Below are 56,951 nucleotides of genomic sequence, written 5' to 3' on the forward strand. Positions count from 1 at the left end.
CGGAAATTCTCCCCGCCGGGGGGAGGAGAAAAAACGGGTCAGCTCTTCCGCATATCCCGCCGCATCCGCTTGCGCAGCGCACCCGGCATCCACCGCGCGGCGAACGCCATGCGGTGCGCGGTCTTCCCCACAAAAGTGTGGACCTTGTCGCCATGCACGGCGGCCCAGGCAGCCTCCGCCACCTTGTCGACCCCGGTGAGTTCGAGCCCCGCGCCCGTTACCGTTTCGCGTATCGAGCGGTTACTGCCCCCCGCGGCGGAATCGAGCAGCGGCGTGTCGATGAAGCTCGGCACGATCGAGCGCACCTTGATGCCGTCCGCCGCCCATTCGCCATCGAGCGCCTCGGTGATCGCGCGCACCCCGAACTTGGTCGCCGAATACGGCGCAAGCCCCGCCGTGCCATAGATCGCCGACGCCGAGGCGGTGTTGAGCAGGCACGATCCCGGCGTCCGCTTCAGATACGCATGCCCGATCCGCGCCCCGTTCAGCGCGCCAACGAGATTGATCGCAATCACCCGGTCGATCTCGGCGAAATCGGTCTCCGCGAGCGGTCCACCCGACCCGATCCCGGCATTGTTGAACAGCACGTCGAGCCGCCCGCCGGTCGTCCCAACGAACGCATCGAGCGAGGCCACCCAAGCATCGCGGTCGCGCACGTCCATCTGATAGGTGCTGACCATGCCGGCGGGCAGCAGCGCGGCGGTCTCGGCAAGTCCCGCGACGTTGACGTCGGCGAGCCCGACCCGCCAGCCTTTCCGCGCGAACAATATCGCGGTGGCGCGGCCGATCCCCGATCCGCCGCCGGTGATGAAAATGCCCTGCTGGCTCATACCCTCTCCATTTGATTTTCCGGTATGTTTCCCGCATCCTGCGCACAGATGCCAGACAATTCCCCAGCGCTCGTTTTCGAACGCGTCACCAAGCGGTACCCCAGTGCTGGGGGCGCGACGATCGCCGTCGACGCGGTCTCGCTGGAGATCGCGCGCGGCAGTTTCGTCGCGCTCGTCGGCACGTCCGGTTCGGGCAAGTCGACGCTGCTGAAGACGCTCAACCGACTGGTCGAGCCGAGCGAAGGCCGCGTGACGATCGACGGTGCCGACGTCGCTGCCGAGCCCGCCCCCGAACTGCGCCGCCGGATCGGCTACGTCTTCCAGAACATCGGCCTGTTCCCGCACATGACGATCGCCGAGAACATCGCGATTGGCCTGCGCATCGCCGGGCGCCGGGAGGAGGCAAAGGTCGGCGAACTGCTCGACCTCGTCGACTTACCCCGCGACATCGCCGGCCGGATGCCCGATGCGCTATCCGGCGGTCAACGCCAGCGCGTCGGCATCGCGCGCGCGCTCGCACCCGGCGCGAAACTGCTGCTGCTGGACGAGGCGTTCGGCGCGCTCGACCCCGTCACGCGCGACGCGCTCGGCACGCGGATTCGCGAACTGCACGACCGGCTTGGGCTGACCACCATCCTTGTGACGCACGACATGGCCGAGGCATTGTTGCTCGCCGACCGTGTCCTGGTGATGAAGGCTGGGCGCATAGTCGCCGACGCCACGCCCGCCGAACTCATCGCGGGCAAGGGCGGCGAAGACGCGCAGGCGCTGGTGCAGGTACCGCGCGCGCAGGCCGAACGTTTGCAGGCGCTGGTCGCGTGAGCACGTTCCTCGACGCGCTCGGCCGCGTGCCGCCGCTGCTCGCCAACCACGTCCTGCTCTCCGCGGCGGCGTTGCTGCTCGGCATCGCGATCAGCCTGCCGCTCGGCATCTGGTCGGCCCGCAACGCGACCGTGGCGCGCGTGTCGCTAGGCTTTGCGAGCCTCGTCCAGACGATCCCCAGCCTCGCCCTGCTCGCGTTGTTCTATCCGTTGTTGCTCAGCCTCTCCGCGCTGGTCGGCGGCGGCATCCCCGCGCTCGGCTTCCTCCCGTCGCTGATCGCGCTGACGCTGTACGCCCTGCTGCCGATCCTGCGGAATGCGGTGGCGGGGCTGCACGGCATCGACCCCGCGGTGATCCAGGCGGCAGACGCGGTCGGCATGACGCCCGCGCAGAAACTGCGTCTGGTCGAGGCTCCGCTGGTCGCGCCCGTGCTGATCGCCGGCATCCGTACCGCAGCCGTCTGGACGATCGGTGCCGCGACACTATCGACGACGGTCGGCCAGCCGAGCCTTGGCGACATGATCTTCGCCGGGTTGCAGACGCAGAACTGGGCGCTGGTGCTTGCCGGTTGCGTCTCGGCGGCGGCCCTCGCGCTGGCGGTCGACGCGCTGATCGGCGGAATCGAATACGGCATCCGCTCGCGCCGCCGCTGGTTGTGGATCGCGAGCGCAGTGGTGCTGGTCTTGGGAACTGCGGCGGCGACCCTACCGCTGTGGCCCAAGGGTGGCGTGGACCGCACCGTGGTGGTGGGCGCGAAGAACTTTTCCGAGCAATATATCCTCGCGCGGCTGATCGGCGATCGGCTTGAACATGCCGGCTATACCATCGAATACCGTGATGGGCTGGGCTCCGCGGTAGTCTTCGGTGCGCTCTCCGGCGGGGATATCGACGTCTATGTCGATTACGCCGGGACGATCTGGGCGAACGAGATGAAGCGCAACGACGTCCCCGAACGCCCGGCGATGGTCGCCGCGATCGGCGATTGGGCCAGGCGCGAGCATCGCGTCGGCCTGATCGGTTCGCTCGGGTTCGAAAACGCCTATGCCTTCGCGATGAAGGGCGACGCAGCCAAGGCCAAGGGCATCGCCAGCTTGGACGACTTGGTGAAGGCCGCGCCCGGCATGACGCTCGGCAGCGACCTCGAATTCCTCGAACGTCCCGAATGGGCCGCGGTAAAGCGCGCCTATCCGCTCCGCTTCGCCAAGACGACGCCGTACAGCCCGACCTTCATGTACCGCGCGCTGGAGAGCGGCAATGTCGACGTCATTTCCGCCTTCTCGTCCGATGGCCGGATCGCCGCCGACGGCCTGACCGTGCTCACCGACCCCCGTCGTGCGATACCCGGCTACGACGCGATCCTGATGGTCGCGCCGAAGCGGGCAGAGGACGCGAAGTTCCTCGCCGCGCTGAAGCCGATGGTCGGGCGCATCCCGGTCGAGGCGATGCGCGCCGCGAACTACCGGGTCGATCGCGATACCGACAAGGAGACGCCCGAGTCCGCGGCGAAATGGCTCGCCGCGAAGACCGGGCTTTAGGAATAGGCGCGGTAGAAGAACACGATCGTCGTCGCGATCGTCACCAGCAGCGTCCACACCCGGATCACGCGCGGCGACAGCAGCAGGCCCAGTTTCGCGCCGAAATGCCCGCCGACGATGCCGCCCACCAACATCGGCACGCACAGCGCCCACACCACCATCCCGGTCGCGATGAAGATGATCGTCGCGGCAAGGTTCGCAACCGCAAGCATCAGCGTCCGCGGCGGTGCGAGCGTCGCGGGCGTCGCACCCGACAGCAGTCCCCACGCGGCGGTCAGCATCAGCCCGACGCCGCCCCCGAAATAGCCGCCATAGATCCCGAGCAAAGCCTGCACCGCGACCAGCGACTTCGGCCCGATCTCGACACGCGACCTGAGCCACAGCGACGCGCGCGTCCCGAACGCGATCGCCAGCGTCGCGAACAACAACAGCCACGGCACGATCAGGTCGAACGCGCGCGCGGACGTGGCGACCAGCAACAGGCTGCCCACCAGCCCACCGACGAAGGTGATCCCCGCCATCGTCTTCATGCTGACGCCGGAGATCGGCTGGAGCCCATGCCGATACGCCCACGCGCTCGCCATCGCGCCCGGCTGTAGCGAGACGTTGCTGGTCGCGTTGGCGAAGGTCGAGGGCACGCCGAGCCCGATCAGCGCCGGCATCGTCGCGAAGCTGCCCCCGCCCGCCAACGCATTCATCGCACCGCCGAGAACGCCTGCCCCTGCCGCCAGTGCGACCGCACTCCACTCAAGCAAAAGCGTCGGACTCGACAGCAGCCTCACGATCGAGTTGCGCCCGGCTCTTCTTCTCTGACGCGGTCTTCAACTGCCCACACGCCGCATCGATGTCACGCCCGCGCGGGGTGCGCACCGGCGCCGAGATCCCTGCGCCGAACACGATGCTGGAGAACGACTTGATCCGCTCGGGCGTCGAACACTCGTATGCTGCGCCCGGCCATGGGTTGAACGGAATGAGGTTCACCTTCGCCGGCAGCTCGTATTTCCGCAGCAACCGCACGAGTTCGCGCGCGTCGTCGTCGGAATCGTTCTTGTCCTTCAGCATCACGTACTCGAACGTGATCCGCCGCGCGTTGTTGGTGCCGGGATAATCCGCGCAGGCCTGCAACAATTCTTCGATGCCGTACTTCCGGTTGAGCGGCACGATCTCGTCGCGCACTTCCTTCGTCACCGCGTGCAGCGACACGGCGAGGTTCACACCGATCTCGGCCCCCGCGCGCGCCATCATCGGCACCACGCCCGAGGTCGACAGCGTGATCCGCCGACGGCTCAGCGCAAGCCCCGCGCCGTCCATCACCAGCTTCAACGCGTCGCGGACATTCTCGAAATTATACAGCGGCTCGCCCATGCCCATCATCACGATGTTGGTGAGCATGCGGCCCTCGGGCTGGCTGGGCCATTCGCCCAGCGAATCGCGCGCGAGCATCACCTGGCCGACGATCTCGGCGGGCGTCAGGTTGCGCACCAACCGCATCGTGCCGGTGTGGCAGAAGGTGCAGTTCAGCGTGCAGCCGACCTGGCTCGATACGCACAGCGTGCCGCGGTCCGCGTCGGGGATGAACACCATCTCGTAATCCTGCGCATCGTCCGACCGCAGCAGCCATTTCCGCGTCCCGTCGGTGGAAACCTGTGCCTCGACCACGTTGGGCCGGCTGATCACGAAGCGCTGCTCCAGCCACGGGTGCATCGTCTTCGAGATATCGGTCATCGCCGAAAACTCGGTCGCGCCACGATTGTAGATCCAGTGCCACAATTGCTTGGCGCGCAGCTTGGCCTGCCGCTCCTCGAGCTGCGACGTCTCCAACGCCATCCGCAGATCGGCGAGCGACAGCCCGAGCAGGTCAATCCGCCCATCGCTGCGCGGCACGAAGCTGCGGGGAACGGGCACGGGATCGATGTGCCCGGGAATAGGCATGAGGTTCGCGGCGGTCTGCATAGGCGGCCCTTAGCGGAATTTTCGTGATTTTTCTACTGGCTGGCGGAAGTGGTTGGGACACCCTTACGATCCTCCCCCGCTAGGGGGAGGTGGCAGGCACAGCCTGACGGAGGGGGCGGAAAGCGGTAACCCCTGTTTCGTATCCTCCCCCTCCGTCACCTGCGGCGACACCTCCCCCTGGCGGGGGAGGATCGGAAGGGCTCGTCCGGGAGAGTCGTTGGACGCGGAAGACGGTAAGTGCTGGTCTACCCCCCGCTACACGCCAACACAGCCGCATCGATCGCCGTCGCCGCGCCCGACAACGCATACACATCAACAAACGGCCGCCCCCCGACACCGACCGCTTCCACACTCATGCTCCGCCCCGATCGCAACGCCGCGACGATCGCCCGGTCGCTAGGCGCATCGCTCGCCCAGGCATCCAGACCATTCGCCACCAATCCGAATCGCCGCTCGCCGACCGTCAGCGTCACCCCCGCCGACCGATCGCGCTCGCGACTCAGCCGCACATACAGCGAGGCACGCAAGCCGCGCTTGGGCCAGGTCGCGACGCTGGCAAAACCCGTCGACCGCCCCCCCGCCATCACCGGTCGTGCGATCGCGAAACACCGGTCGGGGCTCGCGTCGCGAAACGCGCCCCAACGCTTGTAGATGCCGATCGTGTCGCGCGCCGCCGCCGGGGCGGTGATGGCCAGCAATAGCGGGAGGGCAAACCTCACGTCGGCGCGAAACCGGTGCCGAGATGCGGCACGGTCGCGCGGCCGTTCTCCACCAGCGTGACCGACCCCTGAGGCAACCCCTGCGCGATCGGTGCGCCGAGCACGGGATCGGCCGGCGCGCCCGTCATCACCCCCAGCATCACGCGGCTCGAGATCCCGTGCATGATCACGAGTCGGTCCCCCGCATCCTCCGCGGTATCCGCTAGCCACCCGCCGACGCGGGCTGCAATCTCCGGATACGTCTCGCCGTCTGCAGGCCGTTTCAGGATCCCGCCGGGCAGGACGATCGACCCGACCTCCGCCGCCAGATCGGCATAATAGCGTCCGCCCCATGATCCCATGTCGATCTCGACCAACCGGGCATCGGTCCGCGCGTCGTGCCAGTCCAGCGCCAGATGCTCGCAGATCACCGCTAGCGTCTGCAATGCGCGGCCCGTCGGCGACGCCCACAAGGTCAACGCCGGCTTCACCCCCAGCAACGCGCGCAACGCGCGCCCAAGCTCGTCCGCCTGCGCGAAGCCGGCGCGCGTCAGCGGCGTATGCGGCGCATCGCCCTGCAACCGGTGCGCCGCATTGAACACGGTTTCGCCGTGCCGTGCGACGAAATCGCGGCCCTTCCGCGGGGACGGGATGTCAGTGGGAGGGGCGTCCGCTTCATCTTGTCGATGGCTTGGAATCATAGCCGGCGTTTCAACCCCCTGTGGCGCAAAAGCAACGGATTTCCGTGTTTATCTGAGGTTCATGCAACGCTGCAGCGACTGGTCCATTGGAGCCATCCATCCCGCGTTTGCCCGTCGTGGCAGGGGTGTGACGAAGACATTATGGAGTATCCCAATGCGTAAGCTTATCGCCGTCTCGCTGCTCGCCACCACCGCGGTTGCAGCACCCGCCTTCGCGCAGACCGACCCGACCTTCACCGGCCCCCGCATCGAGGGTACGCTCGGCTATGATCACACCGGCGCCGGCAGCAGCGTGTCCAACAACAACGGACGCGACGACCAGAAGATCGACGGCCTGCTCTTCGGTGGCGGCATCGGCTACGACATCGCGACCGGCGGCGGCCTGGTGCTCGGCGCCGAAGCCGAACTAACCGGATCGACCGCGAAGAGCGATCGCTACGACTATACCAGCGATTTCGGTTTCGGTCGCGTCAAGCAGGGCCGTGACATCTATGTCGGCGGTCGCGTCGGTTACGTCGTCGCGCCGACGACGATGCTGTACGTCAAGGGTGGCTACACCAATTCGAAGCTGAAGGTTCTCGCCGGCGACACCAGCCAGACGACCGACACCAAGTTCAACCTCGACGGCTGGCGCGTCGGTGCGGGTGCCGAGCACGCGATGAGCCCGAACACCTATGCCAAGCTCGAATATCGCTATTCGAACTACGAGCGTAGCAACATCGACTATGCGACCGGCGGCACCAGCGGCCGATTCGACGTCGACACGGATCGCCATCAGGTGGTCGCCAGCTACGGCTTCCGCTTCTGATCGAAACGGCGCGCGGGTTTAACCCGACGTTTACCGTGATCAAAGAAGGGTCGGGGCGCTTGCTCCGACCCTTTGTTGTTGGGTAAGCCATCTGCGGATTGCCCCCAGCCCCGATTCTGGCTGCGGTGGCGGGGGGAATTACGATGAAGGCGACGATCGAACGCGCAACGCTCCTCAAGGGGCTGAGCCATGTCCAGTCCGTGGTGGAGCGGCGCAACACCATCCCCATCCTGTCGAACGTGCTGATCGAGGCGACCGCCGAGGGCACGCTCAAGCTGATGGCCACCGACCTTGATCTCCAGATCAACGAATCGATCGCAGCCGCGGTCGACCAGCCCGGGGCGACCACGGTGTCCGCGCACACGCTGTTCGACATCGCGCGGAAACTGCCGGAAGGCTCGCAGGTCCAGCTCGCCGCGTCGGAGGGCCGGATGAGCATCGTCGCAGGCCGCGCCCGCTTCTCGCTGGGCACGCTGCCGCGCGACGATTTTCCGGTGATCGCGGAAGGCGAGCTGCCGACCCAGTTCGAACTGCCCGCCGAAACGCTCAAGCAGATCATCGACAAGACGCGATTCGCGATCTCGACCGAAGAGACGCGTTATTATCTCAACGGCATTTTCCTGCACGTGGCGGATGGCGACAGCTCGACGCCGGTGTTGAAGGCTGCGGCTACCGACGGCCACCGTCTCGCCCGCGTCACGCTGCCGCGTCCCGAGGGTGCCGAATCGATGCCCGACGTGATCGTGCCGCGCAAATGCATCGGCGAGTTGCGCAAACTGCTCGACGAGGTTGATGGTTCGGTCGGCGTGTCGCTGTCGCCGACCAAGATCCGCTTCGACCTCGGCCAGGCGATCCTGACCTCGAAGCTGATCGACGGCACCTTCCCGGACTACAGCCGCGTGATCCCGACCGGCAACGACAAGATCCTCAAGATCGACCCGAAGAGCTTCATGGAAGGCGTCGATCGCGTCTCCACGATCGCGACGGAGAAGACGCGCGCGGTGAAGATGGCGCTCGACCGCGACAAGATCACGCTGTCGGTCACCTCGCCCGAGAACGGCACCGCGGCGGAGGAAGTCCCCGGCGAGTACGTCGCGCTCCCGTTCGAGATTGGCTTCAACAGCCGCTATCTGATGGACATCCTCGCGCAGATCGACGGCGATATGGTCGAGGTGCATCTGGCCGACGCGGCCGCCCCGACGCTGATCCGCGAGAACGACAAGTCGCCGGCGCTGTACGTACTGATGCCGATGCGGGTGTGATTCGCGGGCGCGCTAGTCCAGCGTTCGGATAAGCGCGCGCGTCACATCGCCCATCAACCGCATCCGCGCAGGGATCGGCAGTCGCGTACTGCCGATCATCACCGCGACGGAATAAGTATGCCCGTCCGGCGATCGGAGCAGCCCGACGTCGTTATAACCGGTCGACAGCGTGCCGAGATCCTGACCGGTCCCGGTTTTGTGCGCGAAGGTCCAGCCGGGACGCAGCCCCGATTTCAGCCGGAGCGGTCCCGTCTTGCTGGCGCGCATCAGCGTCAGCAGGTGCACGGTGGAGGCGTTGCTCAGCAACGTCCCCCGCTGCAGCAGGGCGAGACCCAGCGTGATGCCGTTCGCCGATGCACCGTCGTACGGCGCGGCGAGATAGCGGTTCAACGCCCGGTCGCGCGCCTCGAACGTCATCTTCGCCCGCGCCTGAAGGAACCCCCAGCCGCCGACCCAGGCCGACTGCCACTCGAGTCCCGCGGTCTTCGCCTGCAGCACGCGCTCGCCGGGACCGAAGCCGACCCCGGCAATGCCCTTTCGCGCCAGCATCCGGCGGATCGCAGCGGGCCCGCCGACCTTCCACAGCAGCACGTCGTTGGCGGTATTGTCGCTGCGCGTCATCGCGCCCCTGAGGAGCGCCCCGACCGTCGTCCGGTACCCGTCCTTGCCGACGAGCGGCCGGATCGGCTGATGGAACAGCGTCAGGTCCGAACGGCGAACGGTCACCGGCGCGCCGAGCGACAGCGTGCCGCGGTCGACCGCGTCCATCACCGCGATCGCCACCCACAGCTTGCTGACGCTTTGCTGCGGCAGGAGCGTGTCGGCATTATAGCCGACCACCCAGCCGTCATCGACATCGCGGATCGCGATCCCGACCCGCCCCGCAAACCGCGAGCCGAGCGCCTGCAGCGCGTTGAGCAGGTCGGCGGGTGGCTGGTCGCTACGCCGTCCGGGCCGGGGGCCAGGTCGGGCGATCGACGACGATACCGACAAGCGCGGTGCCTGCGGTTGCCCCACGACTGGCGCGCGTTGCACGGCGATCTGCCGACGGGGCGGAGCGCCTGCGGGAACACACCCGGCCATGCAGGCACTTACGCCGAGCGCCACGATCGCAGCCCGGTTCCTCGATAACATTCGCAATATTTCATTCTCGCACGGTTCCCTTCTCATACGGCGCCCGCGGCTTTGGGCGCCACCTCCTCGCGGTCGCCTCGTCCCGTCCGACGCCGGGATCATCGTATGCAGCAGCCCTGTTCCGGAATGCTCCATCCGCGCGCCACGCTTGACGCCATCGCTGCCGAGTCGTATTGACAGCGATGTCAGTAAGGAGCCGACTCGATGGCGAAGCTTCCTCCGTTTCCCGGTACGACCGGTCGTCGCGATTGGCGTACGGCGTTCGATGCGATCAAGAAGTTGCTCGCGAACGGCGACGACACGACTCAGGTGTTCCGGATCATGCGCGCACTGAACGTCGGCAACGCGCCGATGAACTACGCGCGGTTGATCGCCACCGAGCAGGGCGGGCGGATCGCCTATGACCGAGTCGAACTGGCGCAGCGTTTTTCCGACCCCGCGTTCGTCGCGAGCTTCGCGCCCGGCACGGTCGGGGCGGCGTATCGCAATTTCCTGGAGACGACGGGCTATTCCGCGGACGGGCTGGTCGAGGTCTCGCGCCTCGTGCCGAGCGAGGACGACCTGGCGCATCCTTACGCGTGGTTCGGCCGGCGGGTGCGCGACACGCACGATATCTGGCACGTGCTGACCGGCTATAAGGCGGACGAGAGCATGGGCGAGGCGGCACTCGTCGCGTTCAGCTATGCGCAGGTCGGCGGGCTCGGCTGGGCGCTGATCGGCTCGGCCGCGGCGCTGAAGAGTTTCCGCGTCACCGGCAGCACGCTGTTCGCGAAGGCAGTATGGGAGGGCTATCGCAACGGGCGCAGGGCGAAGTGGGTGTCGGGCGAGGATTATCTGACGCTGCTGCACGAACCGCTCGACGGCGCACGCGCGCGGCTCGGGATCGCGACGCCGGTCGTCTACCGGCACGCGCAGCGCGCGCTCGGCCCCGCCCTCGCCTCGTATCTCAGCACGCAGAAGGCCGAGGCTTCGCCCGAGATCGCTCCCGAGCGCATTGCCGCCTGAGCGAAGGCTGACACGAGGCGAAGATTGCCGCTAAGGGCAGTGCGATGCTGTCGCGCCTCGTCCTCACCGAATTCCGCAATCACGCTGACCTGACGCTGATGCCCGGGCCAGGGTTCGTCGTGCTGACGGGCGAGAACGGTGCGGGGAAGACCAATATCCTCGAAGCGGTGTCGCTACTCGCGCCCGGCCGCGGGCTGCGAAGGGCAGCGCTCGGCGAGATGGCGCGGCAGGGCGGGCCGGGTGGCTTCGGTGTCGCGGCAACACTTTCCCCCTCCCGCTCGCGGGAGGGGTTAGGGGAGGGCGCGACGTACGTACCGGCGTCCGCTCCCGAGGAAAACGCACCCCTCCCCCGACCCCTCCCGCAAGCGGAAGGGGAGTTAGAAGCACAACTACAGATACACGCTAAAGCCGAAGTCGAGGTCGCAACCGGCACGCTAGCCTCGGCCCCGGAACGCCGCATCGTCCGCATCCAAGGCGCCACCACCACCGCCAACGCGCTGGCCGAGTGGCTGACGATCCTCTGGCTCACCCCGGCGATGGACCGCCTGTTCGTCGCCCCCGCCGGCGAGCGGCGCGGCTTCCTCGACCGCCTCACGCTCGCCCTCGCCCCGGCCCACGCGCACCACGCCGCCCGCTACGATGCGGCAATGCGCGCGCGTAATCGCCTGCTCGCCGACGAGGGGCGCCCCGACGGCGACTGGCTTTCCGCGCTCGAAGCACAGATGGCCGAGCACGGCGCCGCCGTCGATGCCGCCCGGCGCGAGACCGTGGCCCTGCTCGGCACGCGGCTCGCGCACCAGGACGACAGCCCGTTCCCCCGCGCCGGCCTGACGCTCGAAGGCTGGAGCGGCGACACAACTCGTTTGCAAACCGACCTCGCCCAGGGCCGCGGCCGCGATGCCGCCGCCGGACGCACGCTCGTCGGCCCGCACCGGGTCGACCTGATCGTGACGCATCTCGACAAGGAGCGTGCGGCGTCGCTCGCCTCGACCGGCGAGCAGAAGGCGCTCCTGCTCGGCATCGTCCTCGCCCATGCCGACCTCGTCGCCGAACGGACCGGCCAGCCCCCCGTGCTCCTTCTCGACGAGGTCGCGGCCCATCTCGACCCCACCCGTCGCGCGGCGCTGTTCGCACGGCTGGCGGGCCGCGGGCAGGTGTGGATGACCGGCACCGAGGATGCACTGTTCGACGCGATCGATACGCGGGCGACGCGCATCGCGGTTGAGCGTTCGGCTGGCTGAACGAACGCTGTCGGCCAGGGTCACCGGGCGTTCAACCGGGCGCCGGCAAAACCCGGTTCATCGCGGGGGCGACGGAGACAGACGATGAAGAATTTTGCACGCGCGGCCTTTGGCATGCTGATGATCGCAACCACGCCCGCACCGGCGCTGGCGCAAGGCCGCGAGGGCGCGCGCTACGACATGAGCAACCCGCCCTCTGCGCGGCCCGGTTACCGGCTGGAAGGCGCGGGCGTCCCGATCCTGTTCCCCGAACTCCGCGATACGCCACGTGGTCGCGCGTTCGTGATGCCGAACTTCGACGCGAACGGCGATGGCCGGATCAACCGCCAGGAGGCCGACGACGCCAACCTGGAATTCGCGCGCATCGCGGGGCCCCGCCGCGACCGGTTCGACTGGGACGCCTATGGCCGCGATCCGCGTGGCTATCGCGGCGACCGCGGCGGCACGACGGTGGTCGAGACCACCACGACCTGGGACCGCGGCGCGATGCGCGACTATCACTTCCGCCAGACCCCGCGTGGCGCGACGCTGACGCTGCAGGAGGATGTGCTGTTCCGCACCGACAGCGACGTGCTGCGCCCCGGCGCGATCGAGAAACTGCGCCCGCTCGCGCGCTATCTGCGGGGCAACCCGGGCGTCCGCGTGTCGATCGACGGCTACACGGATTCGCGCGGCACCGACGCCCACAACCAGGACCTGTCCGAGCGTCGCGCGGCCAGCGTCCGGCAGGCGTTCGACGACATGGACGTGGTGCGCGCGCGGTTCAGCGTGGTCGGCCACGGCGAGCGCCAGCCGGTCGCGACCAACGCGACGCCGGCGGGGATGCGCCTCAATCGCCGTGTCGAGGTTACGTTGCTCGGCCAGCGCGCCGACCGCTTCTGAGGCGAGACTCCCTCTCCCCTCGGGGAGAGGGAAGGGGCCCGCCGCACTTGCGGTGGGAAGGGTGAGGGGGAGTGAGGCTAGGGAGCGCATCCCAACTCCCCCTCACCCTCCCGTCGCCTACGCTCCTCCTTCCCTCTCCCCACGGGGAGAGGGACCTTGACCAGCACGCCGATAGTCGGCCACCTCCCCGGCGAAGGCCGGGGCCCAGTCGGGAGACGTTGCCAACGAAGCGCCGCCGCGTCACCTGAACCTTTCCACCTGGGCCCCGGCCTCCACCGGGGAGGTGTACCTATCGTAAGGGATCACGGAGCCGCTGTCCTACACGGCCCGACCCTGCCACCTCCCCCACATGGCGACCAAAAATCCCCTCCAAAACCGATGCGCCAGAAAACCGAAGTGCACACCCGCGCCAAAACGCTTCCAGACTGTGAACTTCGTGCACTTCGCTCCCCACGCCCACCACGCGCCCGGCCATTTCGCTTCCGTTTCGGCCCTCCAATGCCTATATACTTGTCATGGCATCCAACCCTGAATCCAATAATCCCAATCTTCCGAACATGGGCGACTACGGCGCCGACTCGATCAAGGTCCTCAAGGGCCTCGACGCAGTGCGCAAACGCCCCGGCATGTACATCGGCGATACCGACGACGGTTCGGGCCTCCACCACATGGTGTTCGAGGTCAGCGACAACGCGATCGACGAGGCGCTCGCCGGGCATTGCGACCGGATCGACATCGTCCTGAACGCCAACGGTTCGGTCTCCGTCACCGACAACGGCCGCGGCATCCCCACCGGAATCCACACCGAGGAAGGCGTGTCCGCAGCCGAGGTCATCATGACCCAGCTCCACGCCGGCGGTAAGTTCGAGAACACCAACGACGAGAACGCGTACAAGGTCTCGGGCGGCCTGCACGGCGTCGGCGTCTCGGTCGTCAACGCGCTCAGCGAATGGCTGGACCTGACGATCTGGCGCAACGGCGAGGAGCATTACATGCGCTTCGCATACGGTGACGCGGTCGCCCCGCTGAAAATCGTCGGCACCGCGACGGAGGGGCAAAAGGGCACGCGCGTGACCTTCCTGCCGTCGCCCGCGACGTTCAAGATCATCGATTTCGACTTCGACAAGCTCGAACATCGCTATCGTGAGCTCGCGTTCCTGAACTCCGGCGTCCGCCTGTTCCTGACCGACGCCCGCAGCGAAGAGCAGAAGACCGTCGAGCTCTATTACGAAGGTGGGATCGCCGCATTCGTGAAGTATCTCGATCGCGCCAAGGTGCCGTTGATGCCCGAGCCGGTCGCGATCACGGGTACGCGCGACGACGTCACGATGGACGTCGCGCTCCAGTGGAACGACTCGTATTACGAGAACGTCCTCGCCTTCACGAACAACATCCCGCAGCGCGACGGCGGCACGCACATGGCCGCGTTCCGCGCCGCACTGACGCGTACCCTCAACAATTACGCCGAGAAATCCGGCATGTTGAAGAAGGAAAAGGTCCAGCTCACCGGCGAGGACATGCGCGAAGGCCTGACCGCGATCGTCTCGGTCAAGCTGCCCGATCCCAAGTTCAGCAGCCAGACCAAGGACAAGCTCGTCTCGTCCGAAGTCCGCCAGCCGCTCGAGTCGCTCATGGCCGACAAGATGGCCGAGTGGCTCGAGGAAAACCCGGCACACGGCAAGGCGATCGTCGCCAAGATCATCGACGCCGCCGCCGCGCGCGAAGCCGCCAAGCGCGCCCGCGAACTGACGCGTCGCAAGGGCGTGATGGACATCGCCTCGCTGCCCGGCAAGCTCGCCGACTGCCAGGAGCGCGATCCCGCCAAATCCGAGCTGTTCCTGGTCGAGGGTGACTCGGCGGGCGGCTCGGCAAAGCAGGGCCGCGACCGCCATTTCCAGGCGATCCTCCCCCTGCGCGGCAAGATCCTGAACACCGAGCGCGCCCGCGAAGACCGGATGCTGTCGAGCCGCGAGATCGGCACGCTCATCACCGCGATGGGCACCGGCATCCGCGACGACTTCAACGCGGACAAGCTGCGCTACCACAAGATCGTCATCATGACCGACGCAGACGTCGATGGCGCGCACATCCGCACGCTGTTGCTGACGCTGTTCTATCGGCACATGCCCAAGATCATCGAGGGCGGTTACCTCTACATCGCCCAGCCGCCGCTCTACAAAGCGACCAAGGGCCGGTCCGAAGTGTATCTCAAGGACGACGCGGCGCTCGACGAGTATCTGGTCGATGCCGGCGTCAATACGATGGTGCTCGACGGCCCCGGCGGCGGTCGTTCGGGTCGTGACCTGAAGGATCTGGTCGATCACGCGCGCCGGATGCGGACGCTGATGCGCTACGTTCCCAAGCGTTACGACGCCGGCATGATCGAGGCGCTCGCGCTCGGCGGCGTCTTCGATCCGGAAGCGTCGGTCGAGGATCGTACGTCGCGTTTGCAGACCGTCACGCACCGTCTCGAACTCGACGACGGCGATGCCCGCTGGACCGCGGTGTTGACCGAAGAGGGCGGCATCCACTTCCAGCGCGCATGGCGCGGCGTCACCGACCACCACATCATCGAGGCCAGCTTCCTGGTGTCGGCCGAAGCGCGCAAGCTGCACGCATTGTCGGGCGAGCAGGCCGACAGCTACGCGCAAACCTCCAACCTCGTGCCTGCAAGCAGGGCATCGCAGGCCGAAGAGCCAGAGGCCGAAGACGGTGCCGAAGCAGCCGGCAGCGGCGTGATCGGCTCGGTCATGGTCGTCGCCGCACGCGGCTCGACGCAGGTCTCGCGCCCGAGCCACCTGCTCGACGCGATCCTGACGGCAGGGCGCAAGGGTCTAGCGATCCAGCGCTACAAGGGTCTCGGCGAGATGAACGCGGAACAGCTCTGGGAAACCACGCTCGATCCGTCGGTCCGCTCGATGCTCCGCGTAACCGCGCTCAACGCCGAAAGCGCGAACGAGATCTTCACCCAGCTGATGGGCGAAGTCGTCGAACCCCGCCGTGAGTTCATCCAGGACAACGCGCTCAACGTCGCCAACCTCGACGTCTGAGTGCGGCTCCAGCGCGGACCGTCGGAAGGCGGTCCGCGCGCGGGGTGGCGGAAGCTCGAGCAGGTTGCGATGGGCAAGGCGTGGTCAGCTAGTCGAGCGCTAGCCGATCAGCGGCAGTGCATCGTTAAGCTCGATACTGCCTGCAAGCTTGGTGGAAAGCGCGTAACTTTCCAGCCCCGTAATCCTGACGAAAGTCAGGATCTAGAGGCAGGAACGTCGACGCCCGTCACACTGGATCCTGACTTTCGTCAGGATGACGCGGATTAGATGGGAGCGTTGTGTGATCCGTCCGGAGGAGTCGAACAACGTGCCGCTCAATCGTCCGTCAAGTGGTTCGAAGCCAGGCCGTCGAGTCGAGGCACATCGCGCACGTTGGGACGAAGACCGTGAGGTCGCCACCTTCGACAACCAATGACCCCGATACGCGGCCGATCAGTCACCGTAGCTACTGCCCCGTCTCGCGCCAAGCGACCGCCGAAATCGAACGACGATCTCTCAGCTAAACGCCCTAGTTGAGCGTCGTCATCTCCACGGGCTTGCCCTTGGTGGTGGGGTTCGACGCATTTGCCTTGGGGGCTTTTTCGGCCTTGGGTTTGCGAACTTCCTTGCTCGATTTCTTCTGGCTCTTGGCCATGACCACACCTCATGGGGCGGAAGGCCCCAGGGCGATGCTACACCTTTCGCCGGCGATACACCCGTCTTATCGCGGGCCCGACGCAAGCAGGTCCAGCGTTGCCCGGTCGTCTTGGCCACCGAAGAACCGGTCCAGCGCGCTGCGAAACGGCGTGGGGTCGTCGGCGACCGCGGCAAACAGCGTCATCGAGGACCGCAATTTGACCGCGTCGATCCCGCCGAGGATCGCCTCGGCGGATCCGGCCGCAGCCGTCACCGCCCGCGTAACCTCGATCAGTCGTGGCCCGAGCACGGGATGCGCGAGATACGCCCGCGCCTCATCCGCGCCGGCGATCGCATAGGTTCGCGCCATCGTACTCTGCCCCAGTCCGGTGATCTGCGGGAAGATGAACCACATCCAGTGGCTGCGCTTGGCCCCCCGCTGTAATTCGGCAAGCGCCTGCGGATACACGCCGTCCTGCGCGGCGACGAAGCGGTCGAGATCATGCGTCATCGCCGCCACATGGTCAGCTCATTCGGTTCCCGCAACCCTAACGCCTGCCGGTACGTTTGCACCCGTAACGATCGAGGAAATGCCATGAAGACGATGATCACGGTTGCGCTTCTTGCCGCGCCCTTGTTGCTCGGTGCGTGCGGGAAAAAGGACGATCCTACGAACACCGCCGCGCCAAGCGGGTTCACGCCGCCCGAAACGCGCGCGCCGACGCCGATCGCCGGACAGGCGCAGACGACGCCGATCACCGCCTATGTCGGCAAATATCCGCATGATGCCGTCGGCGGGGTCGATTTCTACGACCGTACCGATGTCGCCACGGGCCTGGTCCATGCGGTCGGCAATGCGAAGCTGCGCGAGAGAATCCGCGGGCGTTCGGGGCCGGAGACGCCGATCTTCACATTGGGCAACCGCGTCGCCGCCTGGGGCTGCGAACAGCATAATTGCGGCGATCACAACTGGGCCGTGCTTGTCGATCCGAAGGGCGGCAAGACCGAAGTCTGCTACCATGATTCGGCGACGATGGGCACGCGCAGCGACTGGTACAACGGGGCAGCGCCCGCTCGCCGCGATGCGTCCTGCCCCTCGCAAGGATAAGCCATGCTCGAACACATTCCCGCCTGGCTAGGCGCCGCGATGAGCGGTCTGCGTGCCGGTGCCGACAAGCTTGCTATCGTTCAACTGGGCAGCGATTTCGAAACGCTCGACCTGACCAGTCCCGCCTTCGCGCATGAAGGCCGCCTGCCACCCCGATTTACCGCGGATGCGGATGCCGGCGAGGGCGTATCGCCGCCGCTCGTCTGGAGCACGCCGCCGGCTGGAACCGAGCGCATGGTACTCGTCGTGGAGGATCCCGATGCCCCGGCACCGCAACCTCTTGTCCATGCGATAGTCTGGGGTCTCGAAGCCGATGCTGGGCGGCTGGCGGAGGGTGCGATCGTCGCGGACGGCGCTGGCGATGATAGCGACGATACCGGCGGCCGTGATGTCGGACGCAACTCCTATCTACGCGAAGGCTGGCTGCCACCCGATCCACCACGCGGGCACGGCGAGCACCGTTATGCATTTCAGCTTTTCGCGATCGGTGCCGGGGCAGGGGATCCCGGAACCACGCCCGGTCGCTCGGCGGTCATCGAAGCTATTGCCGGTCACGTACTGGCGGCGGGGCTGTTGATCGGTACGTATTCTCGCGAAGAAGATGCACCGGTCGGACCGGTGGGAATCGGCGCGCCTGCCTAATCTGGCGTTAAGGCCGCGACCCGGATCTTCAGGCCAGCGCGCTGCCGGCATGTGTCAGGATCAACAGGATCGTGGTCGAGAAGGCGGCGAGGCCGATGATGATGCTGCGGTTCATGATGATGCTCCTTGGCGCCGCGGTCAGGCGATCGGAATGATTGGCGTGGCGGCGCTGACGGCGATGGCGGCGAAGAAGAGCGCACCGACGAACGAGAGAGCGATACGCTGGGCGGTTTCGAAACGGAGTGACATGGGAAATTCCTTCGACTGGTGGGCGCCGGACCATCCAGCCTCCCATGTCGAATGATTTGCATGCGCCGTGCCAGTTTCTTAACGCATTGATCTAGCTAGGATTCCTGGATCGCTCGTGAAAGAGTTGGGAAAACACGCCACGCCAGCGCGGTAAATCGCACCAACTTCCAGGATCAGGCCGCGCATATCTGATCGCGACCGCGTTCCTTGGCGGTGTACAGCAGTCGATCGGCACGCTCGAACGCGGTTTCGGCGGGTTCGTCGGCGTGGATCGCGGTAATGCCCGCCGAAAACGTGATCGTCCCCAGCGGTGTATCCGTCTCGCGATTGCGATACCGTTTTTGTGCAACGGTCTGTCGAACCGTGTCGAGCAACTCGGCAGCACGGGACAGGCTCACGCCGCTTAGCAGCACCGCGAACTCCTCGCCGCCATGACGGACGACGAGATGTGGCGCGCATTCGGTCGCCATCGCCTGGCCGATCGCGATCAACACACGGTCGCCGACGCCGTGGCCATGCAGGTCGTTGACGTGCTTGAAGCGATCGATGTCGCATACCGCCAGGCAATAAGGCCCCGCGCTCGGATCGCGCCCCGCAAACGCCTCCTCGAACGCGCGGCGGTTGGGCAGGCCGGTCAGGACGTCGCGCCGTGCCGTATCGCGCGCTTCGGCGAGTTTGGCCCGTAACGCATCGGTCTCCGCGGTTGCCTCGGCCAATCGGACCTCGCTGTCGTGAATGCGCGCGATCATCGAGCTGGTGATCCGGGTGATCTCGTCGATCTCCGCCATCTGCGTGATCGAGGCTGCGCTCCTGGCCAGATCGCGCCCGAAGCCCGATGTTTCGGCCTGCATCGTCCGCATCATCTGCGCGAAGTCGTCGACCTGTTGCTGTGTCTCGATAACCAGCGCATCGGCCGTGTCGGTATTGGCGTCGGACGCCGGCGCGCGGCGTTTTTGGACGGCTGGCGAGTCGTCCGCGACACGCCCGGCGAGTCGTTCGATATCGTGCGCCCTCAGCCGAACACCGTGTGCCGTCAGCCGCGACACCGTCTTGGCCAACGGTCCGGCAGGGGCGGACACCACCGCAAACGCAAACGCGTAATGCGCGGGATCGGGGCTAAGCGCATGTTCGGCCAGGAAACTACCAATGCGCTCGAACAGTGTGCTGTCCCGCGATGGTTCGATTACTGGCTTAGCCGCCCGCACACTCCGCATGTCACTCTCCGCCTCTCGATCTAAATCAATAGACCCAAAAGCGTTAGGATAGCGTCACTGACCGGCCATTATCTGCCGGTCGTTGTAATTATCTACTGAATTACCGCCGCGTGAGCTTCTGAACGGCGGCAAGGGTCGTCGCGACGTGCTCGGCGGGGTTCATGTCGTCGTGGACGAAGGCGACGCGGCCGTCCTTGGCGATGACGTAGCTGGTGCGCTTGGTCACGTCGCGGCCCGAGATCTGCTTGCCGAGCGCGACGTCGTAACCCTTGACTACGTTAGGGCCCGCGCTGGCGACGGCAAACTTGCCCGCGCACTTCTCGGCCGAGAACTTGCTGAGCGTCTCGACGTTGTCGGCCGACATGCCGATTACGGTGCCGCCTGCCTTGGTGAACGCCGGGATCGCCTCGGCGAACGCGTGCGCCTCGGCATTGCAGCCGCCGGTGTACGCCGCGGGGAAGAAGTAGAGCACGACCGGGCCCTTCTTCAGCTGCTCGGCGAGGTGGACGGTGAACACCTTGCCCGCGATCGCGCCGCGCGTGGTGAAATCCGGAGCCTTTGCGCCAGGCGCGAGTGCCGCCAGCGCAGGCGCCGCGACGACGAGGGCAGCGGCGGTAGCAAGTGTCGAGACGAGGCGCATGGATGATACTCCGTTTAGATCGCAATGGCCTACGCCGGCGCGAACGATCCGTCCATTGCCCGTGACGCTTGCGCTCGATAGGCTGGAAATATGCCAGTAACCCAAGCCGATATCGATCTCGCGCACCGCCTCGCGGATGCTGCGGGCCACGTCATCCGACCCTATTTCCGCCACGAGCACGGCGTCGAGATCAAGGACGACCAGTCCCCCGTCACCCGCGCCGACCGCGAGGCCGAAGCCGCGATGCGCCGGCTGCTCGATGCGGAACGCTCGGGCGACGGGATCGTCGGCGAGGAGTTCGGCGAGAAGACGGGCGTCACCAACCGCAAATGGGTGCTCGACCCGATCGACGGCACGCGCAGCTTCACTGTCGGCCGCGCGATCTTCGGGACGCTGATCGCGCTCGTCGAGGATGGCTGGCCGGTGCTCGGGATCATCGACCAGCCGGTCCAGCGCGAACGCTGGGTCGGGGTCGCGGGGCGTCCGACGACGCTCAACGGCTTACCGGTCCGCACCCGCACCTGCCGCGAACTGGCCGGCGCGACGATCGCCACCACCAGCCCGCACCTTTTCGATGAGGTCGACGTCCCGCACTATTTGGCGCTGGTCGCGGCAATCTCGGGCGGCAACCCGCGGCAGGGGCCCGTCTACGGCGGCGACTGCTACAATTACGGTCTGCTCGCGAGTGGGCATCTCGACGTGGTCTGCGAGTCGGGGCTCAAACTCTATGACTTCGCCGCCTTGGTGCCGGTGGTCGAAGGCGCGGGCGGCCGCATGTGCGACTGGAACGGCGACCCGCTGACGGCGGACAGCGAGGGACATGTCCTGGCGATCGGCGACCCCGCGCGTATGGACGACGTGCTGGAGGCGATGCATCGGCTACAGACCGCGCACGATGAACATGGGCACGAAGGCCACGACCACTGACAGGAATCCCCCTCCCGCTCGCGGGAGGGCTAGGGGAGGGCGCGACGTACGTACTGGCGTCCGGCTTATGGGGCACGCCCCTCCCCTGACCCCTCCCGCAAGCGGAAGGGGAGCAGAAGCGGCGCTCCCCACCCGCAACCTCCGCCCCGACCTTCGAACCCGACCTCCAACTCCACCCCGTCATCCTGACGAAAGTCAGGATGACGGGGTTACTGGATGGCGGCGCTTTAGGCTCTGGATTCTGCCTTTCGTCAGGAAGACGAAAGACACCAGCCCCGAATAAAGCAGCACTCTGAAAGTCACGCGCCAAAGCCGAACTCCGGTCCAGCTTGGCTGATCGTCGCATCAGTTTCAACGCCCGCACTGGAGCAAGACGCTGCCCTAGCAAGAGACACCCCCGTCCCCTCAGAAGATCCCCAGGAACTTCTTCTTCTGTCCCTTCCGCTCCGCCGCCGACGTCTTCCCGTCTTCAGCCTTGGCGGTCGTCCCATGCCCTACGTCGTCACGCGGCTGGCCCTTAGCCGTCCGCTGCGCCGCCGCCGTCGCGCCAGCGAGAACCGGTCCACAGGCCGTCGACTTCGCGTCGCCTACGTCGACGAACGCCAGGATACCCGCCACCGGCGTCGCCACCAGCGCCAGCCCAAGCCCACTTCCGACACGCGCGAGGAGATCCTTCGAGATCACCTGCATCTGCGGTGCCGCGAACATGCCGCCCAAACCGACCGGCGACTGTCCGGCGAACAGGCTGAACTTCTTCGAGTCCGCGCGGAATGCCAGATCCACAGCCTCGTTGCGAAAGCTGAACCCACCCCGCCCGACGATCACGTTCTTGCGCGTGTCGATCAGGATCGGGTCCGCCGCCGCGACGCCGCCACGCACGGTAAAGCCGATCAGCCCGCAATTGACCTGCACCCGCTCATCGAGCTTCCCCTGGAACATCCGCTGCGCGAACGTGCCGATATCGAGTTCCGCCAGCTGCACGTTGCGCACCGACAGCGCGCCCGACGGCATCACGAACGCGATCCGCCCGCGTGACGAGGCCAGCGACTGATAGATCGAATCGCCCCGTCCCTCCAGCTTGATACGGCCCTTGATCGTCCCCGTCGTGCCCGCTTCGGCGAGGCCATAGCCCTTCAGCAACCGCCCCATCGCCGTCGGCGCAAGACGGATGTCATAGGACACCGCGCTCGGCCGTGCCCGCGTGTCGAAGATCACGTCAGACGCGACGTTGCCGCGCGCCATCGCGAAAGTCAGCGGCGACAGCGCCAGCCGCCCGCGCTCCAGGTCCAGCGTCAGGTCGACGTTCGAGATCGGGATGTTGCGCGATTTGACGACGCCAATCGTCCATTTCAGGTCGGCGTCGAAGATCTGCATCGTCGCGACCGGCCATGCAGCGTCGGGCAGCAGGCGTTGCGGTGCTGCCCCGGTCGCCGCTGCCGCAGCCACCGCGCCCTTCGATTCGACGATATCGGGATTGTAGCCGATGAAGGGCGCGGCATCGACGATGTCGAGGCTCTTGGTCGCCAGCACCGAATCAAGGTGGATGCGCTCGCCGTTGACGATCGTCAGCTTGCCCGCGAGATCGGTCCGGCCTGCGACGCCACGCAGATGCGTGAAGGCGTATTCGTCGCCCTGCTTGATGAGTTGCGCGCGCAGTTTGTAGGTCCGCGTGTTCGGGATCGCGACGTCGATGATCCCAAGCAGCGTCGACAGGTTGGCACCGCGTGCGGTCACGGCGAGCGGCACGTTCTCGACATCCGCGATGCTCGGCAGCGTGCCCGCCACGTCGATCACGTTCCCCGCCGCGCGCATCCGGGCAACCAGCTTGTTCTGCCCGCGATTGGCGGTCGCGTCCGGCGACAGGAGTTGCGCGGTCACGGTGAACGGCGTCTCGCGCAGCCGGCCCGTTCCCTTCAGTCCCACCGCACGGCCGATCGTCGCATCCACCGACCGGATATCATCAACCTTCAGGTCTGCCAGCACGCGCATCCGCGGATCGAGATAGCGCATGCTTGTTCCCGTGACTGTGGCCACGTCGATCCGTGGAAACTCCAGCGGCTCGCCCCCCTTCTTCTCGCTGAACGTCCAGGTATTGGCCGTATGCGCCGCGTTCCACTCCAGATCGACTGCGCCATTGACGAGGTCGAGCCAGTATAGTCGCCGCTTGCCGAAGAGCAGCGACAGCGGCGCGATCCGCGTGTCGAGCCTGTCCGCCTGGAACAGGTTCGGCTTGCTCGCCCAGTCGGGGTTCGAGAGCGTGAAATTCTCCGCGTACAGCTTGATGCGGAACGGCGCGAAATAGAGTTGGAAATCGCCGCGCACGGTCAGCGTCCGGTGCGTCAGCGATCCGACGACGCGCTCAAACGGGTGCTTCAGAAAGCGCCCCTTGGTGATGTACAACACCAGCCAGATCGCGGCGATGACCGCGAAGATCCCGAGCAGGATGTTACGCAGTATCCGCCGCTTGCGACGTTTTTGCGCGTCGACGGGCGCAGCGGCCGGGGGGGAGGCCGGGGAGGGGGCGTCGATCGGCGGCGTCGGGCTGTCGTCCATGCAAGCTGTATCGCACAGCACGCCTCGCGGTTCCAAGAGGTAGACATTCGGAACCTGCCCGTCTATGCGGCCCGCTTCCTCGAAGGGAACGCGTTCGACGAATCGCCCGGCCAGTGTGGGCTGCCGCGGCGATTTCAGCGTCCTCCTTCGTTAACCGAAAGGATAAAAATGCCCAAGCTGAAGACCAAGAGCGGCGTCAAGAAACGCTTCAAGCTCACCGCCACCGGCCTGCTCAAGCACGGCGTCGCCGGCAAGCGTCACCGTCTGGCGCATCACAACGGCAAGTACATCCGTCAGAACCGCGGCACCAAGCTGCTGTCGAAGGCCGATACCGCAGCGGTTAAGGCCTGGGCGCCTTACGGCCTGCGTTGAGCTGAGAAGGAATTAGACAATGGCACGCGTAAAACGGGGTGTTACCACCCGCGCCAAGCACAAGCGTATTTTGGTTCAGGCGAAGGGCTATTATGGCCGTCGCAAGAACACCATCCGCATCGCCCGTCAGGCCGTCGAGAAGGCCGGACAGTACGCATATCGCGATCGCAAGGTTAAGAAGCGCACGTTCCGTGGCCTCTGGATCCAGCGCATCAACGCCGGCGTCCGCGCCGAGGGTCTGACGTACTCGCAGTTCATGCACGGCGTGAAGCTTGCAGGTATCGAACTCGACCGGAAGGTCCTGGCCGACATCGCCATGCACGAGGGCGCTGCATTCAGCGCGATCGTCGCACAGGTGAAGGCGGCGCTCCCCCAGGCCGCGTAATTCGCGACTGAGGTGAGTTTCGGGAGGGCGTCGGTGGGAGACCACCGGCGCCCTTCCTGCGTTTGGGGTTCGCCTAGATAGCGATACAGCCCCAAGCCCTCCAAACTCCGTGGTTCCCAAACCCCTATCCGTCATCCCGGCGAACGCCGGGACCCATGGTTACGGTGGATCCAGCGATAACGTGCTACCACAACCCGGCCGGCTACCGTGGGTCCCGGCGTCCGCCGGGATGACGGGGTGTTAACGATGGATCAGCAAGATCCGGGACGCGGTGATCAGGGGAGCATGAAATGCGCGAAACCTTCCAGCCCTGCGTCTACATCCTCCACTCCCGCCGCCACGGCACGCTCTACATCGGCGTAACCTCAAATCTCCTCGCAAGGCTGGTTCAGCACCGAGAGGGGTTGATCCCCGGCTTCACTCGCCGGTACGGCATCAAGCGTCTCGCCTATTACGAGATGTTCGACAGTATGGAGGCCGCGATCGTACGCGAGAAGCGGCTGAAGGAATGGCGAAGAGCGTGGAAGATCGACCTGATCGAAGCGCGGAACGAAAATTGGGACGATCTGGGTATCGGCCTCGGGCTGCCCCGCCTAGCCGAGCCCATGGGAGTATGACGTGACCGAAGACCTGAACCAGATGCGCGAACACATGCTGACGGCGATTGCCGCCGCATCCGGCCTAGACGCGCTCGACGCGTGCCGGGTCGAGGCGCTCGGCAAGCAGGGCACGATCACCGCGCTGCTGAAGACGCTCGGCAAGATGACGCCGGACGAGCGGCTCGTGCAGGGCCCGATCATCCAGGGCCTCCGCGAAGCCGTCGCCAACGGCATCGCCGAGCGGAAAGCCACGCTCGAACGCGCCGCACTTGACGCGCGCCTCGCCAGTGAAACGCTCGACATGACGCTCCCCGCCGACGCGCCGACGCCCGGGACGATCCACCCGGTGAGCCAGGTCATGGACGAACTCGCCGAAATCTTTGCCGACCTCGGCTTCGCCGTCGCGACCGGTCCAGAGATCGAAGACGACTGGCACAACTTCACGGCGCTCAATATTCCCGAGACGCATCCTGCGCGCGCGATGCACGACACCTTTTATATGGTGGACGATGATCCGATTGCTGCGCTCTTCACTGAAGGTGAACCGGCGAAGCGGATGCTCCTCCGCACGCATACGTCGCCGGTCCAGATCCGCACGATGCTGAGCCAGAAACCCCCGATCCGCATCATCGCCCCCGGCCGCACCTACCGCTCGGACTCCGACGCGACGCACACGCCGATGTTCCACCAGGTCGAGGGCCTCGTCATCGACAAGGGCATTACGCTCGGCCATCTCAAATGGACGCTCGAAACCTTCGTGAAGGCATTTTTCGAGCGCGACGATATCGTGCTCAGGATGCGCCCCAGCTACTTCCCCTTCACCGAGCCCTCGGTGGAGATCGACGTCGGCTACACGCTGGTGAAGGGCAAGCGCGTCGTCGGCGGCGCCGAGCCCGATGGCTGGCTCGAGATCCTCGGCTCGGGCATGGTCCATCGGAAAGTCATCGAAGCGTGCGGGCTCGACCCGGACGAATGGCAGGGCTTCGCGTTCGGCTGCGGGATCGACCGGCTCGCCATGCTCAAATACGGCATGGACGACCTCCGCCCGTTCTTCGACGGCGATATCCGCTGGCTCAAGCATTACGGCTTTTCGAGCCTCGACGTGCCGACCCTCAGCGGAGGCGTCGGCGCATGAGCACCCTCACCAACAACCGTCACCCCAGCGAAAGCTGGGGTCTCCCCGTTGCCACCCGCAACGCCCACCACGCAAAGACCCCAGCTTCCGCTGGGGTGACGGGCTGATATCATGAAGTTCACCCTCAGCTGGCTCAAGCAGCACCTCGAAACCACCGCCACGCTCGACCAGATCGTCGAGGCGCTGACCCGCATCGGCCTCGAAGTCGAAGGCGTCGAGAACCCCGGCGAGAAGCTGGCTGCGTTCAAGATCGCCAAGGTTCTCACCGCCGAACGCCACCCGCAGGCCGACAAGCTGCAGATCCTGTCGGTCGATGCCGGTAACGGACCCCTGCAGGTCGTCTGCGGCGCGCCCAACGCGCGCGCCGGCCTGGTCGGCGTATTCGGCGCACCCGGCGCGTACGTCCCAGGCCTCGACGTGACGCTCAAGCTCGCCAGCATCCGCGGCGTCGAATCCAACGGCATGATGTGCTCGACGCGCGAGCTCGAACTCGGCGAGGATCACGACGGCATCATCGAACTACCCGAAGACGCCCCGATCGGCACCGCGTACCCCGATTATGCCGGTCTCACTGACCCAGTCATCGACGTCGCGATCACCCCCAACCGCCAGGACTGCATGGGCGTCCGCGGCATTGCGCGAGACCTCGCAGCCGCCGGTCTCGGCACGCTCACGCCGCTGATCGTCGACCAGATCGCCGCGAACGGCGCAGGTCCAGAGGTCCGCACCGAAGACACCGCCGGCTGCCCCGCCTTCTTCGCCCAGACCGTCACCGGCGTGATCAACGGCGAATCCCCCGAATGGATGCGCCGCAGCCTGCTCGCGATCGGCCAGAAGCCGATCTCCGCACTCGTCGACATCACCAACTATCTGATGATCGACCTAGGCCGCCCCCTACACGTCTACGACCGCGCCAAACTCCCCGGCGGCCTCGTCGCGAGGAAAGCCAAGGCAGGCGAACAAGTCGTCGCACTCAACGGCAAGACCTACATGCTCGACGCGACCATGACCGTCATCGCCGACGACGCGGGCGTGCACGACATCGGCGGCATCATGGGCGGCGAGCATTCGGGCGTCTCCGCGGACACCACCGACGTCCTCATCGAATGCGCCTATTTCGATCCCGACCACATCGCCCGCACCGGCCAGAAGCTCACGCTCACCTCCGACGCGCGCAGCCGCTTCGAACGCGGCGTCGACCCGGCGTTCCTCGACGACGGCCTCGCCATCGCCACCGCGCTCGTCCTTCACATCTGCGGCGGCACGGCCAGCGATGTCACCCGCTCGGGCGAACCCCCGCTCGAACCGCGCGTGATCCACTACGACCCCCGCCTCAGCGCAGACCTCGGCGGCCTCCACGTCGCCCCCGAACGCCAGGCACGCACGCTGTTGTCGCTCGGCTTCACGATCGGCGCGATCAAGTCCGCGGATGCGTTCAGCGACGCGCTGTTCTCGACGATCGAAGGCAAATGGCCGGTCACGATCCCGACCTGGCGCCGCGACGTCGACGGCCCCGCCGACCTCGTCGAGGAAGTCGTCCGCATCGAGGGCATCGACAACATCCCCTCGACGCCGCTCCCCCGCATGCCCGGCGTCGCAAAGCCGACCGCCACGCCCGAACAGAAGCTCGAACGTAGGGCGCGCCGCGCGGCGGCGGCCCGAGGTCTCGACGAAGCGGTAACCTGGAGCTTCCTCTCCGAAGCCGAAGCCGCGCCCTTCGGCGGCGGCGCATGGACGCTCGCCAACCCGATCAGCGAGGACCTCAAGGTCATGCGCCCCTCGCTGCTCCCCGGCCTGCTCGCAGCCACGGGACGCAACCTCAAGCGCGGGGCACAGAGTGTCCGCCTGTTCGAGATCGGCCGCCGCTATCTGGCGGACGCGGAACGCCCGACGCTCGGCGTGGTCCTCGCCGGCGACCGCCGCCCCCGCGGTTGGCGCGACGGCAAGGCCGCGAGCTTCGACGCGTATGACGCGAAGGCCGAAGCCTTGGCCCTTCTCGCCGCATCGGGCGCTCCGGTCGATAATTTGCAAGTCATGGGCGAGGCCGGCAACGCTTGGCACCCCGGTCAGTCCGGCACGCTCCGCCTCGGACCCAAGACGGTGCTGGCGAGCTTCGGCATGCTCCACCCGTCCGTGCTGAAGGCATTCGACCTCGACGGCGCTGTTGCCGCGGTAGAACTCTACCTCGACGCCATTCCACCCAAGCGGGCCACGGGCTTCACCCGCCCCGCCTACACGCCCCCGGCACTCCAAGCCGTCCGCCGAGACTTTGCCTTCCTCGTACCGGCGGCACTCGCCACCGACGCGCTGGTCCGCGCGGTCAAAGGTGTCGATAAGGTGTCGATTGTGGCGGCTCGCGTATTCGACGTGTTCACCGGGGCGGGCGTCGAAGACGGCCACAAGTCGGTCGCGGTCGAGATCGTCCTGCAACCGACGGCCAAGAGCTTCACCGACGAAGAGATCAAGGCCATCGCCGACAAGGTGGTCGCGGCTGCAGCAAAACAAGGCGCGAGCCTGCGCGCATAAGCGTGCCCTCACCCTTCCCACGACCAAGTGGCCGCGGGCCCCTTCCCTCTCCCCCGAGGGGAGAGGGAGAGACGCCGAAGGCGGCGAGGGTGAGGGCACGATCATCGAAGGAAGGACCCCCATGACCGACCTGATCACGATCGCCAACGACCACCTCACCGCCCGGATCAACCCCCACGGCGCCGAACTCACCCACCTTCAGGACGCGGACGGCCGCGAGCTGATGACCAACGCCGACCCAGCCTTCTGGACCGGCCACGCCCCGATCCTCTTCCCCGTCGTCGGCGTCGTCAACGAAGGCGTCATCCGCCTCGACGGCCAGGCCTACCCCATGCAGAAGCACGGCTTTGCCCGCCACTCGACGTTCGAGGTCATCGCGCAGTCGGACACGTCCGCCACCTTCCGCCTGATCGATTCGGAAGAAACGCGCGCCGCCTACCCCTTCGCCTTCGCGCTCGACATCGTCTTCACGCTCGACGGCGCGACGCTCGCGATCGAAGCCGTCATCCACAACCGTACCGACGCTGCGATGCCGGCGAGCTTCGGCTTCCACCCCGCCTTCGCCTGGCCGCTCCCGTACGGCGAAGCCCGCGCAGACCACCACATCACCTTTGCGGCCGACGAGCCCGGCAAGCTGAAAGCAATCAGCCCCGACGGCCAGATTGCCGTCAACGAACGCGCATCCCCGGTAGAGAACCGCGTTATCGCCCTCCGCGACGAACTGTTCGCCAAGGATGCGTTGGTCTGGGCCCCGATCCACTCCGACGCCGTCACCTACGGCGCCAAGACTGGCCCGCAGTTGCGGATCGCCTTCCCCGACACCCCCAAGCTCGGCATCTGGACCAAGCCCGGCGCCGCCTATGTCTGCGTTGAACCCTGGCACGGCATCGCCGACCCGGAAGGCTATACCGGCGATTACCGCGACAAGCCCGGCGTGTTCGAGATCGCTCCGGGCGGCACGAAGAGCATCACCATGAGCGTGACGCTGGTTCCCTAAAAGCCCCCCCCCCTGGAGGGGAAGGGAGCGTAATGATGCCGGTCGCCCCCTGTCCTACACGCCCCACATCTGCCAAGAGCGGCGCCAAGCCCGCCGCGTTCTCCAACTGCATCCCGCCGCATTTCGCGCGGACTGCATCTTGGCCTAACCCGGCCTAACCTTCTTTTCCCAGCCAAGTCCGACGACTCGGCTCACCGGACCCACGCCATGACCCAATTTCCCCGCCGCACCTTCGCGATCATCTCGCATCCCGATGCCGGCAAGACCACGCTGACCGAGAAGCTCCTCTATTTCGGCGGCGCGATCCATCTCGCCGGCGAGGTGAAGGCGCGGGGCCAGACGCGTCGCGCCCGCTCCGACTGGATGAAGATCGAGCAGCAGCGCGGAATCTCGGTCACGTCCTCGGTGATGACGTTCGAGCGGCAGGGGATCACGTTCAACCTGCTCGACACCCCGGGCCACGAAGACTTTTCCGAAGACACCTACCGCACGCTGACCGCCGTCGACTCGGCGGTCATGGTGATTGATGCCGCCAAGGGCATCGAGCCGCAGACGCGGAAGCTGTTCGAGGTCTGTCGCCTGCGCAACGTGCCGATCATCACCTTCGTCAACAAGGTCGACCGCGAAGGCCGCGATCCGTTCTCGCTGCTCGATGAGGTCGCCGAGATGCTCCAGCTCGACGTATGCCCGATGAGCTGGCCGGTCGGCATGGGCGGCGAGTTCGAGGGGGTGTACGATCTCTACGCCAACACGCTGAGCCGCCCCGAAGGCGACAGTCGCGAATTCATGGGCAAGGCGATTCCGTTCACCGGCATCGACGATCCCGAACTCGGCAAGATCCTGAGCCCCGAAGCCATGATCCGCCTGAACGACGAAGCCGAACTCGCACAGGGCGGCTATTCGAGCTTCGACGCCGAAGCCTATCGCGCGGGCAATCTGACGCCGGTGTATTTCGGCTCCGCACTGAAGGATTTCGGCGTCGCCGAACTGATCGCCGCGCTCGCCGACTATGCGCCGCCACCGCGCGCGCAGCCCGCCGAGCCCGCCCCCATTTCGCCCGACGAGCCCGAAGTCACCGGCTTCGTGTTCAAGGTACAGGCGAACATGGACCCCAACCACCGCGACCGGATCGCGTTCATGCGGCTCTGCTCGGGCGTGTTCAAGCGCGGCATGAAGCTCACGCCGACCGGTCACGGCAAGCCGATCGCGGTTCATTCCCCGATCCTGTTCTTCGCGCAGAACCGGGAACTCGCGGACGAGGCGTTCCCCGGTGACATCATCGGCATCCCCAACCACGGCACGCTCCGGGTCGGCGACACGCTAAGCGAAAAGGCGGCGATCCGCTTCACCGGCCTGCCGAACTTCGCACCCGAAATCCTCCGCCGCGTCGTGTTGAAGGACTTCACCAAGACCAAGCAGTTGCGCAAGGCACTCGACGACATGGCCGAGGAGGGGGTGACGCAGGTGTTCTACCCCGACATCGGTTCGAACTGGATCATCGGCGTGGTCGGCCAGCTCCAGCTCGAAGTGCTGCTGTCGCGTCTCGACGCGGAGTACAAGGTCGCGGCGGGGCTAGAGCCAGCGCCGTACGAGACCGCGCGCTGGATCTCGGCGGAAGACCCGCTGGAACTGAAGACCTTCGCCGAGATCAACCGCGGCGCGATGGCCAAGGACCGCGACGGCAACCCCGTCTTCCTCGCCAAGAGCGCGTGGGAAGTGAACTACATCGCCGAACGCTATTCGAAGATCCGCTTCGCCGCGACGCGCGAGCGGTAAACCCGAAGAACTCATGCGTCACGCCTGGGAACGTGCGCTGCTCGACCTTGTTGCCGGCCGCACGCATTGCCCGGCAAGCGTCTCGCCGTCGGAACGCAACGGATCGATCTGCGCATTGATGATCGTCGTCGGCGGCAGGCGGCGCAGGTTAGCCATGACGCGGTTCAGGCGCGGGTCCTGCGCATCGGCGGGCGTGGTCTGGTAATAGCGGTCGAACCACTTCAGCATCGCGCCGTTGAGCGGCTTTGCATCGGCCGAGTCCATCCGCGACGGCAGCGTCATGCTGCTGTTGGCGATCGGATAGGCCGACAGGATATGCAGCTGCGTGATCAGGCGATTGTCGCGGGCGTAGATCGCCGTTGCGACGGCCAGGTTGCCGTCTGCGCTCTCACCGGCGACCGCGATCTTGCGCGGATCGCCGCCCAGGAGGCGGCGTTCTGCAGCGTCCGGCGATAGGCGGCGGCGGCAGCGTCATGTTGCACCGGGAACTCGAATTCCGGGGCGTGACTGTATTCGACCGACACCACGATCGCGCCAAACTGCTTGGCGAGCAGGCGCGGGCGGGCATCATAGGTGTCGACCGTCGCGATCACCCAGCCACCGCCGTGATAATACACGATCACCGGCAGGTTCTTTGCGTTCGCCAGCGACGCAGGCTTGTAGATTCGCGCGAACTGGTTGGCATCGCTGCCATAGGCGACGTCCTGCGTCGTCACCGTCGCGTCGGGCGTTGCCGACAGGCCGTGCTTGACCATGACTGCCTTGGTGGCGTCGGCAGCCGAAGGCTGGGTACGCGCCACGGCCGGGGTGAGCGCCTCGATTGGCTTGCCGCCGAGCGCTGCCAGTTGATCGAGCACCGCCTGCATGTCGGGCGTGGCCTTGGCCGGCTTCGTAGCGGTCGCGGGCGGCGGGGGCGGGGGCGGGGGAGCGGCATCGACCGATCGTGCCGACTGCGCAACGGCGTGGCTCGTCAGCGCGAGGCCGGAGGTCGTGATCGGCGCCGCGGCGGCAAGCGCCATCATGGCGCGCGACGACCGATTGGGCACATGCTGGAACATCCTGTTCGAGTGCCCCCACTCGCGGCTTAAGCCTTGATGTACCGAGTTCGTTCCGGTGCCAGTGCCAACCGTAAGTCACGCATATGAAACGTATTTTAGAAGGCCGCCGACTGTCCTGCTACCCAGGTCTCGACGACCTTGTCGGCATCGCCGATTGATTGCGCCGGATTGCCGTCGAGAACGAGCAGGTCCGCGCGCAGTCCCGGCGCGATGATACCGCGGTCGGGCAGTGCCAGCAGGGCCGCGGCGTTGGCGGTTGCCACCTGCAACGCCTGTACCGGTGTCAGTCCGGCCTGTACCATCAGCGCGAGTTCGCGGTGTTCGGCAATGCCGGGAACGCGAACCGGACTCGCGCCGCTGTCGGTGCCGAAACCGATCTTCACGCCGGCATCGTAGAGCGTCTTCAGGTTACGCAGGTTCATCGCCAGCGACGCACGTGCATCGGCGGTCTTGGGGTCTGCCGCGATCTTGGCGCGCCAAGCCGGATCGTCGACCTGCCGAGCGAGCGCAGGCGACAGCGCCGCCCGTGCGAACGGGGTCAGGGTCCACGGCGCGCGATCGGCCCAGGCGAACGTCGCCTCATCGAGCTGGAGCGTCGCGATATACCAGACCCCTTTCGCCTTCAGCGTCGCAACGAAGCGTGGCGGCACCGGCTTGTCGCGAACGCCGTGCGCGATGATATCCGCGCCTGCAGCGACGATCGCCTCGGCATCCGCGAGATCGTGGATATGCGCCGCGACGCGAAGTTCACGCGCATGTGCCTCGGCAATCACGGCCGTGTAGATTGCGGGGCTCATCTTCACCGGTACGCTGCCGCCGAAATCGTCGAGCCACAGCTTCACCAGATCGGTCTTCTCGGCGGCCATCATCGCCACTGCCTTGCGCGCTTCGTCCGGTGTCGACGGGCGGAAGAGCTGGTCGGGGCCGACCTTGAGCATCGCCTGGGGTGGTGCGCCGTTCGGGACTCCGATTCCCTGCATCACGCCGAACAGGTCGGCGCCGTCGATCCGTCCGGCATGTGCGTCGGCATGGATGGCGGCGAACGACGGCGCATTGTTGCCGAGCGCGGTCACCGTAGTGACGCCGTAGCGACGGAACTGCGCGAGCTGCTCGGCGATATTGGTCCGCGTGTAGTTCTTCGCGCCGGTCTCGGTGCCGCTGACCTGTCCGACATGGCTATGGTCTGAGACCAGCCCCGGCATCACGCTGCGGCCGCGGTAATCGCGTCGCTCCGCCCCCGCCGGGACTGCGACCCTGCCCGCCGCGACGATCCGCCCCTCGACAATGACGATCGTCGCATCCTCGACCGGTGCGCCGCCGCGCCCGTCGATCAGCCGGACGCCGGTGATCGCCACGGTCTGCGCGAGCCCCGATGTCGCCAGTGCACTCGCGGCCAGCAAGCCCCAAACCAGATATCGCATCATCGTTCATCCTCGATCGGTGCGGTCATGACGACGCACAGCCCGGGCATGTTGTCGTCCTGCTCGATCGTCCCCGATAGTCCGGCAACCACCGCGGTCATCATCCGGCTACCGAATCCTACCCGTCCGTCCGTCGTTGTCGCACTCTTGCCGACGCCCTTGTCCGCGACGATCAGCCGCAACCGGCTACGATGCTGTTCGAGCGCGATCAGGATCGGGCCCGGCTTGCCCCCATAGGCATATTTGCTGGCGTTGATGATCAGTTCGGTCAGCACCAGCCCGATGTTCACCGCGCGATCGGTGGGTACCAGCACGGGCGCCAGATCCAGTCTGATGTGCGCCGCCCAATCCTCGCCGAGCGACGTCTTCATGTCGTCTGCGAGTTCCTCCAGATACCGTGAAAGGTCGACCGACTCGACCTGGTCGTCGCGGTACAGTCGGCGGTGGACCAGCGCCACCGCCGCAAGCCGCGCCTGCGCCTCGGCCAGATGTGCCTTCACCTTCGCATCGTCGGACGATTTAGCCTGCAGCGACAGGAACGCCGCGACCAGCTGGAGGCTGTTCTGCACGCGGTGATTGACCTCCTTCATCAGGACGTCCTTCTGCGCGATCAGCGCATCCTTGTCCGCAAGCGTCCGCTGGAGATCGGCGTTCAGCAACCGCAGTCGCTGGTTGACGTACGCGTCGTGGAACGCGCGGCGCAGGCGATGCGCGGCCTCGATCTCCTCGCGCGTCCAGCGCCGCGAGCGGCCACTGACGGCCTGGGTCCAGGATTCGAACGAGGTGCGCGGCGTCAGCACTGCGTTCGGATCGAGCGAGACCGCCTTGTGCGGATTGCCCGCCCACTCGACCTCTTCGATCTGCTCGGCACGAAACCACAACAGCATCGCGCCCTCGTCGACCAGCGATAGCGCGAGCACACCACTCGCCTGTGCACGATAGGCTTCGGCGCGGGGAAACAGCGACGGCAGTTCGTGCGTCGTGAACGGCTCGATCCCGCCGCGCGTCCTTGCCCATGCCGCGAGATCGAGAATGTCGTCCTTGCCGGGGCACGGTCCGTCGGTGTCGACCATCGTCCCCTCGACATAGGCGAAGCCGTCGCCATCGAGCATCCGCCGGAGATCGTCGCGCAAAGTCGTGACGATGCTGCGCGGGGCCGGTTCGGTTGCGAGCTTGGGGATGACCGCGTCCTCCGCAGCGCGCAGCCGCAGCCGCTCGCGGTAGGTCTCCGCCTCCTCCTTCGCGCGAATTTGGCGCGCAAGGCCACTGGCCAAAGTCGCCGATGCCGCGCGGATGTCGGGGGTGAGGCCTCTTGGCGAACCGTGATGGCACGCGATCAGGCCCCAGAGCAGCCCGTCCTTGACGATCGAGATCGAAGCCGACGCGGCCACGCCCATGTTGGCGAGATACCGCAGGTGGATCGGCGACACGCTGCGCAGCGCCACGTCGCTCAGGTCGAGCGTCTCGAACTCGACCGGGCGCAACACCGCGGGCGCGTAGGCGATCGTGGGAATGGTCCGCGTCCGGTTGCGAACGTACAGCGCACGCGCCTGTTTCGGGATGTCCGACGCGGGGAAATGGTGGTTGAGAAACGTGCCGAGCCCCGTCGCCTTGTCCTCGGCCATCACGCGGCCCGCCTCGTCGTCGAGGAAGCGATAGACCATGACGCGGTCGAAGCCCGTCAACTGGCGGAACGCGGTCGCGGCGCGCTCGCACAACGTCTGGAGGTTGCTCGCGCGCTCGAACGTCATTGCCATCGCGTTGAGCCGGCCGAGCATGCCGGCCGCGGTGACCGGCTCCGCTTCGACGGGTTCGAGTTCGACGAGGATGTGCTCGGCGCTGCGGTGGAGGGTGACATCGAACCGTTCGGTCAGGCCCGCTACTGGCAGCCCAGCGAGAGCGACGCTTGAGACCGTGTCGTTGGCTGTGAGTGTCGCACCAATGTCCTGCGCCAACAGCGCGGAAAGGTCACTGCCGAGCCAGTCGGGGGTCAGGCGGGTCTCGAGATCGCCCGCGCCCGCGACGACCGTCAGGCTCGTCGCATCGGCGACGAGTAGCAGGCCATGCGGCTGGATCGCACCGGGGATGTGGATCGGCTCGCGGTCGCACGCATTCAGATCCAGCCCCACGTCCTTGGTGGAACCGGCAATATCGCTCGACGCGCTCATGTACCCGAAACTCTCCTATCGAGCCTCGATCATGCCGCCCCCAGCGGAACAAAGCAAATACCTGCAGCGGGTTACGGTATTAATCTGAAGCAGTATCGCTTGGCGCGGACTGGGCATAGCGGCGCGCAATCACCGCGCAGGCAATCAACTGCAACTGGTGGAACAGCATGACGGGCAGCAGGATCACGCCGACCTGCGCGGGCGGGAACAACACGCCTGCCATCGGCACGCCCGACGCCAGGCTTTTCTTCGAACCACAGAATTGCAACACGATCGCATCCTCGCGGGGAAGCTTCATCAGGCGCGCGACAGCGAAGGTGAGCGCAAGGACGAAGGCGAGCAGCGCCGCACACAGCAGCCCGATCAGGATCAAGTCGCCGATCGACAATTTGGTCCAGAGGCCTTCGACGACAGCGGCACCGAATGCGCTGTAGACGACCAGCAGAATCGAACCCCGATCGACGATCGTCAGCAGGCTCTTTTTGCGAGTTACCCACGCGCCAATCCACGGCCGCAACAGATGCCCAGCGACGAACGGCACCAGCAACTGCAACACGATCGCCTCGATGCTCTCGATCGAAATCCCGCCGCTGCCGGACGTGTTCATCAGCAGGGCAACCAGCGCGGGCGTAACGAGGATACCGAGCAGGTTCGAGAACGATGCGCTGCACACCGCTGCTGCGACATTGCCACGGGCAATCGCGGTGAACGCGATCGACGACTGTACGGTCGAGGGGAGCAGCGTCAGGAACAGCAGTCCGGCGGCGAGCGGTCCGGTGACGAACGGCAAGGCGGTCAGGCCGAGCCCGAACAGCGGGAACGCGACGAACGTCACCGCTAGTACCGCGAGATGCAGCTTCCAGTTGCGCAGACCCGCCCAGATCGCATCCCGCGACAGCTTCGCGCCGTGCAGGAAGAACAGCAGGACGATGCCGATATCCGCCGCATAGCCAACGATCGTCGCCATCTCGCCGCGCGCCGGCAGCAAGCTCGCCAGCACCACGGTACCGAGCAGCATCAGGATGAACGGTTCGAAGACCGACAGAAAGCGTCCGATCACGAATAGGCTTTCACATAGGCGTCGAGCGTCGCGAGGTGGCCGCTGAGCGCGTCGTCGTCGAGGAAACTGCCGAGGAAGCTGTTGCGCGCGAGCGTCACCACCTGTTCGCGCGACAAATTCTTTGCCCGCGCAGTCTGGCGGAAATTCTCGCCGATATACCCACCGAAATAGGCTGGATCGTCCGAATGGATCGTCGCGCGCAGGCCGAGATCGAGCATCCGGTCGATCGGGTGGTTCTCGAGCCGGTCGACGTTGCGCAAGGCCACGTTCGACAAGGGACACACGGTCAGCGTCATCGCATCACGCGCCAGCCGAGCGACCAGCGCCGGATCCTCCAGCGCGCGGTTGCCGTGGTCGATCCGGTCGACCTGGAGGATATCGAGCGCCTCGTGGATATAGGTGGGTGGGCCTTCCTCGCCGGCATGCGCGCACAGCATCAGCCCGGCATCCGCCGACGCCGCGAAGACGCGTGCGAACTTCGACGGCGGATGGCCGACCTCGGACGAATCGAGCCCGACGCCGATGAACTGGTCGAGCCACGGCTCCGCCTGCGCCAGCGTCTTGAACGCGTCCTCCTCGTCGAGATGGCGGAGGAAGCTCATTATCAGCCCGACGCTCATGCCGTGCTTGGCCTGCGCCTCGTCGATGCCTGCAAACAGCCCGCGCGCGACGACGTCGAAGGGGATGCCGCGATGCGTGTGTGTCTGCGGATCGAAGAAGATCTCGGCATGGACGACGCCGTCTGCCGCGACCCGGTCGAAATAGGCGACCGCCAGATCGCGGAAATCTTCCTCGGTCTGGAGCACCGCGGCACCGGCATAATAGATGTCGAGGAAGGTCTGGAGATTGGTGAAGCTGTACGCCGCGCGGACGTCCTCGACACTCTTGAACGGGATCGCGACCTTGTTGCGCTCGGCCAGCGCGAACATCAGCTCCGGTTCCAGGCTGCCCTCGATGTGCAGGTGCAGTTCCGCCTTGGGCAAGTTCGTGATGAAGTCGTCTGTCATGGCTCGTCCTGTTGGTTCGGGCGTATCGGCTGCAACCATTCCGCGCGCCATGCACTACCGCAAGTGCGAAAGCCGTTGCATGACAATCCTGTCACGTTACCGAGCGCCGATACCCACGCAAAGGATACCATCGATGCCGACAGGATTGGTCGCACTGCTCGACGACATTGCCGGAATCACCAAGCTCGCCGCCGCCAGCCTCGACGATATCGGCGCGGCGACCAGCAAGGCGGGCAGCAAGGCGATCGGCGTGGTGGTCGACGATGCCGCGGTGACGCCGCGCTACATGGTCGGCTTCGAGCCGAAGCGCGAACTGCCGATGATCGGCAAGATCGCGCTTGGCTCGTTCCGCAACAAGCTGGTTTTCATCCTGCCCGCCGCGCTGGCGCTGAGTGCGTTCGCGCCGTGGTTGCTGACGCCGTTGCTGATGATTGGCGGTACCTATTTGTGTTTCGAGGGCGCGGAGAAGATCCTCGAGGCGTTCGGCGGCGGCCATGCCGAGGAGGTGGTCGACGCGCCGACCGACCCGAAGGCGCTGGAGGCGCAGAAGGTCTCGGGCGCGATCCGCACCGACTTTATCCTGTCCGCCGAGATCATGGTGATCGCGCTGTCCGACGTCGCGACCAAGCCGATCTGGGAGCAGGCGATCGTGCTCGCGCTCGTCGGCATCGTCATCACCATCGCGGTGTACGGCGTGGTCGCGCTGATCGTGAAGATGGACGACATCGGGCTGCATCTGGCGCAGCGCAACGGCGCGGCGGTGCAGGCGCTCGGGCGCGGGCTGGTGAAGGGCATGCCGCTGGTGATGTCGGCGCTGTCGGTGATCGGTACTGCCGCGATGGTGTGGGTCGGCGGCCAGATCATCGTCCACGGCGTCGAGGATTTCGGGTTCACCGCGGTCCCGCACTGGATCCACCACACGGCCGAGAGCGCCGCGGCGGCGGCGATGCCGTTGGCGAAGGGGGGCGTGAACTGGGCGGTGAACGCGTTCTTCTCGGGGATCGTCGGGTTGATTTTGGGCGGCGCGATCGCGCTGGGGCTGCATGCGGTGAAGGGCAAGAAGGCGCACTGAGGACGAGGGCGCGGTCGCCCTTCCTTGTTCTCCCGCGAAGGCGGGAGCCCAGTCTGGGTCCCCGCCTTCGCGGGGAAACACGTCGCGGTCGGTTATAAAAACACTACCCCGGCGGAGGCCGGGCCCAATTGGGGAACGGAGGTAAGGGCGGACGGCCCCTCGTTCCTTCGACCTTCCCAATTGGGCCGCGGCCTTCGCCGGGGTGGTGGCTCTTTGAGAAGATTAGTTCCCTATTTCGCCGTCCACTTGTTCATCCAGCCAAGCACTTCCCCATACCATTGCCGCGAGTTCTTCGGCTTGAGCACCCAGTGATTCTCGTTCGGATTGACCAGCAGCCGCGACGGGATCCCGCGCCGCTGCAACGCGGTGAACGTCGCCAGCCCTTGCGTGTACGGAATGCGGAAGTCCTTCTCGCCGGTGATCACCAGCATCGGCGTCTTCCACTTCGCCACGTAATTGACCGGGTTCCATTTCTCGAACGCCTGCGGGTCCTCGTAATAGGCTTTCCCGCCATGTTCCCACTCGTCGAACCAGAGCTCCTCGGTCTCGTACGCCATCGCGCGCGCGTCGAACACGCCGTCATGCTGGACGATGCACTTGAAGCGATCGGGCCACTGCCCCTCGAACCAGTTCATCATGTAGCCGCCATAGGACGCGCCGAGCGCGCAGGCATTGTCGGCATCGAGCCACGCGAACTTGTCGGTCGCGGCCTTCAGCCCCTTTTGCAGATCCTCGAGCGGCCAGCCGCCCCAATTGTTGCTGATCGCGTCGGTGAAGCCCTGGCCGTACCCGGTCGACCCGTGGAAATCGACCGCGACCAGCCCGTAGCCCGCGCCTGCGAATACCGCCGGGTTCCAGCGATACGACCAGCTGTTGTTGCTCGATCCCTGCGGACCGCCGTGCACCATGTAGGCGATCGGGACCTTGCCGGTGCTCCCGTACGGCTGCACCGCATAGCCCCAGACGGTGTCGGCGTTCGCGCCCTTGAAATTGAACCGCGTGACCGTCGGCATGTCGATCCCAGCGAGCTTCGTCGCGTTGACCTGCGTCAGCCGCTGCGGTGCGCCGGTGCCCAGGCGAAAGAAATCGGCCGGTGCGGTGAGGCTGTCCATCGCCACCACAGGCCCCCGCGGCGTGATCGCGACTGCGCCGACATGGCCCTCCTGCGTGAGCCGCGTGACCGCACCGCTCGACGCATCGACGCGGAACAAGGGAGTCTCCTGCGTGTCGTCGGCGGTCACGTAGAGCGACTTCGAATCGGGCGACCAGGCGATCGAGCCGACCGACCGGTCCCAGCGCTCGGTCAGCGACACCGTCTTGCCGCTCGCGATATCGCGCAGCGTCAGAACCTGACGATCCGCTTCGAACCCCGGCCGCCGCATCGCGAAATAGGCGAGCGCGCGGCCGTTGGGTGACACCGTCGGGAGGTTGTCGGTCGCCTTGTTCGCCACGGTCAGGTTGACCGGGGCCGCAGAGCCATCCGCGGGCACCGAGAAGATGTCGAGATTGGTCGAGAGCGCTTCGATCCGACCCGCTTCGCGCATCGCGAAATACACCGTGCGGCCGTCCGGGCTCCACGACAGTTCCTCGCCGCCACCGAACGGCTTGGAGGGCGTATCGCCGACCAGCGCGCCAACCAGCGGAACACCGTTTCCGGTCGCACCCGCGGCGGTCAGCGGCAACACGAACAGCTGCGAGCGCGTGCCGTCCGCCCATGTATCCCAATGCCGCACGAACAATTGGTCGTAGGTCCGCCCGGCCCCCGCGTTCGGGTCCTTCTTAACCATCGCCGGCTCCAGGCTCGGCGCGCCGGGCTTGCGATCCGCCCAGACGAGCAGCTTGTCGCCGGTCGGCGCGACCTTGAAGCCACTGAACCCGCCGTTGAAGCTGGTGAGCTTGCGCGGAGTCCCGCCCGTGACGGGCACCGACCAGACCGCATCCTCACCGCCCTTATCGGACGTGAAATATACGGTGTTGCCGACGATCTGCGGGTCGTTCTCGTTGACCTGCGGATCGGCGAGCAGCTTCACCGGCGTAGCGCCCGGCGTGCTGAGGTCGAGCCGCCAGAGGTCGAAACGCCCCTTGTCCGCCGCGAGATCGGTCTCGCGCTGCGCCCAGACGAGCCAGCGTCCGTCCTGCGACGTGGTCGGCGCACCGACGCGGCTTAGCATCGTCACGTCGTCGATGGTGAGTTGCCGGGCGGCGGCAGGGGCACTCGCAATGGCGAGCACGGCGAGGCTGGCGGAGATCAGGATCTTCATGGCGTGCTTGATAGGACGCTTGCGAGATCGCGCGCAATCATCTCGATCGCTTGCACGCCAGCACCGGTTCAGATCATGGCGGTATCAGGCCATAATCGCCCAACACCTCCAGGATTGCCGCGTATGTCGAAGACTTTGGTTTGCGGAATGGCGGTTCGCGGAATGGCGAGCGCGCTGCTTGCGGTTGCCATGGCGACCGCGTCCGCAGCCCAGGTCGTTCCCCCGCCCACGAGTGGCGCGGCGCATGTGCAGTTGCCGGTCGATGCGCTGATGCAGGACGCGGCGGAATATGCGCGTCGGTTCGGCGTGCCGTTCGACGAGGCGTTGCGGCGGCTGCGTGCGCAGGGCGACAGCGTGCCAGCGACCGACGCGCTGCGCGAAACCTTCAAGGACCGCTGGGCCGGGATCGCGATCGAGCATCTGCCGACCTACCGGATCGTCGTGCTGCTGACCGGCACCGATCCCGTGCCGGACCAGCAGGTCGTCGCCGGCGGGATGACCGTTCCAATCGTCTTCCGCACCGGCGCGACCGCGACGCGCGACGCGGTGCTCGCCGTGATCACCACCTATCAGGCGAAGATCCGCGACTCCCTGCCGCATCCGCCCGGACTTGGCGTGGACCAGCGGACCGGCGAACTGGTCGTGATGACCGCCAGCGCCGACGCCGATCTCGACCGGAACGGCGAATTGCGCGCGCGGATCGCGGCGATGACGGGCGTGCCGGTGCGCATCGATTTCGTCGATCGGCCGCCGGTCGACATGCAGGTTGAGGCTGCTCCCCCTGCAACCGGCGTGACGCCTGCACAAAGCGGTGCGATCGAGGGCGGTGCGATCGAGGGTGGCGCGATCGAGGGTGGCGCGCGCGTGGTCGGCACCGTCGATGGCAAGCGCTATGCCTGCACGACCGGCTTCGTCGTGTCCGACGGGATGCGCAACGGCGTGGTCACCGCGGCGCATTGCCCGGACACGCTCTCCTACGTCGGCAAGCGCCCTTCGGACGGCAGCCGCGAGGAATGGCCACTGGCGTTCGTCGGGCAATGGGGCTGGGGATATCAGGACGTGCAGGTCAACGTCGCGACGGCCCCGGGCGTCAGCTACGCCCCGCTGTTCTACGCCGATACCGCCAAGACGATCGCCCGGCCGGTCGCGACGTGGCGCTACCGCACCAGCACGCGCGCGGGCGACTTCGTGTGTCATCGCGGCGAGCGGACCGGGTATAGCTGCGCAGTGATCGCGATGGTCGATTTCGCCCCGGCGGGCGATCTGTGCGGTGGCGCGTGCCTGCCGACCTGGGTCGCGGTCGAGGGGCCGACGTGCAAGGCCGGCGACAGCGGCGCACCGGTGTTCGAAGGGACCACCGCGCTGGGCCTCGTCAAGGGCGGCACCTACCGTCGCGACGGGACGTGTCTGTTCTATTATTACATGTCGACCGACTATCTGCCGCAAGGCTGGACGCTGCTGCACCGATAGGTGGCGGGCGGGTCGATTGTGTCTCCCCGCCAAGCGCTGTACGTCCCGCCGGGAACACGGCGCCGCCGAGCGCCGATCGGCGGCCTATCGACACGGGCATGACATGGACTCCTCGGGCCTTGAGGCCGTTTTCCTCGCGAACCGCGATACGCTGCTGCGGTTTCTCCGCTCGCTCGGTGCGAGCGATGCGGAGGATCTGGTGCACGAGCTTTGGGTGCGGATCCAGACGGCACCGACCGGGCCGATCGCGTCGCCGCTGTCCTATCTGTACCGGATGACGAACAATTTGATGCTCGATCGCCACCGTGCGGTGCGGCAGGCGGAGAAGCGCGATCGGGAATGGACCGAGGCGACGGGGGGACCGTCGCTCGGCCGCTCCGAGGAGCCGTCCGCCGAACGCGTCGTGATCGCGCGCCAGCAGGCGGCCTTGGCGGAGGCGGCGTTGCAGTCGGTCGGCGACCGGGCAGCGCGGATCTTCCGTCGCCACCGCATCGACGGCATCGAGCAGCGCGCTGTCGCAGTTGAGTTCGGGGTAAGCCTCAGCACCGTCGAAGGCGACCTGCGGAAGGCGTATCGCGCGATGATCGATGCAAAGCGAGTTTATGATGAGGCTTGATCGCAACGTCTCCGTCTTCGGCTATAGGAGGCCATGATGGCGGAGCATGACGATATCGACGCGCCTGCGCTGAACGGGGCCGGGCTGAACGGGGCCGCGCTGGACTGGGTCGTCCGGACCGGCAATGACGCGTTCGACGACTGGCCGGCGTTCCACGCCTGGCTGGAGGCGGACCCGCGTCATGCTGTGGCGTATCATGCGATGTCGATGGATATCGAGGAGATGACGGCGTCGATGCCGCCCGTGCCGGTCGCGCCGATCGTGATGCAGTCTCAGCGGAGACGTTGGCCGGTCTGGGCCGGTGGGGCGATCGCGGCGTCGCTGGCGTTGTTCGTCGGCTACGAGGCGATCGAAACGCGCGCGCACCCCTATGCGGTCGAGACGGCAGCGGGGGCCATGCGGACGGTGCAACTCGCCGATGGAAGCAGCATCGTGATGGGTGGTGCGACTCGGCTGATGCTCGATCGCGACGACCCGCGGATCGCGACGCTGGAGCACGGCGAGGCCATGTTCGTGGTCCGGCACGACGATAGCGATCCGTTCGAGGTGAGCGTCGGCGGCGCGCGGCTGGTCGATGTCGGCACCGCGTTCGACGTGAAGTTCGCGCTAGGCGAGACACGCGTCGCCGTGTCGGAAGGCGCGGTCGACTATAACCCGGGGCGTGACGGCATCCGGCTCGTAAAGGGGCAGGGACTGCTCGTGCGCGACGGCAAGGCGACCGTGACGGCGGTCGATGTGGCCAGCGTCGGATCGTGGCGCGACAGCGTGCTGGCGTATGAAGGCGCGACCCTGGCCGAGGTCGCCGACGATTTGTCGCGCGCACTCGGCATCGACCTGCGCGCCGATCCGGGCGTTGCGAAGCGCGCGTTCAGCGGCAGTATAGCGACCGCCAAGCTGTCGGGCGATCCACGGCTTGCGGCGCCGCTGCTGGGTGTCACGATCCGCAAGCGTGGCGGTCACTGGGCGATGTCCTCGCGCTCGTGAGGACGCGCGGATGTCTGGTCGTCGCGGCGCTCGCCGTCGCCACCCCCGCGCAGGCGGGGCAGAATACGGTCGATTTGCCGGCGGGGCGGCTTGGGGACGCGGTGCTGGCGCTCGGGCGGCAATCGGGGACAAGTATCGTCGTCGGCGATCCGGGGCTATGGGCGCGGCGCGTACCGGCGGTGCGCGGGCGGATGAGCGCGCGTAAGGCACTCGACCAGCTGGCGACTGCGGCAAATGCGGATGTCCTTGCCGCTGGGCCGGTCGGGTGGCGGCTCGTGCCCCGGGCCCCGCGTGTTGCCTCGGTTCGGGTGGGGCGATCGAAGGTCGTTTCCGTCGTTGCACCGGCGGCAGAGGGCGCGGACATCGTCGTCATCGGCAGCAAGCGCGACGTTCGGTTGCGCGATTTCGCGGGACAGGTGGCGCTGCTCGACGGGGTCGATCTCGCACTCGGCGGTGCGGGCGGGACCGAAGCGATCCTCGCGCGGCTGGCAAGCGTATCGTCGACGCATCTTGGCGCCGGGCGCAACAAGCTGTTCATCCGCGGCATCGCCGACTCGAGCTTTACCGGGCCGACCCAGACCACGGTGGGCCAATATTTCGGTGACCTCCGGTTGAGCTACAACGCGCCCGATCCAGACCTGCGGTTGTACGATATCGCTTCGGTCGAGGTGCTCGAAGGGCCGCAGGGGACGCTGTACGGCGCGGGATCGCTCGGGGGCATTATCCGCACCGTGCCAAACGCGCCGGAACTGGGCGCGGTGTCGGCGTCGATCGCAGGGGGGCTCTCGGCGACGTGGCACGGTGATCCGGGTGCCGACCTGGGCGCGACGTTGAACGTGCCGCTCGGCGAGCGCATGGCGCTGCGCGTCGTGGGTTACGGCGTGAGCGAGGGCGGCTATATCGACAATCCGGTGCTCGACCGGCGCGACGTCAACCGGACTCGGATCGGTGGTGGGCGGGCTGCACTGCGGCTCGATGCGGGGAATGGCTGGACGGTCGACCTTGGCGGCATCGGGCAATGGACCAAGGGCGGCGACAGCCAATATGCCGACCGCGACGCGTCCCCGCTGACCCGATCGAGCGCGATCGTGCAGGGCTTCTCTGCGGATTACACGATGGGGCAGGTTGTCGTGTCGGGCGAGATCGGCGGATTGAACGTCAAATCCTCGACCGGGATCGTCCGCCAGACGCTGACCGAGCGGTACGACGCGACCCTGCCAGCAGTCGATCCGATGCTACCGAGTACCAACTGGCCTGCATTCGGCAGCCCCCTGACGACGGACGCGGGCAGCCCGCGCGTATTTGCGCAACGCAATGCGACCAGCATGATCGCGAACGAGACACGGGTGTGGCAGCCTATGCGGAACGGATTTGGCTGGGTGGTCGGCGGTAGTTTTACGCATAATCGCACGCGGTTGTCGCGCTCGCTCGGCCCGGTCGATGCGCCGGCCCCGGTGGCGGGCGTGACCAACAGCATCGACGAGGCGACGCTGTACGGCGAAGGGAGCGTGCAGTTGGTGCGCGGATTGACCGTCACCGCTGGCGCGCGCGTCACGCGGGCGTCGCTGGCCGGGACCGGCGAGGACATCGCGCCGGCAAGGCTTGAGGCAGTCGCGCTCGCCCGTGCGCGCGTGACGGCGGACCGGATCGAGACGAGCGTACTGCCCTCCGCCTCGCTAATCGCGGCGGTGTTGCCGAACGTGTCGCTATACGGGCGATACCAGCAGGGATTCCGGCCGGGCGGATTGGCGATCGAGAGCGATTTCGTGCGGCGGTTCGAGAATGATCGCGTGCGGACGCTGGAGAGCGGCGTGCGCTACGGGTTGGCCGGCGTCGATCGCGCGTACCTGACGGCGAGCGTCTCCCACACGATCTGGCAGGATATCCAGGCAGACTTCATTGACGCGACCGGCCTGCCGAGTACCGCCAATATCGGCGAGGGGCGGATCTGGACGTTCAGCGCGGCGGGCGGGTGGAAGCCGGTCGCCGGGCTGACGCTGGACGCGGGGTTCACCTATAACGACAGCCGCGTGAACGAACCGAGCCCAGCGCTATTAGTAGCGCTCGCGCGGATGAGCCAGGTGCCGAACATCGCGCGCTATGCCGGGAGACTGGGGGCGGATTACCGGCGCGACGTCGGAGGTGACCTGGAACTGCGGGTATATGGGTGGGCACGGTATGTCGGACGGTCGCGCTTGGGTGTTGGCCCGGTGCTCGGCGAGGAACAGGGGAATTATCTCGATACGGCGCTGACGGCGCGTGTCGGGCGGCCTTCGTTGGGGGTGACGTTTGGAGTTACGAACCTGACCGACAGCGTCGGCAACCGGTTCGCGCTCGGGACGCCGTTCCAGGTAGGGAGCGGCCAAATCACTCCGCAGCGCCCAAGGACGATCCGCATCGGCCTGGACGCGGCGTTCTAGACCTGCCTCTCGATCTTCACCCGCAAGGGGGGGATCGCGCAGCGAGACGGGGGAGGGCACGGAACCGACGTGATCGCTTGCCTCCCCCTCCGTCTGGCAAGCGCCAGCTCCCCCTGGCAGGGGAGGATAACGAGAGTCACCCTTTGGCGTTCACCAGCGCGCGTTGATCGGCGGGCAGCAAGGCGAGGGCCGTCTTGTAGCAATCGTCGACGTGTGAATTTCCGACGAGCTTCATCGCGCCAAAGCTGATCGTTGCCGCCACCGCCGATCCCGCGAAGGGCACGAACTTCGCCATCGATCCCACCGCGATTCGGGCGCCGACGCGGCGGAGGAGAGCGACGACGATGCGCTTCGTCACCATTCGGCCGATCATCGTGTTGCCCAGGCTAGACGCCATCACCAGCGCCTGCTGTGCGATCTGCGGTTCGAGCTTCTGCACCTGCTCGTGATCGAGCCCGAAGCGCTTGCTGATCTCGGGCAGCAGCTTGGTGAGCAGGCCGATGTCCGCGACGATATCCGCGCCGGGGATCGGCACGACGGCGGCGCCTGCCGACATCATCGAGCGTGTCGTGACGAGGCGCTTGCTGTCGTCGCGGATGCGGTCGAGTTCGGCGATGGTGGTGATCATGCTGGCATTTTCCTGAAGATGTCGGGCTGATAACGCGCCGCCGCGGTCCTGGTGCCGCGCCATACTGCGTCAAGGTTCAAAGTTCGCGGGCCGCGTCTCCGTCCTCCTCTCGAAAACACGTCGAAGCGGGTTCCGTATGCGTCGTCTCCTGCTGACTACCACCTGCCTGTTCGCGGTAACGACGGGCGCCCAGGCGCAGACCGTCATCGACACCAAGCGGACGGATGCGGTCCGGACTTCGACGATCAAGGCCGGTGCTCCTCCAACATCCGCATAACGGTCGACAGCGTCAACTCGGTGAGCAACGAAGGCACGATCCAGAGCACCAACGTCGGCGGATCGACCGGCATCCTCGCCAACGCAGAAACCTGCGGCGGCATCACCAACGCGGCAACCGGCAAGATCATCATCGACGAAAGCTATGCCGCGACCGACACCCACAAGGACGGCGACCTCGACGGCCCGTTCGCGGCCGGCATCGGACGGACCGGTATCCCGACCGCGGGCGCGTACACGGGCGCGATCGTCAACAGCGGCGCGATCACGGTGAAGGGCGATAAATCTACAGGCGTCTGGCTCGGCGGCCCACTGATCGGTGCCTTCACGCATAACGGTCAGACATCGGTCACCGGCAGCGAATCGACCGGCGATCGTCGGCGACGTTCGTTTCGGCAGCAGCAACGACGTATTCGACGTCGCGCACGGCACAGTGGCCGGCACGGGCAACGACCTTGCAGTCGACGTCGCGCGCAAATCGTCGACCGAACTCGGGCTCAACCGCTCGCAGGCGTCGGCCTATGACGCAATCTACAAGGCGCTCGGCAACGACGCGAAGGTTGGCGGCGCGTTCCTGAACATCACCGAGGCCGACGCGTTTCGCGGGTCGGTCCGCCATATGCTGCCGACCATGCCGGCGGTACGTTCGAGGCGGTCACGATGAGTTGCGAGCGACCGCCCGGGTGCTCGCCGACCCACACCGCCCGTTCAAGGACGAGGGCAAGTGGGGCTATTGGGTGACGCAGGTCGCATGGGGCACGTCGAAGAGCGTCGCGGATACCGCAGGTTATGACATCAGTGGCTGGGGCGTCTCGGCGAGCGCCGAGTACAAGACCGGCGTGGGTAACTTCGGCACCTCGATCGCCTATCTCCACGGACAGGACGCGGACGACGGCACGGATAACGAAGTGAATTCCGACCAGTATGAGGTGGCCGGATACTGGCGCGGGCGCTGAGGCAGGCTGCAGGCCAACGCACGCGCGTCGGGCGCCAAGATCAAGTTCGACGGCTCGCGCCAGTTCACAGGTGCGATCGGCAGCGAGGCGGTTACCCGCACCGCGAAGGCCGGCTGGGACGGCACGCTTTTCGCCGCGTCCGGCGGGCTGTCGTATGAGGCGGGCAAGGGCATGCTGATCTTCCGCCCGGTGCTCGCGATCGATTACTACAAGCTCAAGGAAGATGGCTATAGCGAGACCGGCGGCGGCCCGTCGTTCACGCTGACCCCGGACAAGCGCACCAGCGGCTGGGTCGGCAAGCTGCGCGGGGTCGGCGGCAACGGCATCTTCCGAATAGGCGGCGAGTTCAATGCCGAGCAGCAACAAGGCCGCATCGCGCTGTCGCTGCGCGCGAGCTTCCAGATCGGGCACTAGGCGGGACGCTGGCGGCGACACTTTCCGGGGGCGATCATGGCTCGATTCCGCCCCCGGACTGTTGTCGGCTCATAGCGAGGAGTAAAGACATGGCCGACGACCGTTTGAACATCGACACCAAGACTCTCGAAGACAATAGCAACCTGCGGCAAGTTGAGTTCGAGGCGGAGGTGAGCGAGGAACGCTATCAGTTCGCAGTGCAATATGATGTGCTCGAGGCGCTCAGCACGGTATCCCCTGAGGGCGATGCGGTGGCGATTTTCAGGCAGCATGCCGACGAGATTGCCGAACTCGGCGTCGTCGCGCTGGCCCGCGATCCGGATCAGGAGACCGTCGTGATCAGCGAGAACGATCTGGACTAGCGTCGTCTTCCGGACGATCCTGCCGGCAGGTCCGGCGGTGTCGCCCGGAACGATGGGAGACGGATGATGAGACCTGTTCTGATGGGCGCCGCACTGGCGATGACGATCGTGGCGGGAACGATGTCGGCACAGGCGCAAAAGATCAGCCCCGCGATCGCCAAGGCGTTGGCAGACCCTGCACGCGCCGACCAGCAAGGCGACGATGCACGGCGCAAGGCGGCGGAGGTGGTGACGTTCTCTGGCCTGAAGCCGGGCAGCGTCGTCGTCGATTACCTGCCGGGTGCGGGCTATTGGACGCGGATCTTCACCGGCGTGGTCGGCCCCAAGGGGCATGTCTACGCCGTCTGGCCAGCGGCTGGTGCGAAATATGCCGAGAAGTCGTCACCGGCGCTACAGGCCCGCGGCCTCGCCAACGTGACCGCCGCGGTGCAAACGACCAACCTGCCTACCTCGCCCGTGCCGGTCGACCTGTTCTGGACCGCGCAGAACTATCACGACATTCCGAACAAGGGCGCGGGCGAACCGGCGTTGCGAGCGTTCGACGGTGCGGTGTTTCGGATGCTCAAGCGCGGAGGGACGTACATCGTCATCGATCACGCCGACGCGGCCGGCACCGGCATGAGCGGCACCGAGACACGGCACCGGATCGATCCCGCCGCGGTCAAGGCGCAGGTTCAGGCGGCGGGCTTCAAGTTCGTCGGCGAGTCTACCGTGCTGCGCAATCCCGCGGACGATCACAGCAAGGCGGTCTTTGACCCGGAGATCCGCGGCAAGACCGACCAGTTCGTCTACAAGTTCAGGAAGCCGTAAGCGGCGGGGGTATCCGCGCTGGTCGACGTCGCTTCGGATCGTCGACCAGCCGGGGAATACTGGTGCTGCCGGTGAGGATTGAACTCACGACCTCAGCCTTACCAAGGATGCGCTCTACCACTGAGCTACGGCAGCACTCGCTGGCATCGCTGCCGGCGGAGTGGGGCTAAGAGACGAGGGCGGGGCGATTGTCAAGGCATCCTGCCGCGATGTAGGGCGTATTTATGGATGATCGGGATCGGAAGGCGGCGGAGAAGGCGGAGCGGATGGCGGCCGCGCTGCGGGAGAATTTGCGGCGGCGGAAGGCGCAGGCGCGTGCCGTTGGGGCTGCGCCTGCGAAGGATGAGCCATCTAGCTGAGCGGGGCGCACTTGGCGGTCAGCCACGCGCGGTCTTCCGCGTCTGTCATTTCGGGGGTCAGGACCGCCAGCACCTTTGCATGATAGCCGTCGACCCAGTGGCGCTCTTCGGCCGTCAGTAGCGCTGGCTCGATCAGCGTGCGTTCGATCGGGCAGAAGGTGAGCGTCTCGAAGCCTAGCATCTCGCGGTCGGCGCCGGGGATCGCGCGGGGTTCGATCAGGATCAGGTTCTCGATGCGGATGCCGTATTCGCCGGCCTTGTAATAGCCGGGTTCGTTGGAGAGCATCATGCCCGCGCGCAGGGGCTCCATCGCGGCGCCGCCGGGATAGTTGGGTGCGGCGATGCGTTGGGGACCTTCGTGAACCGCGAGATAGGCGCCGATGCCGTGGCCGGTGCCGTGGGCGAAATCCAGGCCGGCTTCCCAGAGCGGACGGCGGGCGAAGGCGTCGATCTGGCCGCCCATCGTGCCGTCGGGGAAGACCGCCGTAGCGATGCCGATATGGCCTTTCAGGACGCGGGTGAACCGGTCGCGCATCTCTGCCGTGGGTTCGCCGATTGGCATGACTCGGGTGACGTCGGTGGTGCCGTCCGCATATTGGCCGCCGGAGTCGATCAGATAGAGCTGGCCGGGCTCGATCGGGGCGCTCGACTCCTCGGTGACGTGGTAGTGCGGGATCGCGCCGTGCGGGCCTGTCGCGGAGATCGTGTCGAACGAAGTGTCCTTCAGGACGCCGGTCTCTTCGCGGAAGGCGAGCAGCTTGGCGGCGGCGCTGAGTTCCGTCTGGTTACCCTTCACGCATTCGATTTCGACCCAGCGCAGGAAGCGCGCGAGGGCTGCGCCGTCGCGGGCGGAGGCGGCGCGGTGGCCGGTGACCTCGACCGGGTTCTTGATGGCTTTTGCGAGGACGACCGGATCGCGAAGGGGAAGGATCTTCGCGCCGCCGGCCTGGAGCGCTTGCGTGATCGCGGCGACCGCGCGTTCGGGATCGGCGGCGACGCGCTTGCCGGCGTAGGTGCCGAGGGCTGCGGCGAAGGCGGGGCGGTCGTGGAGGCGGACGGCGTTGCCGAGATGCTGGCGGACGGTGTCGTCGAGTTTGTCGGGGGCGACGAACAGGTCGGTGGTGCCGTCCGCGCCGACGATCGCATAGGAGAGCGCGACCGGTGTGTGATCGACGTCGTCGCCGCGGACGTTGAGGGCCCAAGCGATTGAGTCGAGTGCGGAGAGGATGACTGCGTCGGCATTCTGTTCGGAGAGCCAGTCGGCGATCTTCGCGCGCTTTTCTGCGGAGGAGGCGCCGGTGAACTGGTCGGGCTGGACGGTCAGCTTGGCGGGCGAGGGGGCGGGGCGGTCAGTCCAGATTGCATCGATGGGGTTGGCGTCGACCGCGACCAGCGTTGCGCCGCGGTCGGCGAGGGCCGTGGTGGCTTCGGCTACCCAGGTTCCGGTGTGGAGCCACGGGTCGTAGCCGATCCGGCCGCCTGCGGGGGCGTGGGTGCCGAGCCAGGCGGCGGGACTGGTCTGGGGCACGGGTTCGTACGCCCACTCTGCGCCATCGACCTGTTCGCGGACCTGGATCGTATAGCGGCCGTCGGTGAAGATCGCGGCGCGGTCTGCGAGGACGACTGCGGTGCCGGCGGAACCGCCGAAGCCGGTCAGCCAGCCGAGGCGCTGGGCGTAGCCGCCGACATATTCGCTCATGTGTTCGTCGGTGAGCGGGACGACGAAGCCGTCGAGGTTCGTGCTGGCGAGCTGGGTGCGGAGGGCGGCGAGGCGGTCGGTCAGCGGGGGCATGTTTTGGGTCTCTCGTTGGGTACGAAGTTCACAAAGTGCAGAGCCTGGCGCGGGTGCGATGCACGTCCCGTTGGGCTTGCACTGCCGGGGTGGGCGGCGGCTGGCTGAGCGCGGGGCGGGCTTTGCCGGGTCATGAGGGGCGTTGTGGCAGAAACTGGGTTTGTAGGACAGCGTGGGGGAGGTGCTAGCTTGCAGGTCTCCGTCTCCCCGATGACGGGGTTTGGCTTCCACACTCGGCACGGCTAACACATCCGCATGACCACTCCCCCCATTGCCGAGCAGCGGCCGCACAGCTTCACCACGCATGGCGTGACGATCGAGGATCCCTATGCGTGGCTGAAGGATCCGAACTATCCGGAGGTCGATGACGCCGAGGTGCTGGCGTATCTGGCGGCCGAGAATGTGTATTTCGAAGAGCAGATGGCGCCGCACAAGCCGCTGGTCGACACGATTTACGAAGAGATGAAGGCGCGGATCAAGGAGGATGAATCCTCGGTGCCGCAGAAGGATGGCGATTGGCTCTACTGGACCGCGTACGAGACTGGCGGGCAGTATAAGAAATGGTGGCGCAAGCCGGTGGCGGGCGGTGACGACGAGCTGTTGCTCGACGAGCCGGCGCTGGCGGAGGGGCATGAGTATTTCCGGTTGGGGGCGTTTTCCGTCAGCAACGACGGACGGTATCTGGCCTATGCGATCGACGACAATGGCAGCGAACGGTTCGAGGTTCGGGTCAAGGATTTGGTCACCGGCGAGCATCTGGCCGATGTGATTCCGGGGATGCTGAGCGAGATCGTCTGGACTGCGGACGATGCCGGGTTCCTGTACGGACTGGCGAACGAGCAGTGGCGGACGGACAATGCGCGGTATCACCGATTGGGGACGCCGATCGCCGACGACGTCGTGTTGTTTCATGAGGAGGATGAGGGCTTTCGCGTCGGGGTCGGCGAGACGAGTTCGCGGAAGTGGATCGTGATCGCGACTAGCGACCATGTGACGAGTGAGCTGTATCTGCTGCCGGCGCATGAGCCTTTGGGGGTGCCGATCCTGGTTTCCGCGCGGAAAGTGGGGCGCGAATATGATGTGGACGAGCATGATGGGACGCTGTTCATCCACACGAACGACGTCGATCCGAATTTCCGGCTTTGTACTGCGCTGGTCGAGGAGCCGGGGGCTTGGACCGAACTGATCCCGGCGAGCCCGCATTTCTATATGACGGGGGTGGAGTGTTATCAGGACTTCTTCGTGGTCGATGGGCGCGAGGATGGGCTCGATCAGATCGCGATCCATCGGTACGAGACGCCGACCAAGGGTAAGCGGATCGACTTTCCCGAGGCGAGCTATGTCGCCGGGTTGGGGGATAATCCTGAGTACGACATGACGGTGTTGCGGCTTGGGTATGAGTCGATGGTCACGCCTGGGACGGTGTACGACTACGATGTCGATACCGGCGAGCGGACCATGCTCAAGGTGCAGGAGATCCCTAGCGGGTACGACCCGGCCAAGTATGCGACCGAGCGGTTGAAGATCGTCGTGAGGGACGGGACCGAGGTTCCGGTGTCGATCGTGTATCCGGCGGGTTTCGTGCGCGATGGGTCGGCGCCTTTGTTCCTCTATTCCTATGGGGCGTACGGTTATGCGATCCCGCCGGGGTTTTCGACCGGGCGGATGAGTTTGCTCGATCGTGGCTTTGCGTATGCGATCGCGCATATCCGGGGCGGCGATGATCTGGGGCAGCAATGGTATCTGGATGGCAAGCTCGAGAAGCGCGCGAACACTTTCAACGACTTCGTCGATGTTGCGAAGGCGCTGGTCGATGCGAAGTGGACGTCGGCGGGGAAGATCGCGATCGCGGGGCGGTCTGCCGGCGGTGAGCTGATGGGGGCGGTGGTCAATTCCGACCCCGAGCTTTGGGGTGCGGTGATCGCGGACGTGCCGTTCGTCGACGTGCTGAACACGATGCTCGACGAGAGTTTGCCGCTGACGCCGGGCGAGTGGCCCGAATGGGGCAATCCGATCGAGGACAAGGCGGCGTTCGAGCTGATCCGGTCGTATTCGCCGTACGACAACGTCAAGGCGCAGGCTTATCCGCCGATGTTCATTAGCGGAGGGCTGAACGATCCGCGCGTGACCTATTGGGAGCCGGCGAAGTGGGCGGCCAAGCTGCGGTTGATGAAGACCGACGATAATGTGTTGCTGCTCAAGACCAACATGGGGGCGGGGCATGGCGGCAAGTCGGGGCGGTTCGAGTCTTTGCGTGAGGGTGCGGAGGAGCATGCTTTCGTGCTGTGGCAGCTGGGCGTTGAGGGGTGAGCCGGTTCACGCTCTCGATCACTGCGCAGGACGCGGATATCGATGAGCTTGGGCACGTCAACAATGCTGTCTGGGTGCAGTGGATCCAGCGGATCGCCACGGCGCATTGGGAGGCGGTGGCGCCGGCCGCGCACAAGCTGGCGTATGTTTGGGTCGTGACGCGGCATGAGATCGATTACCGCGGGAGTGTGGTCGCGGGGGATACCGTTGTTGGCGAGACCTGGGTCGAGGGGGGCCCGAGGGGGGCTCGGTTCGATCGGCATGTTCGGTTTTTGGGTGAGGATGGTCGGGTGAAGCTCGAGGCGGTTACGACCTGGGCTTTGCTGGACCGGGGGACCGGGCGGTTGATGCGGGTGCGCGAGGATGTGGCTGCGCCGTTCTTCTCATAATTCCCCTCCCGCTTGCGGGAGGGGAACAATTTTAGCCGCTGTTTCTCAGCGCCGTGGCGATCGCGTTGATCGAGAGGAGGATGCCTTCGCCTATGCGGGGGTCGTCTTCTCCGGCGCGGCGGCGTTTTATGAGTTCGATCTGGAGGAGGTTTAGCGGCTCGATATAGGGGAGGCGGAGGCGGATCGAGGCGTCTAGCGCGGGGTGTTTTTCGAGGAGGCGGGACTGGCCTGTTACCGTGAGAAGGCCGTCGTGGGTTTGGTGCCAGCCGTCGCGGATCGTGGTGAAGATCTCGCGGAGTTTGTCGTCCTCGACTAGGCCGGCATATCGTTCGGCGATGGCGATGTCGGACTTGGCGAGCACCATTTCCAGGTTCGCCAGCGCGGAGGCGAAGAGGGGCCAGCCTTCCGCCATGTCCTTCAGCAGCGCCTTGTCCTCGAAATCGGCGATCGCGCGGCCTACGCCGTACCAGCCGGGGAGCATGACGCGGGCTTGGGCCCAGCTGAACACCCAGGGGATCGCGCGGAGGTCTTCGATCCGGTCGGACTTGGTGCGGCTGGCGGGGCGGCTGCCGATCTTGAGGCCGGCGATTTCCGCGATTGGGGTCATTTGGCGGAAGAAGGTGCGGAAGCCTTCGGTGCCGTAGACGAGGTCGCGGTAGCTGTGGAATGCGGTGTCGCTCAGGCGGTCCATCGCCGCGGAGAAGCTGGCGTTGTCGGCGTTGGAGAGGCGTTCGGGTTCGAGGCTGGCGAGTAGCGTGGCTGAGGCGATCGCTTCGAGGTTGGTCATCGCGGCGTCGCGCGTGCCGTATTTGGCGGCGATGACTTCGCCTTGCTCGGTGATGCGGATGCGGCCCTGGACGGTGCCCGACGGTTGTGCGCGGATTGCGCGGAAGGCGGAGCCGCCGCCGCGCCCGACTGCGCCGCCGCGACCGTGGAAGAGCTGCATGCCGACGCCGGCCTTCGCGAAGACCGGTTTGAGCGCGGTAGAGGCTTTCGAGAGCTGCCAGGTGGAGGTGAGATAGCCGCCGTCCTTGTTGCTGTCGGAATAGCCGATCATCACTTCCTGATGGCCGCGCGCCGTCGAGATGGTGGCGATTTCGGGAAGCGCGAACCAGGCGGACATGACGCCGGGGGCGGCTTCGAGATCGCCGATCGTCTCGAACAGGGGGACGGCCATGACTGCCGCCGTGGGTGTTTCGCCGGAGCGATAGAGGCCGACTTCCTTGAGCAGGAGGTTTACCTCGAGCAGGTCGCTGACCGACTGTGCCATCGAGACGATGTAGTTGGTGATGCACGCGGGACCGTAGGCGGCGTGCGCGTCGGCGGCGGCCTGGACGATCGCGAGTTCGCCGGCGGTTTCCTCGGTGTATTCGGCGAAGCGCGAGGTGAGGGGGCGGGCATTCGCGAGTTCGCGGCGGAGCAGTGCGACGCGGGCGTCTTCTTCGAGCGCGAGGTAGTC

Annotated in this window: 51 protein-coding genes, 1 tRNA gene and 1 pseudogene (1 of these 53 cut by a window edge); 32 read left to right on the top strand and 21 right to left on the bottom strand. The window is 66.3% G+C overall.

Annotated features, from left to right (window positions below; all coding sequences use genetic code 11):
* Window positions 1-38: 38 nt before the first annotated feature.
* Complete coding sequence (locus AC1MLZ_RS13790) at window positions 39-830, bottom strand: SDR family oxidoreductase (protein ID WP_480958969.1); 792 nt, start codon at window positions 828-830, stop codon at window positions 39-41.
* Window positions 831-878: 48 nt separating this feature from the next.
* On the opposite strand from AC1MLZ_RS13790, the gene AC1MLZ_RS13795 reads away from it, so the two are divergent.
* Entirely contained in the window at window positions 879-1,652 is a 774-nt protein-coding gene (locus AC1MLZ_RS13795) for an ATP-binding cassette domain-containing protein (RefSeq protein WP_480958970.1), read from the top strand.
* On the top strand, window positions 1,649-3,187 hold the full coding sequence (locus tag AC1MLZ_RS13800) for an ABC transporter permease/substrate-binding protein (RefSeq protein WP_480958971.1): 1,539 nt from the start codon (window positions 1,649-1,651) through the stop codon (window positions 3,185-3,187). Before AC1MLZ_RS13795 ends, AC1MLZ_RS13800 begins: the two co-directional genes overlap by 4 nt.
* Here AC1MLZ_RS13800 and AC1MLZ_RS13805 read toward each other — a convergent pair.
* From AC1MLZ_RS13805 to AC1MLZ_RS13820, 4 genes are all read right to left on the bottom strand, one after another.
* A complete protein-coding gene (locus tag AC1MLZ_RS13805; protein WP_480958972.1) occupies window positions 3,184-3,942 on the bottom strand; it encodes a sulfite exporter TauE/SafE family protein in 759 nt (252 codons plus the stop codon). The genes AC1MLZ_RS13800 and AC1MLZ_RS13805 overlap by 4 nt on opposite strands.
* On the bottom strand, window positions 3,935-5,140 hold the full coding sequence (gene rlmN, locus AC1MLZ_RS13810) for a dual-specificity RNA methyltransferase RlmN (protein WP_480958973.1): 1,206 nt from the start codon (window positions 5,138-5,140) through the stop codon (window positions 3,935-3,937). The genes AC1MLZ_RS13805 and rlmN overlap by 8 nt, the downstream gene beginning before the upstream one ends.
* Window positions 5,141-5,385: 245 nt before the next feature.
* Complete coding sequence (locus AC1MLZ_RS13815) at window positions 5,386-5,859, bottom strand: invasion associated locus B family protein (RefSeq protein WP_480958974.1); 474 nt, start codon at window positions 5,857-5,859, stop codon at window positions 5,386-5,388.
* Window positions 5,856-6,539, bottom strand: a complete 684-nt coding sequence (locus tag AC1MLZ_RS13820) for a histidine phosphatase family protein (RefSeq protein WP_480958975.1) — start codon at window positions 6,537-6,539, stop codon at window positions 5,856-5,858. The genes AC1MLZ_RS13815 and AC1MLZ_RS13820 overlap by 4 nt, the downstream gene beginning before the upstream one ends.
* Window positions 6,540-6,693: 154 nt before the next feature.
* Between AC1MLZ_RS13820 and AC1MLZ_RS13825 the strand changes: the two genes are divergently transcribed.
* Window positions 6,694-7,347, top strand: coding sequence for an outer membrane protein (locus AC1MLZ_RS13825; RefSeq protein WP_480958976.1), 654 nt, complete (start codon window positions 6,694-6,696; stop codon window positions 7,345-7,347).
* A gap of 143 nt (window positions 7,348-7,490) precedes the next feature.
* Complete coding sequence (dnaN, locus tag AC1MLZ_RS13830; RefSeq protein ID WP_128455772.1) at window positions 7,491-8,609, top strand: DNA polymerase III subunit beta; 1,119 nt, start codon at window positions 7,491-7,493, stop codon at window positions 8,607-8,609.
* A 12-nt stretch (window positions 8,610-8,621) separates the two neighbouring features.
* Here the strand turns inward: dnaN and AC1MLZ_RS13835 are convergent, their stop codons facing one another.
* On the bottom strand, window positions 8,622-9,743 hold the full coding sequence (locus tag AC1MLZ_RS13835; RefSeq protein WP_480958977.1) for a serine hydrolase: 1,122 nt from the start codon (window positions 9,741-9,743) through the stop codon (window positions 8,622-8,624).
* Between the two features lie 204 nt (window positions 9,744-9,947).
* On the opposite strand from AC1MLZ_RS13835, the gene AC1MLZ_RS13840 reads away from it, so the two are divergent.
* The 4 genes from AC1MLZ_RS13840 (at window position 9,948) to gyrB (ending at window position 15,921) form a co-directional block, all read left to right on the top strand.
* On the top strand, window positions 9,948-10,748 hold the full coding sequence (locus tag AC1MLZ_RS13840; protein ID WP_480958978.1) for a Coq4 family protein: 801 nt from the start codon (window positions 9,948-9,950) through the stop codon (window positions 10,746-10,748).
* 44 nt (window positions 10,749-10,792) lie between these two features.
* Window positions 10,793-11,989: a DNA replication/repair protein RecF gene (locus AC1MLZ_RS13845; RefSeq protein WP_480958979.1), complete on the top strand. Its 1,197-nt coding sequence runs from the start codon at window positions 10,793-10,795 to the stop codon at window positions 11,987-11,989.
* 84 nt (window positions 11,990-12,073) lie between these two features.
* Entirely contained in the window at window positions 12,074-12,871 is a 798-nt protein-coding gene (locus tag AC1MLZ_RS13850; RefSeq protein WP_480958980.1) for an OmpA family protein, read from the top strand.
* 515 nt (window positions 12,872-13,386) lie between these two features.
* On the top strand, window positions 13,387-15,921 hold the full coding sequence (gene gyrB / locus AC1MLZ_RS13855) for a DNA topoisomerase (ATP-hydrolyzing) subunit B (protein WP_480958981.1): 2,535 nt from the start codon (window positions 13,387-13,389) through the stop codon (window positions 15,919-15,921).
* A gap of 508 nt (window positions 15,922-16,429) precedes the next feature.
* Here gyrB and AC1MLZ_RS13860 read toward each other — a convergent pair.
* Both AC1MLZ_RS13860 and AC1MLZ_RS13865 read right to left on the bottom strand, forming a co-directional pair.
* A complete protein-coding gene (locus AC1MLZ_RS13860; protein ID WP_259457500.1) occupies window positions 16,430-16,555 on the bottom strand; it encodes a hypothetical protein in 126 nt (41 codons plus the stop codon).
* A gap of 66 nt (window positions 16,556-16,621) precedes the next feature.
* Window positions 16,622-17,047, bottom strand: coding sequence for a DUF1810 domain-containing protein (locus tag AC1MLZ_RS13865; protein ID WP_480958982.1), 426 nt, complete (start codon window positions 17,045-17,047; stop codon window positions 16,622-16,624).
* An 84-nt stretch (window positions 17,048-17,131) separates the two neighbouring features.
* Here AC1MLZ_RS13865 and AC1MLZ_RS13870 point away from each other — a divergent pair, with 84 nt between their 5' ends.
* Complete coding sequence (locus AC1MLZ_RS13870; protein WP_480958983.1) at window positions 17,132-17,644, top strand: hypothetical protein; 513 nt, start codon at window positions 17,132-17,134, stop codon at window positions 17,642-17,644.
* A 3-nt stretch (window positions 17,645-17,647) separates the two neighbouring features.
* The gene (locus AC1MLZ_RS13875) at window positions 17,648-18,286 is read left to right on the top strand and encodes a YbhB/YbcL family Raf kinase inhibitor-like protein (protein WP_480958984.1); all 639 of its coding nucleotides are present in this window, start codon (window positions 17,648-17,650) and stop codon (window positions 18,284-18,286) included.
* Between the two features lie 422 nt (window positions 18,287-18,708).
* Here AC1MLZ_RS13875 and AC1MLZ_RS13880 read toward each other — a convergent pair whose 3' ends face one another.
* Window positions 18,709-19,749 carry a GGDEF domain-containing protein gene (locus tag AC1MLZ_RS13880; RefSeq protein ID WP_480958985.1) on the bottom strand — a complete coding sequence of 347 codons (1,041 nt, stop codon included), beginning with the start codon at window positions 19,747-19,749 and terminating at the stop codon, window positions 18,709-18,711.
* Between the two features lie 100 nt (window positions 19,750-19,849).
* On the bottom strand, window positions 19,850-20,389 hold the full coding sequence (locus AC1MLZ_RS13885) for a peroxiredoxin (RefSeq protein ID WP_480958986.1): 540 nt from the start codon (window positions 20,387-20,389) through the stop codon (window positions 19,850-19,852).
* Between the two features lie 90 nt (window positions 20,390-20,479).
* Between AC1MLZ_RS13885 and AC1MLZ_RS13890 the strand changes: the two genes are divergently transcribed.
* Complete coding sequence (locus AC1MLZ_RS13890; RefSeq protein ID WP_480958987.1) at window positions 20,480-21,316, top strand: inositol monophosphatase family protein; 837 nt, start codon at window positions 20,480-20,482, stop codon at window positions 21,314-21,316.
* A 405-nt stretch (window positions 21,317-21,721) separates the two neighbouring features.
* Here AC1MLZ_RS13890 and AC1MLZ_RS13895 read toward each other — a convergent pair whose 3' ends face one another.
* Entirely contained in the window at window positions 21,722-23,869 is a 2,148-nt protein-coding gene (locus tag AC1MLZ_RS13895) for an AsmA family protein (RefSeq protein ID WP_480958988.1), read from the bottom strand.
* A gap of 168 nt (window positions 23,870-24,037) precedes the next feature.
* On the opposite strand from AC1MLZ_RS13895, the gene rpmI reads away from it, so the two are divergent.
* The 7 genes from rpmI (at window position 24,038) to AC1MLZ_RS13930 (ending at window position 31,659) form a co-directional block, all read left to right on the top strand.
* A complete protein-coding gene (gene rpmI / locus AC1MLZ_RS13900) occupies window positions 24,038-24,241 on the top strand; it encodes a 50S ribosomal protein L35 (RefSeq protein ID WP_031395289.1) in 204 nt (67 codons plus the stop codon).
* A gap of 19 nt (window positions 24,242-24,260) precedes the next feature.
* The gene (rplT, locus tag AC1MLZ_RS13905) at window positions 24,261-24,626 is read left to right on the top strand and encodes a 50S ribosomal protein L20 (RefSeq protein WP_056054375.1); all 366 of its coding nucleotides are present in this window, start codon (window positions 24,261-24,263) and stop codon (window positions 24,624-24,626) included.
* A gap of 290 nt (window positions 24,627-24,916) precedes the next feature.
* Window positions 24,917-25,243 carry a GIY-YIG nuclease family protein gene (locus tag AC1MLZ_RS13910; RefSeq protein ID WP_480958989.1) on the top strand — a complete coding sequence of 109 codons (327 nt, stop codon included), beginning with the start codon at window positions 24,917-24,919 and terminating at the stop codon, window positions 25,241-25,243.
* Between the two features lie 22 nt (window positions 25,244-25,265).
* The gene (gene pheS, locus AC1MLZ_RS13915) at window positions 25,266-26,360 is read left to right on the top strand and encodes a phenylalanine--tRNA ligase subunit alpha (protein WP_480961561.1); all 1,095 of its coding nucleotides are present in this window, start codon (window positions 25,266-25,268) and stop codon (window positions 26,358-26,360) included.
* Window positions 26,361-26,471: 111 nt separating this feature from the next.
* Entirely contained in the window at window positions 26,472-28,886 is a 2,415-nt protein-coding gene (gene pheT, locus AC1MLZ_RS13920; RefSeq protein ID WP_480958990.1) for a phenylalanine--tRNA ligase subunit beta, read from the top strand.
* A gap of 121 nt (window positions 28,887-29,007) precedes the next feature.
* Window positions 29,008-29,883, top strand: coding sequence for an aldose 1-epimerase family protein (locus AC1MLZ_RS13925; RefSeq protein WP_480958991.1), 876 nt, complete (start codon window positions 29,008-29,010; stop codon window positions 29,881-29,883).
* A gap of 207 nt (window positions 29,884-30,090) precedes the next feature.
* Window positions 30,091-31,659, top strand: a complete 1,569-nt coding sequence (locus AC1MLZ_RS13930; protein ID WP_480958992.1) for a peptide chain release factor 3 — start codon at window positions 30,091-30,093, stop codon at window positions 31,657-31,659.
* 18 nt (window positions 31,660-31,677) lie between these two features.
* Here AC1MLZ_RS13930 and AC1MLZ_RS13935 read toward each other — a convergent pair.
* The 5 genes and pseudogenes from AC1MLZ_RS13935 to AC1MLZ_RS13955 form a co-directional block, all read right to left on the bottom strand.
* Window positions 31,678-32,717: pseudogene (locus AC1MLZ_RS13935) on the bottom strand (alpha/beta hydrolase).
* A 95-nt stretch (window positions 32,718-32,812) separates the two neighbouring features.
* Complete coding sequence (locus AC1MLZ_RS13940) at window positions 32,813-34,141, bottom strand: amidohydrolase family protein (protein ID WP_480958993.1); 1,329 nt, start codon at window positions 34,139-34,141, stop codon at window positions 32,813-32,815.
* On the bottom strand, window positions 34,138-36,306 hold the full coding sequence (locus AC1MLZ_RS13945; RefSeq protein ID WP_480958994.1) for a histidine kinase dimerization/phosphoacceptor domain -containing protein: 2,169 nt from the start codon (window positions 36,304-36,306) through the stop codon (window positions 34,138-34,140). Before AC1MLZ_RS13945 ends, AC1MLZ_RS13940 begins: the two co-directional genes overlap by 4 nt.
* Before the next feature lie 79 nt (window positions 36,307-36,385).
* Complete coding sequence (locus AC1MLZ_RS13950) at window positions 36,386-37,363, bottom strand: bile acid:sodium symporter family protein (protein WP_480961562.1); 978 nt, start codon at window positions 37,361-37,363, stop codon at window positions 36,386-36,388.
* Window positions 37,363-38,373: an adenosine deaminase gene (locus AC1MLZ_RS13955; RefSeq protein WP_480958995.1), complete on the bottom strand. Its 1,011-nt coding sequence runs from the start codon at window positions 38,371-38,373 to the stop codon at window positions 37,363-37,365. The genes AC1MLZ_RS13950 and AC1MLZ_RS13955 overlap by 1 nt, the downstream gene beginning before the upstream one ends.
* A 133-nt stretch (window positions 38,374-38,506) precedes the next feature.
* On the opposite strand from AC1MLZ_RS13955, the gene AC1MLZ_RS13960 reads away from it, so the two are divergent.
* The gene (locus AC1MLZ_RS13960) at window positions 38,507-39,445 is read left to right on the top strand and encodes a DUF808 domain-containing protein (protein ID WP_480958996.1); all 939 of its coding nucleotides are present in this window, start codon (window positions 38,507-38,509) and stop codon (window positions 39,443-39,445) included.
* 230 nt (window positions 39,446-39,675) lie between these two features.
* Here AC1MLZ_RS13960 and AC1MLZ_RS13965 read toward each other — a convergent pair whose 3' ends face one another.
* Window positions 39,676-41,706 (bottom strand): S9 family peptidase, encoded by a 2,031-nt coding sequence (locus tag AC1MLZ_RS13965; RefSeq protein ID WP_480958997.1) that lies wholly within the window; start codon window positions 41,704-41,706, stop codon window positions 39,676-39,678.
* A gap of 123 nt (window positions 41,707-41,829) precedes the next feature.
* Between AC1MLZ_RS13965 and AC1MLZ_RS13970 the strand changes: the two genes are divergently transcribed.
* From AC1MLZ_RS13970 to AC1MLZ_RS13985, 4 genes are all read left to right on the top strand, one after another.
* Window positions 41,830-43,176, top strand: a complete 1,347-nt coding sequence (locus tag AC1MLZ_RS13970; protein ID WP_480958998.1) for a chymotrypsin family serine protease — start codon at window positions 41,830-41,832, stop codon at window positions 43,174-43,176.
* 103 nt (window positions 43,177-43,279) lie between these two features.
* The gene (locus AC1MLZ_RS13975; RefSeq protein ID WP_480958999.1) at window positions 43,280-43,792 is read left to right on the top strand and encodes a sigma-70 family RNA polymerase sigma factor; all 513 of its coding nucleotides are present in this window, start codon (window positions 43,280-43,282) and stop codon (window positions 43,790-43,792) included.
* Window positions 43,793-43,828: 36 nt separating this feature from the next.
* Complete coding sequence (locus tag AC1MLZ_RS13980; RefSeq protein ID WP_480959000.1) at window positions 43,829-44,776, top strand: FecR family protein; 948 nt, start codon at window positions 43,829-43,831, stop codon at window positions 44,774-44,776.
* Window positions 44,773-47,196 (top strand): TonB-dependent receptor, encoded by a 2,424-nt coding sequence (locus tag AC1MLZ_RS13985; RefSeq protein ID WP_480959001.1) that lies wholly within the window; start codon window positions 44,773-44,775, stop codon window positions 47,194-47,196. The genes AC1MLZ_RS13980 and AC1MLZ_RS13985 overlap by 4 nt, the downstream gene beginning before the upstream one ends.
* A 136-nt stretch (window positions 47,197-47,332) precedes the next feature.
* Here the strand turns inward: AC1MLZ_RS13985 and AC1MLZ_RS13990 are convergent, their stop codons facing one another.
* The gene (locus tag AC1MLZ_RS13990; RefSeq protein ID WP_480959002.1) at window positions 47,333-47,824 is read right to left on the bottom strand and encodes a hypothetical protein; all 492 of its coding nucleotides are present in this window, start codon (window positions 47,822-47,824) and stop codon (window positions 47,333-47,335) included.
* A gap of 136 nt (window positions 47,825-47,960) precedes the next feature.
* On the opposite strand from AC1MLZ_RS13990, the gene AC1MLZ_RS13995 reads away from it, so the two are divergent.
* The 6 genes from AC1MLZ_RS13995 (at window position 47,961) to AC1MLZ_RS14020 (ending at window position 50,642) form a co-directional block, all read left to right on the top strand.
* A complete protein-coding gene (locus tag AC1MLZ_RS13995) occupies window positions 47,961-48,101 on the top strand; it encodes a hypothetical protein (RefSeq protein ID WP_480959003.1) in 141 nt (46 codons plus the stop codon).
* A gap of 20 nt (window positions 48,102-48,121) precedes the next feature.
* Window positions 48,122-48,625, top strand: a complete 504-nt coding sequence (locus AC1MLZ_RS14000) for a hypothetical protein (RefSeq protein ID WP_480959004.1) — start codon at window positions 48,122-48,124, stop codon at window positions 48,623-48,625.
* A 158-nt stretch (window positions 48,626-48,783) separates the two neighbouring features.
* A complete protein-coding gene (locus AC1MLZ_RS14005) occupies window positions 48,784-49,056 on the top strand; it encodes a hypothetical protein (protein WP_480959005.1) in 273 nt (90 codons plus the stop codon).
* A gap of 39 nt (window positions 49,057-49,095) precedes the next feature.
* Window positions 49,096-49,470, top strand: a complete 375-nt coding sequence (locus AC1MLZ_RS14010) for an autotransporter domain-containing protein (protein WP_480961563.1) — start codon at window positions 49,096-49,098, stop codon at window positions 49,468-49,470.
* An 89-nt stretch (window positions 49,471-49,559) separates the two neighbouring features.
* A complete protein-coding gene (locus AC1MLZ_RS14015) occupies window positions 49,560-49,832 on the top strand; it encodes a hypothetical protein (RefSeq protein ID WP_480959006.1) in 273 nt (90 codons plus the stop codon).
* Window positions 49,833-49,898: 66 nt separating this feature from the next.
* Entirely contained in the window at window positions 49,899-50,642 is a 744-nt protein-coding gene (locus tag AC1MLZ_RS14020; RefSeq protein WP_480959007.1) for a class I SAM-dependent methyltransferase, read from the top strand.
* A 60-nt stretch (window positions 50,643-50,702) separates the two neighbouring features.
* Here AC1MLZ_RS14020 and AC1MLZ_RS14025 read toward each other — a convergent pair.
* Window positions 50,703-50,777, bottom strand: a tRNA-Thr gene (locus AC1MLZ_RS14025).
* A gap of 89 nt (window positions 50,778-50,866) precedes the next feature.
* Between AC1MLZ_RS14025 and AC1MLZ_RS14030 the strand changes: the two genes are divergently transcribed.
* Window positions 50,867-51,001 carry a hypothetical protein gene (locus AC1MLZ_RS14030; protein WP_480959008.1) on the top strand — a complete coding sequence of 45 codons (135 nt, stop codon included), beginning with the start codon at window positions 50,867-50,869 and terminating at the stop codon, window positions 50,999-51,001.
* Here AC1MLZ_RS14030 and AC1MLZ_RS14035 read toward each other — a convergent pair.
* Window positions 50,994-52,793, bottom strand: coding sequence for an aminopeptidase P family protein (locus AC1MLZ_RS14035; RefSeq protein ID WP_480959009.1), 1,800 nt, complete (start codon window positions 52,791-52,793; stop codon window positions 50,994-50,996). The genes AC1MLZ_RS14030 and AC1MLZ_RS14035 overlap by 8 nt on opposite strands.
* 255 nt (window positions 52,794-53,048) lie before the next feature.
* On the opposite strand from AC1MLZ_RS14035, the gene AC1MLZ_RS14040 reads away from it, so the two are divergent.
* Window positions 53,049-55,103 carry a S9 family peptidase gene (locus AC1MLZ_RS14040; RefSeq protein WP_480959010.1) on the top strand — a complete coding sequence of 685 codons (2,055 nt, stop codon included), beginning with the start codon at window positions 53,049-53,051 and terminating at the stop codon, window positions 55,101-55,103.
* Window positions 55,100-55,492, top strand: a complete 393-nt coding sequence (locus AC1MLZ_RS14045) for an acyl-CoA thioesterase (protein WP_480959011.1) — start codon at window positions 55,100-55,102, stop codon at window positions 55,490-55,492. Before AC1MLZ_RS14040 ends, AC1MLZ_RS14045 begins: the two co-directional genes overlap by 4 nt.
* 31 nt (window positions 55,493-55,523) lie before the next feature.
* Here the strand turns inward: AC1MLZ_RS14045 and ppc are convergent, their stop codons facing one another.
* On the bottom strand, window positions 55,524-56,951 hold the 3' portion of the coding sequence (gene ppc, locus AC1MLZ_RS14050; RefSeq protein WP_480959012.1) for a phosphoenolpyruvate carboxylase. The gene runs 1,248 nt beyond the window's last position; the window shows 1,428 of its 2,676 coding nt (coding positions 1,249-2,676); its start codon lies beyond the right edge, outside the window; the stop codon is at window positions 55,524-55,526.

The sequence above is a fragment of the Sphingomonas sp. PEI4 genome, from assembly GCF_056679955.1.

Excerpts from the sequence above, each read along its gene's own strand:
- AC1MLZ_RS13945 (WP_480958994.1), bottom strand. The coding sequence starts at position 36,306 with ATGAGCGCGTCGAGCGATATTGCCGGTTCCACCAAGGACGTGGGGCTG.
- rpmI (WP_031395289.1), top strand. The coding sequence starts at position 24,038 with ATGCCCAAGCTGAAGACCAAGAGCGGCGTCAAGAAACGCTTCAAGCTC.
- rplT (WP_056054375.1), top strand. The coding sequence starts at position 24,261 with ATGGCACGCGTAAAACGGGGTGTTACCACCCGCGCCAAGCACAAGCGT.
- AC1MLZ_RS13845 (WP_480958979.1), top strand. The coding sequence starts at position 10,793 with ATGCTGTCGCGCCTCGTCCTCACCGAATTCCGCAATCACGCTGACCTG.
- rlmN (WP_480958973.1), bottom strand. The coding sequence starts at position 5,140 with ATGCAGACCGCCGCGAACCTCATGCCTATTCCCGGGCACATCGATCCC.
- pheT (WP_480958990.1), top strand. The coding sequence starts at position 26,472 with ATGAAGTTCACCCTCAGCTGGCTCAAGCAGCACCTCGAAACCACCGCC.
- AC1MLZ_RS13880 (WP_480958985.1), bottom strand. The coding sequence starts at position 19,749 with ATGCGGAGTGTGCGGGCGGCTAAGCCAGTAATCGAACCATCGCGGGAC.
- AC1MLZ_RS14015 (WP_480959006.1), top strand. The coding sequence starts at position 49,560 with ATGGCCGACGACCGTTTGAACATCGACACCAAGACTCTCGAAGACAAT.
- AC1MLZ_RS13850 (WP_480958980.1), top strand. The coding sequence starts at position 12,074 with ATGAAGAATTTTGCACGCGCGGCCTTTGGCATGCTGATGATCGCAACC.
- AC1MLZ_RS13790 (WP_480958969.1), bottom strand. The coding sequence starts at position 830 with ATGAGCCAGCAGGGCATTTTCATCACCGGCGGCGGATCGGGGATCGGC.
- AC1MLZ_RS14020 (WP_480959007.1), top strand. The coding sequence starts at position 49,899 with ATGAGACCTGTTCTGATGGGCGCCGCACTGGCGATGACGATCGTGGCG.
- AC1MLZ_RS13835 (WP_480958977.1), bottom strand. The coding sequence starts at position 9,743 with ATGTTATCGAGGAACCGGGCTGCGATCGTGGCGCTCGGCGTAAGTGCC.
- AC1MLZ_RS13860 (WP_259457500.1), bottom strand. The coding sequence starts at position 16,555 with ATGGCCAAGAGCCAGAAGAAATCGAGCAAGGAAGTTCGCAAACCCAAG.
- AC1MLZ_RS13940 (WP_480958993.1), bottom strand. The coding sequence starts at position 34,141 with ATGATGCGATATCTGGTTTGGGGCTTGCTGGCCGCGAGTGCACTGGCG.
- AC1MLZ_RS13980 (WP_480959000.1), top strand. The coding sequence starts at position 43,829 with ATGGCGGAGCATGACGATATCGACGCGCCTGCGCTGAACGGGGCCGGG.
- AC1MLZ_RS13885 (WP_480958986.1), bottom strand. The coding sequence starts at position 20,389 with ATGCGCCTCGTCTCGACACTTGCTACCGCCGCTGCCCTCGTCGTCGCG.
- dnaN (WP_128455772.1), top strand. The coding sequence starts at position 7,491 with ATGAAGGCGACGATCGAACGCGCAACGCTCCTCAAGGGGCTGAGCCAT.
- AC1MLZ_RS13965 (WP_480958997.1), bottom strand. The coding sequence starts at position 41,706 with ATGAAGATCCTGATCTCCGCCAGCCTCGCCGTGCTCGCCATTGCGAGT.
- AC1MLZ_RS13865 (WP_480958982.1), bottom strand. The coding sequence starts at position 17,047 with ATGACGCATGATCTCGACCGCTTCGTCGCCGCGCAGGACGGCGTGTAT.
- AC1MLZ_RS13930 (WP_480958992.1), top strand. The coding sequence starts at position 30,091 with ATGACCCAATTTCCCCGCCGCACCTTCGCGATCATCTCGCATCCCGAT.
- AC1MLZ_RS13995 (WP_480959003.1), top strand. The coding sequence starts at position 47,961 with ATGCGTCGTCTCCTGCTGACTACCACCTGCCTGTTCGCGGTAACGACG.
- AC1MLZ_RS14030 (WP_480959008.1), top strand. The coding sequence starts at position 50,867 with ATGGATGATCGGGATCGGAAGGCGGCGGAGAAGGCGGAGCGGATGGCG.
- AC1MLZ_RS13895 (WP_480958988.1), bottom strand. The coding sequence starts at position 23,869 with ATGGACGACAGCCCGACGCCGCCGATCGACGCCCCCTCCCCGGCCTCC.
- pheS (WP_480961561.1), top strand. The coding sequence starts at position 25,266 with ATGCGCGAACACATGCTGACGGCGATTGCCGCCGCATCCGGCCTAGAC.
- AC1MLZ_RS13955 (WP_480958995.1), bottom strand. The coding sequence starts at position 38,373 with ATGACAGACGACTTCATCACGAACTTGCCCAAGGCGGAACTGCACCTG.
- AC1MLZ_RS13840 (WP_480958978.1), top strand. The coding sequence starts at position 9,948 with ATGGCGAAGCTTCCTCCGTTTCCCGGTACGACCGGTCGTCGCGATTGG.
- AC1MLZ_RS13825 (WP_480958976.1), top strand. The coding sequence starts at position 6,694 with ATGCGTAAGCTTATCGCCGTCTCGCTGCTCGCCACCACCGCGGTTGCA.
- AC1MLZ_RS13975 (WP_480958999.1), top strand. The coding sequence starts at position 43,280 with ATGGACTCCTCGGGCCTTGAGGCCGTTTTCCTCGCGAACCGCGATACG.
- AC1MLZ_RS13890 (WP_480958987.1), top strand. The coding sequence starts at position 20,480 with ATGCCAGTAACCCAAGCCGATATCGATCTCGCGCACCGCCTCGCGGAT.
- AC1MLZ_RS13795 (WP_480958970.1), top strand. The coding sequence starts at position 879 with ATGCCAGACAATTCCCCAGCGCTCGTTTTCGAACGCGTCACCAAGCGG.
- AC1MLZ_RS13870 (WP_480958983.1), top strand. The coding sequence starts at position 17,132 with ATGAAGACGATGATCACGGTTGCGCTTCTTGCCGCGCCCTTGTTGCTC.
- AC1MLZ_RS13925 (WP_480958991.1), top strand. The coding sequence starts at position 29,008 with ATGACCGACCTGATCACGATCGCCAACGACCACCTCACCGCCCGGATC.
- AC1MLZ_RS13875 (WP_480958984.1), top strand. The coding sequence starts at position 17,648 with ATGCTCGAACACATTCCCGCCTGGCTAGGCGCCGCGATGAGCGGTCTG.
- AC1MLZ_RS13960 (WP_480958996.1), top strand. The coding sequence starts at position 38,507 with ATGCCGACAGGATTGGTCGCACTGCTCGACGACATTGCCGGAATCACC.
- gyrB (WP_480958981.1), top strand. The coding sequence starts at position 13,387 with ATGGCATCCAACCCTGAATCCAATAATCCCAATCTTCCGAACATGGGC.
- AC1MLZ_RS14040 (WP_480959010.1), top strand. The coding sequence starts at position 53,049 with ATGACCACTCCCCCCATTGCCGAGCAGCGGCCGCACAGCTTCACCACG.
- AC1MLZ_RS13910 (WP_480958989.1), top strand. The coding sequence starts at position 24,917 with ATGCGCGAAACCTTCCAGCCCTGCGTCTACATCCTCCACTCCCGCCGC.
- AC1MLZ_RS13990 (WP_480959002.1), bottom strand. The coding sequence starts at position 47,824 with ATGATCACCACCATCGCCGAACTCGACCGCATCCGCGACGACAGCAAG.
- AC1MLZ_RS14035 (WP_480959009.1), bottom strand. The coding sequence starts at position 52,793 with ATGCCCCCGCTGACCGACCGCCTCGCCGCCCTCCGCACCCAGCTCGCC.
- AC1MLZ_RS13820 (WP_480958975.1), bottom strand. The coding sequence starts at position 6,539 with ATGATTCCAAGCCATCGACAAGATGAAGCGGACGCCCCTCCCACTGAC.
- AC1MLZ_RS13970 (WP_480958998.1), top strand. The coding sequence starts at position 41,830 with ATGTCGAAGACTTTGGTTTGCGGAATGGCGGTTCGCGGAATGGCGAGC.